This window comes from Paenibacillus sp. Y951, assembly GCF_056786395.1.
Genome location: NZ_JBXCIY010000011.1, coordinates 1 through 57,671, shown reverse-complemented (window position 1 = coordinate 57,671; position 57,671 = coordinate 1). Strand labels below are relative to the sequence as shown.

At 38.2% G+C, this 57,671-nt stretch carries 45 protein-coding genes and 2 pseudogenes (1 of these 47 running past the window's edge); 12 read left to right on the top strand and 35 right to left on the bottom strand.

Annotated features, from left to right (window positions below; genetic code table 11):
* Positions 1-93, top strand: partial view of a GNAT family N-acetyltransferase gene (locus tag AC1TPB_RS16075; protein WP_482077432.1) — the end only. It extends 669 nt beyond the left edge of the window; 93 of the gene's 762 nt are visible here — the last part of the coding sequence; its start codon lies beyond the left edge, outside the window; it ends in the stop codon at positions 91-93.
* A 106-nt stretch (positions 94-199) separates the two neighbouring features.
* Here the strand turns inward: AC1TPB_RS16075 and AC1TPB_RS16070 are convergent, their stop codons facing one another.
* Positions 200-1,072: a TetR/AcrR family transcriptional regulator gene (locus tag AC1TPB_RS16070; RefSeq protein ID WP_482077431.1), complete on the bottom strand. Its 873-nt coding sequence runs from the start codon at positions 1,070-1,072 to the stop codon at positions 200-202.
* A gap of 234 nt (positions 1,073-1,306) precedes the next feature.
* Between AC1TPB_RS16070 and AC1TPB_RS16065 the strand changes: the two genes are divergently transcribed.
* Positions 1,307-2,809 carry a DHA2 family efflux MFS transporter permease subunit gene (locus AC1TPB_RS16065; RefSeq protein WP_482077430.1) on the top strand — a complete coding sequence of 501 codons (1,503 nt, stop codon included), beginning with the start codon at positions 1,307-1,309 and terminating at the stop codon, positions 2,807-2,809.
* Between the two features lie 139 nt (positions 2,810-2,948).
* On the opposite strand, the pseudogene AC1TPB_RS16060 reads toward AC1TPB_RS16065, so the two are convergent.
* The 4 genes and pseudogenes from AC1TPB_RS16060 to AC1TPB_RS16045 form a co-directional block, all read right to left on the bottom strand.
* Positions 2,949-3,104: pseudogene (locus AC1TPB_RS16060) on the bottom strand (DUF1801 domain-containing protein); the annotation flags it as partial.
* A 31-nt stretch (positions 3,105-3,135) separates the two neighbouring features.
* Positions 3,136-4,110 (bottom strand): cation diffusion facilitator family transporter, encoded by a 975-nt coding sequence (locus AC1TPB_RS16055; RefSeq protein ID WP_482077429.1) that lies wholly within the window; start codon positions 4,108-4,110, stop codon positions 3,136-3,138.
* Positions 4,111-4,391: 281 nt separating this feature from the next.
* A complete protein-coding gene (locus AC1TPB_RS16050; RefSeq protein ID WP_482077428.1) occupies positions 4,392-5,663 on the bottom strand; it encodes a stalk domain-containing protein in 1,272 nt (423 codons plus the stop codon).
* 377 nt (positions 5,664-6,040) lie between these two features.
* The gene (locus tag AC1TPB_RS16045; protein WP_482077427.1) at positions 6,041-6,517 is read right to left on the bottom strand and encodes a GNAT family N-acetyltransferase; all 477 of its coding nucleotides are present in this window, start codon (positions 6,515-6,517) and stop codon (positions 6,041-6,043) included.
* Between the two features lie 170 nt (positions 6,518-6,687).
* Between AC1TPB_RS16045 and AC1TPB_RS16040 the strand changes: the two genes are divergently transcribed.
* From AC1TPB_RS16040 to AC1TPB_RS16030, 3 genes are all read left to right on the top strand, one after another.
* Positions 6,688-7,197, top strand: coding sequence for a hypothetical protein (locus AC1TPB_RS16040; protein WP_482077426.1), 510 nt, complete (start codon positions 6,688-6,690; stop codon positions 7,195-7,197).
* A 125-nt stretch (positions 7,198-7,322) separates the two neighbouring features.
* Complete coding sequence (locus AC1TPB_RS16035) at positions 7,323-7,898, top strand: TetR/AcrR family transcriptional regulator (RefSeq protein ID WP_482077425.1); 576 nt, start codon at positions 7,323-7,325, stop codon at positions 7,896-7,898.
* Positions 7,899-8,001: 103 nt separating this feature from the next.
* Positions 8,002-9,432, top strand: coding sequence for a DHA2 family efflux MFS transporter permease subunit (locus tag AC1TPB_RS16030; protein WP_482077511.1), 1,431 nt, complete (start codon positions 8,002-8,004; stop codon positions 9,430-9,432).
* A gap of 116 nt (positions 9,433-9,548) precedes the next feature.
* On the opposite strand, the gene AC1TPB_RS16025 is transcribed toward AC1TPB_RS16030, so the two are convergent.
* Entirely contained in the window at positions 9,549-10,028 is a 480-nt protein-coding gene (locus AC1TPB_RS16025; RefSeq protein ID WP_482077424.1) for a DinB family protein, read from the bottom strand.
* A 109-nt stretch (positions 10,029-10,137) separates the two neighbouring features.
* Positions 10,138-10,284 (bottom strand): DUF3934 family protein, encoded by a 147-nt coding sequence (locus AC1TPB_RS16020; RefSeq protein ID WP_482062274.1) that lies wholly within the window; start codon positions 10,282-10,284, stop codon positions 10,138-10,140.
* A 248-nt stretch (positions 10,285-10,532) separates the two neighbouring features.
* On the opposite strand from AC1TPB_RS16020, the gene AC1TPB_RS16015 reads away from it, so the two are divergent.
* On the top strand, positions 10,533-11,918 hold the full coding sequence (locus AC1TPB_RS16015) for an MATE family efflux transporter (RefSeq protein WP_482062273.1): 1,386 nt from the start codon (positions 10,533-10,535) through the stop codon (positions 11,916-11,918).
* A gap of 172 nt (positions 11,919-12,090) precedes the next feature.
* On the top strand, positions 12,091-12,954 hold the full coding sequence (locus AC1TPB_RS16010) for a lipoate--protein ligase family protein (protein WP_482077423.1): 864 nt from the start codon (positions 12,091-12,093) through the stop codon (positions 12,952-12,954).
* Between the two features lie 109 nt (positions 12,955-13,063).
* Here AC1TPB_RS16010 and AC1TPB_RS16005 read toward each other — a convergent pair whose 3' ends face one another.
* The 4 genes and pseudogenes from AC1TPB_RS16005 to AC1TPB_RS15990 all read right to left on the bottom strand — a co-directional run bounded on the left by AC1TPB_RS16005 (position 13,064) and on the right by AC1TPB_RS15990 (position 14,668).
* Positions 13,064-13,285: a helix-turn-helix domain-containing protein gene (locus AC1TPB_RS16005; protein WP_482077422.1), complete on the bottom strand. Its 222-nt coding sequence runs from the start codon at positions 13,283-13,285 to the stop codon at positions 13,064-13,066.
* 9 nt (positions 13,286-13,294) lie between these two features.
* Positions 13,295-13,777, bottom strand: a complete 483-nt coding sequence (locus AC1TPB_RS16000; RefSeq protein ID WP_482077421.1) for a DUF2975 domain-containing protein — start codon at positions 13,775-13,777, stop codon at positions 13,295-13,297.
* Positions 13,778-13,919: 142 nt separating this feature from the next.
* Positions 13,920-14,336: pseudogene (locus tag AC1TPB_RS15995) on the bottom strand (M48 family metallopeptidase); the annotation flags it as partial.
* Positions 14,337-14,497: 161 nt separating this feature from the next.
* Positions 14,498-14,668 carry a hypothetical protein gene (locus tag AC1TPB_RS15990; protein WP_482077420.1) on the bottom strand — a complete coding sequence of 57 codons (171 nt, stop codon included), beginning with the start codon at positions 14,666-14,668 and terminating at the stop codon, positions 14,498-14,500.
* Positions 14,669-15,276: 608 nt separating this feature from the next.
* On the opposite strand from AC1TPB_RS15990, the gene AC1TPB_RS15985 reads away from it, so the two are divergent.
* Positions 15,277-16,977, top strand: coding sequence for an RICIN domain-containing protein (locus AC1TPB_RS15985; RefSeq protein WP_482077419.1), 1,701 nt, complete (start codon positions 15,277-15,279; stop codon positions 16,975-16,977).
* A gap of 125 nt (positions 16,978-17,102) precedes the next feature.
* Here AC1TPB_RS15985 and AC1TPB_RS15980 read toward each other — a convergent pair whose 3' ends face one another.
* Complete coding sequence (locus tag AC1TPB_RS15980) at positions 17,103-20,048, bottom strand: glycosyl hydrolase 115 family protein (protein ID WP_482077418.1); 2,946 nt, start codon at positions 20,046-20,048, stop codon at positions 17,103-17,105.
* Between the two features lie 149 nt (positions 20,049-20,197).
* On the opposite strand from AC1TPB_RS15980, the gene AC1TPB_RS15975 reads away from it, so the two are divergent.
* Positions 20,198-21,898, top strand: a complete 1,701-nt coding sequence (locus tag AC1TPB_RS15975) for an SGNH/GDSL hydrolase family protein (protein WP_482077417.1) — start codon at positions 20,198-20,200, stop codon at positions 21,896-21,898.
* 219 nt (positions 21,899-22,117) lie between these two features.
* Here AC1TPB_RS15975 and AC1TPB_RS15970 read toward each other — a convergent pair whose 3' ends face one another.
* The 5 genes from AC1TPB_RS15970 to AC1TPB_RS15950 all read right to left on the bottom strand — a co-directional run bounded on the left by AC1TPB_RS15970 (position 22,118) and on the right by AC1TPB_RS15950 (position 26,762).
* Positions 22,118-22,834 carry a hypothetical protein gene (locus AC1TPB_RS15970; protein WP_482077416.1) on the bottom strand — a complete coding sequence of 239 codons (717 nt, stop codon included), beginning with the start codon at positions 22,832-22,834 and terminating at the stop codon, positions 22,118-22,120.
* Between the two features lie 128 nt (positions 22,835-22,962).
* Entirely contained in the window at positions 22,963-24,045 is a 1,083-nt protein-coding gene (locus tag AC1TPB_RS15965; protein WP_482077415.1) for an alpha/beta hydrolase, read from the bottom strand.
* Positions 24,046-24,249: 204 nt separating this feature from the next.
* Complete coding sequence (locus AC1TPB_RS15960; RefSeq protein WP_482077414.1) at positions 24,250-24,519, bottom strand: CD3324 family protein; 270 nt, start codon at positions 24,517-24,519, stop codon at positions 24,250-24,252.
* Positions 24,520-24,532: 13 nt separating this feature from the next.
* Positions 24,533-25,471 carry a hypothetical protein gene (locus tag AC1TPB_RS15955; RefSeq protein WP_482077413.1) on the bottom strand — a complete coding sequence of 313 codons (939 nt, stop codon included), beginning with the start codon at positions 25,469-25,471 and terminating at the stop codon, positions 24,533-24,535.
* A gap of 292 nt (positions 25,472-25,763) precedes the next feature.
* A complete protein-coding gene (locus tag AC1TPB_RS15950; RefSeq protein ID WP_482077412.1) occupies positions 25,764-26,762 on the bottom strand; it encodes a protoglobin domain-containing protein in 999 nt (332 codons plus the stop codon).
* A 274-nt stretch (positions 26,763-27,036) separates the two neighbouring features.
* Between AC1TPB_RS15950 and AC1TPB_RS15945 the strand changes: the two genes are divergently transcribed.
* Both AC1TPB_RS15945 and AC1TPB_RS15940 read left to right on the top strand, forming a co-directional pair.
* Positions 27,037-27,807 carry a helix-turn-helix transcriptional regulator gene (locus AC1TPB_RS15945; RefSeq protein ID WP_482077411.1) on the top strand — a complete coding sequence of 257 codons (771 nt, stop codon included), beginning with the start codon at positions 27,037-27,039 and terminating at the stop codon, positions 27,805-27,807.
* A gap of 236 nt (positions 27,808-28,043) precedes the next feature.
* Positions 28,044-29,462, top strand: a complete 1,419-nt coding sequence (locus tag AC1TPB_RS15940) for an RNA-guided endonuclease InsQ/TnpB family protein (RefSeq protein ID WP_482077510.1) — start codon at positions 28,044-28,046, stop codon at positions 29,460-29,462.
* Between the two features lie 95 nt (positions 29,463-29,557).
* Here the strand turns inward: AC1TPB_RS15940 and AC1TPB_RS15935 are convergent, their stop codons facing one another.
* The 8 genes from AC1TPB_RS15935 to AC1TPB_RS15900 form a co-directional block, all read right to left on the bottom strand.
* On the bottom strand, positions 29,558-31,057 hold the full coding sequence (locus tag AC1TPB_RS15935; protein ID WP_482077410.1) for a glycoside hydrolase family 43 protein: 1,500 nt from the start codon (positions 31,055-31,057) through the stop codon (positions 29,558-29,560).
* Between the two features lie 117 nt (positions 31,058-31,174).
* Complete coding sequence (locus AC1TPB_RS15930; RefSeq protein WP_482077409.1) at positions 31,175-32,185, bottom strand: endo-1,4-beta-xylanase; 1,011 nt, start codon at positions 32,183-32,185, stop codon at positions 31,175-31,177.
* A 79-nt stretch (positions 32,186-32,264) separates the two neighbouring features.
* Positions 32,265-33,800: a glycoside hydrolase family 43 protein gene (locus tag AC1TPB_RS15925; RefSeq protein WP_482077408.1), complete on the bottom strand. Its 1,536-nt coding sequence runs from the start codon at positions 33,798-33,800 to the stop codon at positions 32,265-32,267.
* A 233-nt stretch (positions 33,801-34,033) separates the two neighbouring features.
* The gene (locus AC1TPB_RS15920; protein ID WP_482077407.1) at positions 34,034-35,749 is read right to left on the bottom strand and encodes a response regulator transcription factor; all 1,716 of its coding nucleotides are present in this window, start codon (positions 35,747-35,749) and stop codon (positions 34,034-34,036) included.
* Positions 35,750-35,751: 2 nt separating this feature from the next.
* On the bottom strand, positions 35,752-37,371 hold the full coding sequence (locus AC1TPB_RS15915; protein ID WP_482077406.1) for a sensor histidine kinase: 1,620 nt from the start codon (positions 37,369-37,371) through the stop codon (positions 35,752-35,754).
* A 230-nt stretch (positions 37,372-37,601) separates the two neighbouring features.
* The gene (locus AC1TPB_RS15910) at positions 37,602-38,480 is read right to left on the bottom strand and encodes a carbohydrate ABC transporter permease (RefSeq protein WP_482077405.1); all 879 of its coding nucleotides are present in this window, start codon (positions 38,478-38,480) and stop codon (positions 37,602-37,604) included.
* A gap of 12 nt (positions 38,481-38,492) precedes the next feature.
* Entirely contained in the window at positions 38,493-39,395 is a 903-nt protein-coding gene (locus AC1TPB_RS15905) for an ABC transporter permease (protein WP_482077404.1), read from the bottom strand.
* A 92-nt stretch (positions 39,396-39,487) separates the two neighbouring features.
* Complete coding sequence (locus AC1TPB_RS15900; protein WP_482077403.1) at positions 39,488-41,203, bottom strand: extracellular solute-binding protein; 1,716 nt, start codon at positions 41,201-41,203, stop codon at positions 39,488-39,490.
* Positions 41,204-41,578: 375 nt separating this feature from the next.
* Between AC1TPB_RS15900 and AC1TPB_RS15895 the strand changes: the two genes are divergently transcribed.
* On the top strand, positions 41,579-43,066 hold the full coding sequence (locus AC1TPB_RS15895; RefSeq protein ID WP_482077402.1) for an alpha-N-arabinofuranosidase: 1,488 nt from the start codon (positions 41,579-41,581) through the stop codon (positions 43,064-43,066).
* 75 nt (positions 43,067-43,141) lie between these two features.
* On the opposite strand, the gene AC1TPB_RS15890 is transcribed toward AC1TPB_RS15895, so the two are convergent.
* The 10 genes from AC1TPB_RS15890 to AC1TPB_RS15845 all read right to left on the bottom strand — a co-directional run bounded on the left by AC1TPB_RS15890 (position 43,142) and on the right by AC1TPB_RS15845 (position 57,301).
* Positions 43,142-44,434, bottom strand: coding sequence for an endo-1,4-beta-xylanase (locus tag AC1TPB_RS15890; RefSeq protein WP_482077401.1), 1,293 nt, complete (start codon positions 44,432-44,434; stop codon positions 43,142-43,144).
* 91 nt (positions 44,435-44,525) lie between these two features.
* Positions 44,526-45,488, bottom strand: a complete 963-nt coding sequence (locus tag AC1TPB_RS15885) for a carbohydrate ABC transporter permease (RefSeq protein ID WP_482062251.1) — start codon at positions 45,486-45,488, stop codon at positions 44,526-44,528.
* 7 nt (positions 45,489-45,495) lie between these two features.
* Positions 45,496-46,398 (bottom strand): carbohydrate ABC transporter permease, encoded by a 903-nt coding sequence (locus AC1TPB_RS15880; RefSeq protein ID WP_482077400.1) that lies wholly within the window; start codon positions 46,396-46,398, stop codon positions 45,496-45,498.
* On the bottom strand, positions 46,395-48,944 hold the full coding sequence (locus AC1TPB_RS15875) for a DUF5696 domain-containing protein (protein WP_482077399.1): 2,550 nt from the start codon (positions 48,942-48,944) through the stop codon (positions 46,395-46,397). Before AC1TPB_RS15875 ends, AC1TPB_RS15880 begins: the two co-directional genes overlap by 4 nt.
* A 15-nt stretch (positions 48,945-48,959) precedes the next feature.
* The gene (locus tag AC1TPB_RS15870; RefSeq protein ID WP_482077398.1) at positions 48,960-49,586 is read right to left on the bottom strand and encodes a YIP1 family protein; all 627 of its coding nucleotides are present in this window, start codon (positions 49,584-49,586) and stop codon (positions 48,960-48,962) included.
* Complete coding sequence (locus tag AC1TPB_RS15865; RefSeq protein ID WP_482077397.1) at positions 49,583-51,043, bottom strand: hypothetical protein; 1,461 nt, start codon at positions 51,041-51,043, stop codon at positions 49,583-49,585. The genes AC1TPB_RS15870 and AC1TPB_RS15865 overlap by 4 nt, the downstream gene beginning before the upstream one ends.
* Positions 51,044-51,059: 16 nt before the next feature.
* The gene (locus AC1TPB_RS15860) at positions 51,060-51,929 is read right to left on the bottom strand and encodes a carbohydrate ABC transporter permease (RefSeq protein ID WP_482077509.1); all 870 of its coding nucleotides are present in this window, start codon (positions 51,927-51,929) and stop codon (positions 51,060-51,062) included.
* A gap of 8 nt (positions 51,930-51,937) precedes the next feature.
* Entirely contained in the window at positions 51,938-52,894 is a 957-nt protein-coding gene (locus AC1TPB_RS15855) for a carbohydrate ABC transporter permease (protein WP_482077396.1), read from the bottom strand.
* Positions 52,895-52,910: 16 nt separating this feature from the next.
* Positions 52,911-55,805, bottom strand: coding sequence for an extracellular solute-binding protein (locus AC1TPB_RS15850; RefSeq protein WP_482077395.1), 2,895 nt, complete (start codon positions 55,803-55,805; stop codon positions 52,911-52,913).
* Between the two features lie 122 nt (positions 55,806-55,927).
* Positions 55,928-57,301 carry an ABC transporter substrate-binding protein gene (locus tag AC1TPB_RS15845; RefSeq protein WP_482077394.1) on the bottom strand — a complete coding sequence of 458 codons (1,374 nt, stop codon included), beginning with the start codon at positions 57,299-57,301 and terminating at the stop codon, positions 55,928-55,930.
* Positions 57,302-57,671 lie beyond the last annotated feature (370 nt).

Sequence of the window (57,671 nt, the reverse complement as noted above, 5' to 3'; positions counted from 1 at the left end):
ATACAAGTGCTATTAGATAATCCCTCTGCACTTCATTTGTATAAGAAGCTAGGTTATCTTGAACAATATCCGTACTGGTACAGAATCAAATAAAGATTAAACAATACAATAAAAGCATCTTTCGAATGATCGCGAAATTGTTCGATCATCGGAAGGATGCTTTTTCGAGTTTACATTTATAGTCGCTTTCATTCATTGCTTACCGTTTTTGAAAATGCCAAGTTTCACTCATAATTTCTCTTGCTTGGTTATATAATACGCTTCCTTTGAAGGAATCGAGAAATGGCTGTAGCAATGCACTAATAACTGCATCTCGTAATGGCTCTTGTTCAATTTCAAATCGTAAAGAAGAAGCTAAATCTAATTGTGGTTTAGTTAATTTGAAATTTTGTATCAAATCATCATAAAGTAATAATACTTCTTCACGCTGAATTTTATCTTGGTTCAACGATACTTTCAACAATACTAATTTTTCAGTATCGAGTACTGCAGTATTTTCATTTATTAAGCAATTAATAATAATCTTCATATATTGGTATACTGATACAGCAACTGTATTAACATTTAATCCACGTTGATTGATGAATTTCCCAGTGAATAATAAGTGCTGCTGCATACCATTGCAAATAACAGCAGCTTCGAATGCATGGGGTCTTAATCCCTCTCCAAATATTTCTACTAATCGATTAGCTAACCACTCTAGTTCAACCATTTTGTAATTAAGGACAAGCTTTTTCAAATCGCTATCTCCAGAATGAAGAAGTTCTTCGAATATGGCACTTAAACCACGCTTTTCATTAATACGAATAATAATAGAAGTCTGTTCGATAAGTAAATTAATATCCTTTGGATCCTTACCTAGTTGAAGTTCGCTTTGAAGCAAGCTTGCTTCACTTCTAATTTGTTGTAAAATGGCACTTACACATTCATTTTTGGAAGAAAAATAATTATAGAACGTTCCTTTAGAAATACCTGCGCGCTCTATAATATCTTGGATGGACGTCATTTGAATGCCTTTTTCTAAAAAAAGCGCCTGAGCATGCTCGACTACCATTTTCTTTCGCTTATTCATGTAGTGCCTCCTAATTTTTTTCGCTAACCTGCCGAAATAGTGCCTACGAGCTTAATATAGCCTCGAAAGCATATGCAAAGTTTAACTGTATTACGATAAGTATAACCTTTATATCGTTCATTGCACAAGGATTTTGAACCACGAGTACAAAAAACTTGTAATTATTGTACCCATGATATAAAATCGTTAAGTAACTAAAAATTTTAGATCTAAAAGATAGGAGAAAACAATAAGATGAGTCAACATTTACAACAGTTAAAGAAACCCCCTTATTTTATGCTTGCTATATTGTTTTTTGGAGCTTTCGTTTCTTTTCTGAATAACTCATTAATGAACGTTGCATTACCAACAATAATGGTCGACTTTGGAATGGAAACTTATACTACCGTACAATGGCTTACAACTGGCTATATGCTAGTCAGTGGTGTACTTATTCCAGTATCTGCATTCTTACTTACAAGATTTACTAACCGTGCTCTATTCATTACCGCAATGACGCTATTTACAATTGGTACGGCTGTTTCTGCAATCGCACCTAACTTCGGAATATTATTAACAGGTCGTATGATCCAAGCTGCGGGTTCATCTGTTATGTCACCATTATTAATGAATGTCATGTTAATAAGCTTCCCGCGTGAGAAGCGTGGTGCCGCTATGGGCGTATTCGGTCTTGTAATGTTCGTTGCCCCTGCTCTTGGACCAACATTATCAGGATATATTGTTGAATATTACGATTGGCGTGTTCTGTTTGAAATGATCTTACCATTTTCTATTATTGCTCTTGTTCTTGCCATCTTCAAACTGCAAAATGTTATGCCAACGAGAAAAGCTTCACTCGATTACTTATCCGTTGTGTTTTCTACGCTAGGATTCGGAAGTTTACTTTATGGTTTCAGTTCTGTAAGTTCAAGTAAAGATGGATGGAAAGATCCTATAGTTATTACAACAATTGTTGTCGGTGCTGTATTAATAATATTATTCGTACTACGACAATTACGATCTAAACAACCACTATTGAATTTATCTGTGTACAAATATCCAATGTTTGCACTAGGTAACGTTATTTCAGTCGTGAACGCTGCTGCTTTATTCTCTGGAATGATCCTTACTCCAGCTTATATGCAAACAGTGAAAGGAATTTCACCTCTTGATTCTGGATTAATGATGCTACCAGGTGCAGTTATTATGGGGATCATGTCTCCTATTACTGGTAAATTATTCGATAAATTCGGACCACGTATGCTTGGTATCATTGGTCTTGGTATTACAACTATCGCAACATATCAAATGACATTCTTTGATCTTGAAACATCGAATGCACATATCGTGTTAATTTACTGTGTACGTATGCTTGGTATTTCCATGATAATGATGCCGATTATGACCAATGGATTGAATCAATTACCAACTCGACTCAATCCACATGGTACAGCTGTTAATAACACCATTCAACAAGTAGCTGGAGCAATTGGAACAGCTATCTTTGTAAGTATTATGACCTCACATGCAAACAAAAGTGCAGCAGAACAACTAGCTGGTATTGATCCAACTACACTTGCTCAAGACGAAATGGCTAATATCTCTAGGCTCGCAACACTTGAAGGTATCCAATATACATTCTTGATTGCAACATTTACTACACTTGTTGCCTTTGCTCTTACTTTCTTTGTGAAACGTGTTGATGTTAGTGAAGAAGCTCTCGCGAAAATTGAAGGCGAAGAAAATGCAACTTCATAACATTAATTACTAATACTCCGGAATATTTATAGCCGTTGCAGCATACACTAATAATGGACACGGAAGTAAACTAATAGAAGGCACCTTACTCATTTCATAATTGAAATGAGTAAGGTGCCTCTTTGTATTGAAGCATCCCTTATTTGTTATTGCTACGGTACGTTGTTCGTAAATAACTAACCGATTCCTTAATAAATTGTTGTAGCACTTCGATATCAATATCAGCTACTTTATTAATGTAAACACAGCCTTTACCTGCGGTATGCTTGCCAAGCTGCTGTAGAAGTTCATCTCTTACTGTTGCTTATGTCATGCAAATCCCTCCATTACTTCGCAGGAATCGTATTCGTCCATGACACGGCACCGTCATGTTCTTCGAATTCAATAATAACATCTGATACACCATTCATTGCATGTATTTTATTTTCTATTCGATTTTTAATTGCAATCGCTTCGGCTAAAGAAACGGTTAAATCTATCTCAAGTTTCATTTCAATATGATAATCTTCGCCTTCTTTCATTGCGAATAAAGCACGAATATTTTTGATTTCTGGATTAGTGAAAATATATTCAGCTATAATAGCCTCCATCTCATCATCCGCTTCACTTAGAACACCTTTGGCATTATCTAAAAATACTTTACCAACAACATAGAACATCATTAGCCCGATAATAATGGATGCGACACCTTCTGATGCATGCCAGCCAGCGAAATATGAAAGCAATATACCGATAATCGCTATAATACCACCAATTGTAGCAACTAGATCCTCCATAAATACCAGCTTAGTTGCAGGCTTTGAACGACCTACATTAGCAAAGCTTTTCGAAACAATACCGAATAATCCTTTCGCTTTCACATTAACTTCATGTAGTACTTCCTTCATTGCTTTATACATAACGATAGCTTCTAATATTACAGCGATGCCTAGTACGATTAGATTAATAACGATCGATTTCCCGGTAGACGCTACAGGATGGAGAATATGATGATATCCTTCTTTAATTGCTTCATAACTCATAATTCCAACAATAAGAACTGCTCCGAGTAATACCAAATTAACTAATCGTCCAAAACCATTCGGATATCGATCTGTCGGCATTTTTTTACTTAATGCACTACCAATGTATACAAAAAATTGATTTGCTGCATCGCCAAGTGAATGCATCGTTTCCGCAAACATTGCTACATTTCCAGTCATCGTGAACGCAATACCTTTAATAATCGAAATAATTGTGTTAACAATTGCAGCAGTTAATGCTGATTTATTCCCTTTTTTTAATAAGCCTTCTTTTTTCATAAACCCTCCCACAATAACTATTACACGCTCACATTAATATGATTAGCATTTGCATCTCTTAGTAAATTTATGAGCAGAATATGCAGATCATGTTCTCATAATTAAGCAAGCTTCATTATCTTTCTTTTTTATACATTTTTTCACTTTATAACTTTTAATATATACTTATTTTCAAAATTTGACTATGAAAACTTTCCAATAAAAAACACGAAGGTTCTCTTCATAAAGAACCATCGTGTCCGAGCGAATATTAGAGTTAAATAGTTGTATCAACATACAAACTATTGAGTAGTAATTGTAATAGTTTGTGTATCACCGTTCCATTTGACTTCAGCACCTAATGCCTCGCTAATAAAACGAAGAGGTACCATCGTATAGGAATTCGTCGTTTGCGCTGGAACAGCAAGCTTAATCTCTTGGCCGTTTTTCAGAACGAGAGTACTTCCGATCTTCAAATTGATCGTCGTATCCCCTTTCGTTGCCAGTACCGACTGCTGCTTCTGATTCCATTCAATTGTTGCTCCTAGTCGCTCGAAAATTGCTCTCATAGGAACTAACGTATTTCCTTTTATAATAATTGGCGATTGCTCGAATTGCTGCAGCTCCCCATCGATAAATACTTTGATCGAGTTAAAGCTGATGTATAATGGCTTTAACTGAATCCCGCTTCCAAATAAGCTGTCCCTTAGAGAAGATATATCTTCCAAGCTTGTTGTGCGCTGCTTTATAAGTTTATTCACTGTTTCATCGCGCAAATCCTCGACATCACTAATTGTACGATTTCTTAGCTTCTGGATTGTATTTATCGCAGAATTGCGTGCTTCTTGCAATTCCTCGTCACCCTTCTTTAAAATGCTTTCGATACTCTTCTTCGTGTTTTCAAGGGTGGTGTATTCACGCTTATAGCTCCACATCGTGCTCGTTGAATAATCAGGGTTGCTTTCATTGCGAAGCTTCCACATTAAACTAGTTGAGTAGCTCGGATTAACAGTATTAGCATATTTCCACATTGTGCTAGTGGAATAACTTGGGTTAACCTCATTTTTATATTTCCACATTAAACTCGTACTGTAATCAGGATTGATCTGAGTTTTTAATTTCCAGTGCAAGCTAGTGGAATAGTCTTTATCGCTTGCCTTACTATACTTCCACATAGCTCCCGTAGAATAATCAGGATTAATTTGATTTTTGTATTGATTAAGCTTTGTATTATATGAATTTACTGCCCCGTATTTAGCTTCAAGTTTTTTATAGTCCGCATTAAAAACTTCCTCTAAATAGCTTATATCTTCATTTAACAATTTTTCTAATAACTTCTGCTCATCGGACGATTTCTGTAAAAATTGTTCATAATTACTTTCTTCTTTTTTAAAATCGTCTTTGTATTGCTTCGTGAATTTATCTTCAAGCGCCTGATACTTTTCCTCTATCTGATCGATATAAGTTTTATCATAGTTGGCTGCTTGCAGTTTCCCACCCGGTACTACCATTGAACCGCTCATGATCGCTATTGCTAGAAGCAGATAATAAAATGAACTTATTTTTTTCTTCATGTAAACATTTCCCTTCGTTGACCGTAATGTTAAATATATACATCCTAATAACCCTATATTCGTTTATAGAATGAAAACACCTTCATTTCATCCATTAATCGAAACTTTTTTACTAAGAGATTAGGTATTAAGTTGGATAAACCCCCAAAAAGCTGTGAATGGTAAAGTTCAGTGAGGATAATCCATATTTAACATTACGTCAATCAATCTCATAATGCATAATTCGAGATTTGGGGAGGTACTCCATTTTCTATCTCTTAAATGTTTTAATCCCATTAGCGCCTGGATAAAATCCATATTGATCCACAGATTGATAGACCACATACTTCTCTTTCATATCTTCTCTACCCGTACAACTGCTCAATTGTAATATTGAGCTAGTTATATGTCATCCATACTGTACTTCCAATCGTTTCAAAGCCTTGTTTGTACCAGAAGTTTCTTGTTTTGTCCAAGGAGTATACATATAGTTTCTTCTTAGCATAATTCTCTTTCAACCAGTTAATGTAGAAAGCTGCATATCCATTGCCTTCATAATCTTTCATGATATCTAACGCCTCAATGAAAATGAAATCTGCTTGATCACTTATATCGACATAGAAATCTTTTTCCAAATACTTCTCATCGGCGTTGAAATAATCTTTTTCTGCTTTATTAATTAGTTGATTGCCACGTTTGTACTCCCACATAACAGCATAGCCAACCATAGTATCGTCTACTTCAATAATATGAATATCTTTCGGTAATTCCGATAGGTCCTTCCTGCTTAATTCGCCTGCATGGTATGTATCTAACATTTCACTTAGCATATTTTGTATTTCTTGATCGAATGGTTTTACTACTATTTTAATCAAAGTACTGCTCCTCTTGATTACATTATTTTGTTGCTATAGTATAGCACAATGCGGATAGTTTTATGATTATTCAATACAAATAAAATTGTTTTAGTGACAACGCTATTTACATAAAGTTTAACAGATATATACTTAACTATATATATTTTCTGAATGGAGGTAAACATATATTGAAACGATTCCTTAATATTGTTCTAATGATCAGTATTTTACTAAGCGGAAGTATCGTAGGCTCAGATAAAGTGTCCGCATGCTCGTGCAATTTAAGTACGACTGAAGAGAAGGCTGAACTTTACGATACCATTTTTACTGGAACAGCCATTGATCAGGATTTTCAAGGTGGGTTTATATTTGATGTTGATAAAATTTGGAAGGGTGAATTGCCTGACGGATATGTCCACGCTGGTCATTCACCAGCAATGTGTGGATCATCTTTTATAGTTGGAAACAGTTATTTAGTCTATGCTATTTATCATAACGATCAATATGCAACTGGTTTATGCAGCGGTAATATTCTACTATCGGAAGCATCTGAAGATATTCAAATCTTGAATGAGTTATTGAGTTCGAACTGGCTAGAGAATTATTGGGTAGTCTTATTATTAGGAATAGTGCTACTCATTACGTCCCTCATAACATGGATATTATGGAGAGCTATTTCAAAAAAGAGAACATCCTGAAAATATTAGATTCATAATCGCCCAGTGGATTCAATCACTAGGCGATTTTTCCTTTGACAACTAAAGTAAATTAAATTAGTATTAGTAGACCGGTTTATATAATCTTTAGAAAGGACTATTCAAAAATGACTGTAAAGCGAAATTCTCGTGAACTTCTAATCGAAGCTGCATCCAAGTTGTTTCGAATCCGTGGATATTATGGCGTTGGTTTAAAAGACATTTTGAATGAATGTGGTGTACCAAAAGGCTCACTATATCATTACTTTCCTAATGGTAAAGAAGAATTAGCCATCGCAGCAATCAACCATACCAAAGAGATGGTAATCAACTACATTCAGGAAACCTTTAATAAAATTGAGGATCCAATAGAAGCGATACAAGCTCATATTATCAAACTCTCTGAGATTTTCTCAGAATCGGATAATTTATTAGGGGTACCGATCGGAACAATAGCCGCTGAAACTTATTCTACTTGTGAGCCGATTCGAAAAGTATGCCAATCCGTTCTCGAAACTTGGCAATCATTATTTGTGATAAAATTGTATGAATCAGGCTATAGTAAGCAACAATCTAAAGAATTAAGTATTGTAATCAATGCCTTAATTGAAGGTGGGATACTTTTTTCTCAAACAACACACAGTGGGGAAACGCTGAAAATCATATCCGAAAAAATCCCTCTATTATTAACAAGAAATGATTAAGTAGTCAATCAAAGAGATATGAAAAGTTAAGTTTATGCTTTCGAAGCTACTTTTCATCACAGAGAAGCTGCTCAAAGAGATATGAAAAGTTGTAGGAGGAAATATAATGACAGCAAGTGCAATACAACAGCAGCAAAATATTAGAACAGCGCCTATTTTGATTTCATTTTTGATTGCAGGGTTCATTGGGTTATTCAGTGAAACTGCGTTGAATATGGCTTTAGGAGATTTAACCGCATTATTTGGAATTAGCTACTCTACCGTACAATGGCTTACAACAGGCTATCTGTTAACTTTGGGTATACTTGTCCCAGTATCTGGACTTTTACTACAGTGGTTTACGACTCGCCAATTATTTGTTAGCTCATTAGTGTTCTCTATTATCGGAACGTTAGTCGCAGCGTTAGCACCAAGCTTTGCTATACTTATGATTGCTCGCGTTATTCAGGCAATCGGAACAGCGTTGCTATTGCCACTTATGTTCAATACAATTCTTGTCATATATCCAATCAACAAACGTGGTGCAACGATGGGCTTAATGGGGCTCGTTATTATGTTCGCTCCAGCGATTGGTCCATCCATCTCTGGATTAATTATCGAGAACCTTAGTTGGAATTGGATCTTCTGGATTTCACTTCCGTTCTTTGTTCTGGCATTGCTGTCTGGATTGAAATATATGCAAAATGTTTCAACCATTACTAAACCGAAAATTGATATTCTTTCTATAATACTTTCAACAATTGGTTTTGGTGGATTTGTGTATGGTTTTAGCAGTGCTGGCGAGAGCGGCTGGGGAAGTCTGACCGTAATTTCTACAATTATCATTGGCCTTGTTTCTTTATTATTATTCTCAGTTAGACAATTCAAGATGGACAAGCCAATGATTGATTTACGAGTATTTAAATACCCTATGTTTACTCTAGGATTATTAGCTGTTTTCTTAACTTTCATGATCATTATGTCGTCCGCAATTTTATTGCCAATGTATTTGCAAACGGGTCTACTGCTAGCTGCCTTCTCTGCTGGTCTTGTCCTTCTACCTGGTGGCGTATTCAACGGCTTAATGTCTCCAATCACTGGTCGTATATTTGATAAATATGGTCCTAGAGGACTTGTTATCCCTGGATTCACTATTATGATTGTGATGTTATTCTGTCTAGCTAATCTTTCTACAGAAACATCAGTTATTATCATTGTCCTTATGCATGTATTTCTAATGGTCGGGATATCTATGGTCATGATGCCCGCGCAAACGAATGGTCTTAATCAGCTGCCGAAAAATCTATATCCAGACGGAACTGCGATTATGAATACATTACAACAAGTATCAGGGGCTGTTGGTACTGCTATTGCCATGACGATTATGTCAGCATCTAAAGATAATTATATGAAGGATGTTGCTGATCCTTCTGATCAATTGGCCAATGCCGCTGGCTTAACGGCTGGGGTTCAAGATGCCTTTATTTTCGGATTAATTCTGGCATGTATCGGGCTGGTCCTATCTTTATTTATCAAAAAAGTGAATAATGAATAATTGCATTTTTTGATTGCTTTGTCAGCAACATTATAGCCTGTTACAACAAAAAAACTTACAAGCATTTTGTACTTTATGCTTGTAAGTTTTTTATTGTGTTACTTATAAATATAGAATTATGCTTTGGACATTTCCTTCGTAGGACCCATAACTCCAGGAACTGTAAGACCAGCTTGTCGTAACAGCACTGTCATCTGACCACGATGATGCGTTTGATGATCGATTAGTGCTCTAAGTAGCTTCCCTCTAGTTGTCGGGCCGGCGAAGCCTTGAATTTCTTCAATAAGCTGCGCTTCTGTTAATTGACTAGCTTGCTCACTAATTGCTTGAACAACCTGCTCATATCGAGCGGCGATATCAGCTACATTTGTAGGAACGGATTCGCCACGACCTGGTGCCGGAATGTTCTTTAAACCTACTACCCCACCGAAAAATCCAGTCGAACTTGCTAAGTGCCATGCTAACCAGCCAAGTGAGCTATGACCTTCCACTATAGACTGAGCTAATTTGTCATCCGTAATAGCTTGAATCACCTGTAATGTTCCATTAGATGATGCCTTCCAATCCTCTAGAAAATCTGCAATATTTCGATACATGCTAAACACCTCTTATATAGTTAGTTATATTAAGTCTACTAGCCAACATCTAATTTGTCCAATATAAGAAAATCTCCCAATCTTATGATTGAGAGATAACTACACTGACTTAAGGAGTAGAAGTTGGTTTTGGTTTTTTTGTACCTTTACTCTTATATGGTTTTGGTGTGTTCGCAGCTTTTCTTTCCGCTGTCTGCCAACGATTCCACCCTTTTTTCCCAGTTCCTTGACCAGTACCGCCTTTGCCCTTACTCAACTTATCACTCCGTTATGAGATCTACCAACTTAGCTACTTAGCCTAATTAGCGATTTCTTTTGCTTTCTTTATTGTAACAGATTCCATGTCACTCACCAATAGTCGCTTTATGGATTGACCAACAACTTCATCTATTCGTTAAAAGCAAACATTTTTTTTCTGTTAATCTATTATTTTTAATGAAATACATAGTTAACTGTGCTAAGATACCTCTTGGCTTATTGATTGGAGAAGAAGAGAGGTTATTAATGACAACAGACAACATCAAGCCAATAAATGTTAATAAAGGGAAAGATAACAAAGAATTCAATCTCTTCTACTTAACATGGCCAATTTTTCTAGAGCTTTTCCTATTTATGCTTATGGGCATTGTGGATACACTTATGCTCAGTGAAATATCGGATGACGCAGTATCAGGCGTAGGAGCAGCAAACCAATTGATTCATATCGCCATTCTGATACTCGAAGTTATTGGTAATGGAGCATCGATCGTCATTGCTCAATATATTGGATCACGAAGATTTTTGGAAGCATCGCGAATTTCCGCTCTTGCTGTAACACTTAATCTGGTCGTCGGTTTAATTATTAGTATCGTATTTGTATTAATGGGGGAGCATTTGCTTTCAGCGTTAAATCTTCAAGGTGAAATACTCGACAATGCCAAAAAATATCTTGCAATAGTCGGTGGCGGTATTTTCCTGCAAGCAATTATTAATTCACTTGCCGCGATCATTCGCGTACATGGCTATACGAAGCAAGCGATGCTCGTATCTCTCGGAATGAATATCGTTCATATCTTTGCCAACTATGCATTAATATTCGGACATTTCGGTATGCCTGCATTAGGCGTAGAAGGTGCTGCTATTTCCTCTGTATTGAGTCGTGGATTAGCTATTATCGTATTCTTCTGGTTACTGTATCGTATTATGGAAGTACGAATTGAATTCAAACATTATTTCTCATTATCAAAAGCCTATATTTCCAAAATATTAAGCGTCGGAATTCCTGCTGCTTTAGAACAGGTTATGTATCAAACTTGTCAAATTATTTTCCTTTTTTATATTACTTTCCTAGGCGATGCATCGATGGCAGCAAAACAATATGCGGGTAACATTTCTATGTTTATCTATTTATTTGCCTTCGCGATTGGAATCGGTACTTCTATTATTGTCGGACGTTTCATCGGAGCAGGACGACAGGATGATGCTTATCGAAGAGTATGGAAAAGCGTCATCTCTGCAAGTATCGCTACATTAGTAATGGTTGTAGTCGTTATCGTATTCCGATTCCCGTTAATGTCGATGTTCACAGACAATCCGGATATCATTAAACTTGGTGCTAATGTGTTGCTTCTAAGTATCGTTCTAGAAACAGGAAGAACGATTAATATTATATTAGTAAATTCATTACGAGCATCTGGTGATGCCAAATTCCCACTTTGGGTCGGCATGTTTACAATGGTCGGAATGAGCTTACCTCTAGGTTACTGGTTTGTATTCCATCTCGATATGGGACTCGCAGGCATTTGGCTGGCTATAGCTGCTGATGAATGGGCAAGAGCAGTAATTATGTCGATTAGATGGAAAAGTAGAAAATGGGAAAAACATGCACTTGTTAATCCTGCAGAACATTAGAGTGTAGCAAATTGAAGGGTCTGGCTCAAGTTGAGTCAGGCCCTTTTTAAGGTTTAGTTTTTACTTTCACACTTATTCCCCATTAATATCGTATGACTATTCTACTATTAGCATTTATAATAATAAAGAGACAACACGTATAACTCGTAAATCTTAAAAAGGAGTTTATGAAATGTTCAATGACGAAACTATGGCCTGGGCCAACTCCATACAAATCATCGATCGTAGTGATGAATTATTCGAAAGCGATCCTCTATATGCCTTTGCGTTAGATGAACTTCTTTGTAAGGAAGCTCAATTACGTAATACAAGCTTTTGTCATATATGGAGACATCCTAATGCTTTTATATTAGGACAACGCGATAGTCGCTTGCCTAGTGTCGTTCAAGCGATCCAATGGCTCGAGACTCAAGGTGCTGTTCCTATCGTTCGTAATTCTGGAGGAGCAGCCGTACCACTTGATCTAGGGGTAGTCAATATTTCGCTTATTTTCCCAAAGACTACAGCTGTGAGCCAGCATTTTCACCAAGACTTCGAAAAAATGTATACCCTTATTCGTGAAGCATTATCATTTACCGGTTTGTCTATAGATAAAGGAGAAATTCAAGGCGCATTTTGTCCTGGTGATTATGATCTGAGTATTTCTGGTCGCAAATTTTGTGGAATTGCACAAAGACGACAATTGCATGCATACAGCGTACAGGCATTTATTCTTGTTAGTGGAAGTGGTGCTTCGCGGACACAATTTGTGAGAGGCTTTTATGATCGGGCTGCACTTGATTCTCCATTAGAAGTTTATCCACAAGTAACTGATGGAAGTACTGCCAGCCTGGAAGAGCTTGCTCATTTAGGTGAACATTCAATACATATTTTCATTGATGCAATCAAACATACACTTACTCGAACGCAATCTCAAACTATGACAGAATTCAGCTTAAATGATAATGAGCAAGAACATTCTTACATAACGATTCCACATCCCGAGACGGTTCGAGCCGTAGCTAATAAACTACGCAATAGATATAGTATACTTTGAATTGGTGGGTACACATTATTGGTACTAACGATATATTAAGTGAGAAAAAGTATACAAAAAAAAAGGAAGGTAACAGAGTACATTAACTCTATTTCCTTCCTTACAGTATTTAAGAACTTGTTTCCTCGGTATTCTCATATGCTAGAATGTCTCCCGGTTGACATTGTAACGCTTTACAGATCGCTTCAAGCGTAGAAAACTTAATTGCTTTTGCCTTCCCATTTTTCAATATCGAAATATTTGCCATCGTGATTCCAACTTTATCGGTAAGTTCAGTTACACTCATTTTTCTTTTCGCTAACATCACGTCTATATTCACGATAATCGCCATATCTTCACCTCATACCGTAAGTTCATTTTCTTCTTTGTAGGTGATTGCTTCTTGTAGCAATCTTTGGAGTACCGCTGCAAATACCGCTATGATCATCGCACCCACAGGAACGAACATTCCAACAAATATGACTCCAGGTGCATCATCTAATTCTGCAAAAAGGAAAAACAATGGAAAGACTAATACGTGTAATACAATAATCGCAACAGCATTATGCTTTATTTTCTTCAAAGCTCGAACAGATAATTGCGAAAAAGCCAAATTTCTATCAATATTACGAAGTAGCTTAAATGCTTGGTACAAAGCACGATAGTACGGAATCACTGATGCGTATAAGAGAACGTACACAACATACTTCAAATATGGATAGTCAGGCAAAATTTGTTCCACCGTTTTCCCAATCTCAGGTACTAGAAAGATACACATAACAAGAACGGGAATCCCTAATAGAAATACTGCGATTTTCAAAAACAACGTTGATACATGTTTCATATAAGCACCTCACAAAAAATATTAACAAAGTGATCATATCATATTTATTATCGTAAAACAATAAATATAAATCATAAAACAATGTATATTTATCTTTACAGAGTATATTATTCTCATTCTGAACATTGAGCATTGCATTAATTCAAAAGGTCATATGATGACCGTATTGCGTCAAAAACTGTTCCTTATCTTTGTAATCACGCATAACACTTCCCACTCGTCTCCAAAATGAACGATCATGATTCATATGCGTTAGATGACAAAGTTCATGAATAATGACATAATCAATCACTTCAATTGGAGCCATTGCCAAGCGATAATTAAAGGTTAACTTTTTATCCGAGCTACAGCTGCCCCATTTCGTTCTAGACTCTACGATGTCAACGCTTTTTGGCTTTACTTTTAATTGTAGTTGATATATTTTTATTCGCTCGGCAATAACCTTCTTACAGCTTGCAAAATAAAACTTTTTAAGATTAATGTTAAGTTGTTCTTCATTCAAATCTGTAGTCTCTATTAACTCATGCAAGTCATAATATTTCCCCAAATGCAGAAATTTCATTATCATCATCCTTATTTCTTATTTACCGAAAATATCACCGGAAACGAACTCATCTTATGGTACAATTGAAAATTGCGACTTATATTAATGACCTGCATTTGAACCAACATGTTATTAATCAACGATATCAACTAATGGAGAACAAACAGATGGTAGATTTATAGCTTAAGTATCTCTACAAAGCCAGCATCTAATTGATCAGGAGGCCTAAGCGCATAGGCCTCACATGTATCCAGACATGCGGGCAGTATTTCTGTTCTCTCAACCAATAATAACACTAAAGCAAATTTTCTATCGGTATCTATACTTATGACCCTCTTCATTTCCATTGACTAACATCCTTCTTCAGTTCACGCTATTACTGCTTTGCATTACTAGTATACAAAATAGAATACAGTATGCCCACTTATTGTTTTGTAGGCAATGCCTTTAATCCTTTTTAATCGATTATGGAAAGGTACTAAGAATCATTTATGGAGTATAAACAAAATTATTCTAGTAACTCTATTGAATGTTAAATGACTATCCTGTTGAGGAAAGAATTGCTTAAATGAAGACAGTGTTTGGTATGGAGGGCCGCGTGATCGTAACAACCCCGATGCATTGGCTAATCTTCAAAGTATTCGTGACGAGTTAAGTAACTAGATACAGTAGTAAAAATTAGTATGTATTGTAAATATTGGATCGTTGTAGCTAGGTGAAAACGTTGCGATAATATAGTTGTTTATAATTTCTTTTCATTTTTCATTGATCAAGGTATTTATGGTCTTGTCATATTCAATCTCAATTTGAAAACGTTTTCAATTTTCACCCTATACTGATTTATTGCTGAGCTTTATAACTATTTGAGCTTGCAACATACTTACGGTTATTTCATTCAATCTACCTAGGTGTGATTGGAGTGATAACATAAATCTAATTTGGGAGTTGATACGTAGTGAAAAATGCAAGATGGTTGTTGAAAGTATTTGTAATGCTATCCTTATTAGTGGCGTTAGCTGTACCTACCAATCTATCCGTGTACGCTTGGTCTGGTATGCCAATGTCCAAACTGCACGTAAGTGGTAATCAGCTAGTTAACAGCAGCGGGCAGCCCGTATTGTTAAGTGGATGGCATCAGCCATCTGGGTCATATTGGACTTATCAAAGCAGTGACTACTATCTAGATCGCAATAATGGAAATCGACATGCCGCGGTTTTGGAGTACTTAAAGGACATTACAGACACTTTTACCGATACCTCTGACAAATATGGGAATAGTCATGGCTGGTATATGAATCAGGTTAGATTGTTCATAGATCGTGAGGATATGGGTGATGTTGCTGCTGGAACATACAGTTTTTCCGGATTACAAGCAGTTACACAAAATGTAATCATCCCTTATATCGAATATGCAAAAACAAAAGGACTGTACGTAACACTTGGTCTTGATTTCACCTTAACCGATAATCAAGCAACCACGCCATCTAATCTGGATAAATTCAATGAAATTTGGGGCTATCTCGCGTCACAGCCTGCTATTAAAAGTGCAGATAACGTTATGTTTGAGTTAATTAATGAGCCGGTGCTATCCTATGCTAATGGGCGTTGGGGCGGACATCCATCTGATTCTCAATTTGTATCATTTTGGAATGCATTACGAGATTTTCAAAACTCTATGATTAATACGATTCGTAACAAAGGTGCAGATAATGTAATATGGGCTGCTGGACTTGGCTGGGATCAATACTACCAATTATGTGCGACCAACCCGTTAACTGACCCACTGAACAATATCGGTTACGCCGTTCACTGGTATCCAGGTTATGGCGCAAACAATGACTATACACTCTTGCAGCAGCAATGGGATACGAACATTAAGCCTTGCGCAGACAACTATCCTATCAATATTACAGAAACGACTTGGTTCAATACACTGCCTGGAGACTCTTCATATTGGAGCTTATTCAATGGCAGCAATGAGGGATTTGGTAAAAATACAAAAGCTATATTTACTGCGGCTGGTAATGTTAGCATCGCTGTTCATATGAATGGATTTTTACTACAGCCTGGAGCGAGAAGCTCTTTTGCAGATCCAACAGCAGGTCTATTATATGATGGCAACACAGCACGAGATGGCATGGCTCGTTTCTTATTCGAATGGTATTATGAACGAGCACAATTCAACCCTTGGAATGGCATTTGGAATGGTATTCAATCTGGTTCAACCTATAAGCTAGTTAATCGTCAATCTGGAAAAGTACTGGATGTCCCTAATGGTCAGAACTCCAACAATTTGCAGCTTCAGCAATGGACTGATATTGGTACTACTGCTCAGCAATGGGCTGTTACTGATATGGGCGCTCACAACAACATTTACAGACTGAGTAGTGCAAGCTCCTCTGACGGTAAGGTTATGGATGTACGCAATAGTACGATAAACAACGGGGAAGCAATACAGTTAATGCAGGACTACTCCAATACTGCCCAGCGCTTCCGTATCATTAAATTAAGCAATGGCTATTGGAGTATAATTAATACGAATAGCAATAAAGCTGTTGAGGTAGCAAACTCATCTACAGCTAATAGTGCATTAATTCAACAAAATCTATACCGCGGTAACTTAAATCAACAATGGCAGTTCGTCAAAGTTAACTAATTATATTCTAGTGTCAGTCTAATGATGTAATGCTTGATAGCTTCATATTCATTCTTACAATCATGCAAAATCGAGGCAACCTCCTAAGAGATTGCCTCGATTTTATTACATTTACCTATACTTACTTACTTATGATTCTTCATATCCATGTAATAATCTAGATCAGACAAATGCTGTTCTGTCTGCACGGCTAATCTTGTGTTAGGACGGTTACTCCCTACATAATAGCTTTCTGGCGGGCCAAACCATGTATGAGGTAACTCTTGCTTCGCAAGAACTAGCTTTTGAATAACTAATCCAGCATCAATACTGTAAATTTTAATAGAGTGAACACCTTGCTCTAATTTATGGATAGACGCTGATTGATGAATATTTTCAATAACTCCCCTACCCCAGCTACCCTTACTAGGATGGCCTGCGATAAAGTGCTCTGCCAAGGAATTAACAATAACCTCTTGATGATCATCGACAGTGACTCCATACTTTAGTTCAACAACAGTCGTTAGATTATTCGTTGGCGCAGTAAACAATGTGATCGTATACTCCCCTGGTTCGTTAATTTGAACCTTATATTCTACATATGGTGATTCCATAATAGATAATGGCTCATACACATCAGGGTACACTTTTAGGGCCGATAGATGCTTCCCGTAGTTCTCAATGAGCTGCCACTGTCTATTCGATTTTGAGGATATATGGAAAGCATGTTCTGCTTCAATGGATACTACACCATTATGTTCAATAAAGGTCATATTCGATAATCCACTTATATCGATCCATTTCGCTAAAACATTTACTTTAATCGATTGCCCTGCACCATTAATTACTAATTCCGCTTGTACGTCACCCTGCAGCTTACTCCAATCTACCGATACCAATATTTGCTTTCCAATATCAATGCTACCTACAGCGCTATCAACATTCAACCAATCTACAGTAGTTGTGATAGAATAGGAAAATGATTCACTACCTCCATTACTAATCAACAAACTATAGCTCTCATTATTAATATTCGTAAAAGCTGGTAGCGTCGCATTGCCAGTCGTATATGACTGCTGACACCCTTCAATATCTAGAATCATTTTCCCTTCTTTATTAAGAGTAATATATTTTGCCGCAGGATACTGCCAGCCATCTGCGTTCCAGCTAACAAATCCAATATGTGGCGAAGACATCATGCCATTCCATTTGCCACCTGCTACTTCTTTGTTGTACTTACTCTCAAGCCATTGATCCGCTTCAATCGCCTGCTCTATCAATTTTGCATACCAATTAGCATAACTACTTGGATACTCACGAATTGCAAACTTTTCATTGAAAGCTACACTCGCATGCAAAATATGAATATTTGCGGTAGCAACTGCTGGATAACCGACTAGCTGGTAATATGAATCCTTAGCAACATCTGGAATATCCTTATCATCGTATGCTCGGTTTGCCAAATCAAACGATTTTGCGAGTACCTGCTCCGCTTCATTATAATGCTCCGTGCTATAAGTATGCTGATCTAACAATTCTGGCTTGCAGCTGCTATTCATCTTCGTGTAATCCTTTAAGGTTGACGAAATTTGTTCAAGCTTCCCTACAGTAACATGCTCTCCAAACTGCTGCTTCACCCAATTATCAATATAAGCTGATGTTTGGTTCCGTCCATTTTTACCATAGGTATCAAAATCGTAGGCCAAGTCCATAAAATATGAGATTGGTAGTTCTTGTGGTTTTAGATCTCCGACATTCACAATCCAAATATCTTGAATGCCATACTCATAGGCCATCGTAAGCTGCTCCCATGTTCGCTCAAGCTGTGTCGAATTAATCCATTCATAAGAGCGAGGTCCTCCATGATAATCAAAATGATAATACATTCCCCAGCCTGACTTTCTATCGCGACCTTCGACATTAGGCAATGTACGTACATTTCCAAAGTTGTCATCACAAAGCATAATCGTTACATCTTCTAACTCATTCCATTTCTCCAAGCCATCAACTTCTTCGTTACCATGCCAACATCTCTCTACTTCCTTATATACCATTAAAACCTTGGGAGCATCTGCAAGATCCTTCTCTTGCAATATCTTTTTCTGAGTTAGAATAATATCCTTCAGAAGCTCAATATTTTCAGCAAGATCAAGCCTTAGTGAGGAGTCACGTTCTCCTCGCATTCCAAGCGTAATAATGTTATCGAAATTTTTATTACGCTCTACACCATCTTCCCAAAACTTTGATATTCCTTCTCTATTCACACGGAAATCCCAATCATACTTCTGAGCATATTGCTCGTATGTCTTGGACCACTCCTCACCAGAACGACACATAGGCTCATGATGCGAAGTTCCAATAACGATCCCATATTTGTGTGCAAGTTCAGCATTAGCCAACTTATTTCGTTGTCCATCTTCACTAAATATGGCACTCCACATCGCAGGCCATAGATAGTTACCTTTTAGTCTTAAAATTAACTCAAACACCTTACCATAGAACAATTCATTGAAGCCACCAAATTGATTATTGACCCAATTTCCAAGCGATGGCCATTCATCATTAAGAAATATCCCTCTATACTTTACAGATGGTTCTTTGGAAACTATATTTAATTGAGTTATCTCAATTGAGAGATCTTCTTTTTTGGCAGGTACTACATCTGCCCAATATACCCATGGACTAATTCCGATCAGCCCTGATAAATGATATGTACCATATATAGCACCTCGCTTATCGCTACCCACGATAACAACTGCATGATCAATTCCTGCCAAAGGCTGTTCTATATATGCAATCTTGAATACTTCCCACTTCCCCTGAATATCTGTTATATCAAGTTTGTTTTCACGTACGAACTGATCAATTAAAGCGTTATTGCCTACTGAGCCTATAATCAATACAGTCCCAGCAAGTTGATTGAAATCGGAGCTAACCTTCAACGTTTTGTTAGTAATTAGCTGTACATCTTGCACAAATGAATTCGCAATAAGCTCCAGCCCTTCATAATCAGGTCCATTTCTATCAATGTAAATCTGTGCAGTTTCTCGACCTTTCACTAAATCTAGATGTAACGTTGCCGTACTTCTCATCTCAATTTCCCCTTCCAATTTCACTAGTCATTGAATCTATCGCCGTATAATATTATGTAGGTTTAGCGATACTTAACATACTTTAACAGGTTTTCATTTCAAATAGTACCCAGTAAAATATAGATATAACTTAGAAAAGGATGATCTATGTGGCCAATGATTCCCTGCAGTATTCAACAAAAACAAGAAAAGGATTTTATTTTCTATTAGATTCTATTATTGAAGCTACAGCACAACCAGACAGGAGTTATCGTCAAGATATCTATATGGAAGGTCGTCTCGTGGACATGGCTAGACATGCAAGTAGAATAGCCGATGACACGCTGTTAGATCTATTAAAAAGTTGCACAGGCTTCCGTCAATTAGTACACAGCATTGGCATATCAGTCCAATGCGATGAGGGGGATCAACTAACAATACCCGTCAACTATGAAAACTGGGGAAAGACGAACAAATACGAGACGGGTACGCGCATGAAAACAATCTGTCCAACCGATGGCTCTGAAACGATCCTCCTTCTCAGTGATTACGATTGGTCAGAAGAAGATGATGTGCCAGGCAAGCTTAGCTTTGAATTTTCACGTGCAGGTGCGTTAGCCACAGTCAGCGTATTTTTATACTTTAATGATGGCTTTGAGTCTCCTCAACAGGAAGTCAATGGTCCTATTGACCCTAACTCACCTGCCTATCACAACATGATCAGCAAATCACTACTACAACTCGGAAACAACACACGATTAAAAAGAGCTATCGATAAAGCACGAAAAGGTGAAGAGGTAACCATTGCCTATATTGGTGGATCGATTACTGAAGGCGCCAGCGCAAGGCCCATTCATAATTCATGCTATGCCTATCAATCTTACACTAACTTCAAACAGCAATATGGTAAAGATAATGGAGAACATATTCACTTTATTAAAGCTGGCGTAGGCGGAACTCCATCGGAGCTTGGCATGATTCGCTACGAAAGAGATGTACTAAAGCATGGCGCTGCTCAGCCAGATATCGTTATTATTGAATTCGCTGTTAATGATGCAGATGATGAAACGAGGGGAGCTTGCTACGAAAGTCTAGTGCTTAGAGCACTACAGGAGCAAAATGAGCCTGCTGTTATACTACTGTTCAGCGTATTTATTACTGACTGGAATTTGCAGGATCGACTTTCACCCGTCGGCAAGCATTATGATCTGCCGATGGTTAGCATTAAGGATGCATTAGTCGAACAATTTGATATGACGAAGCAAGAGGGACTTGTCGTCACGAAGCAGCAATACTTTTATGATATCTATCATCCTACAAACATTGGCCATACGATAATGGCAGATTGCTTAGGTTTCTTAATTGCCGAAGCTGATCGTAGTGTTCAAAGTGAACAGGATATTGACTTGAATAAGCCGCCGATTATTGGTAATGATTTTGTTCATGTATCGTTACTCGATCGCATTCATAACACACATCTCGCGCAAATTTGTGAGGGTAGCTTCCATGCAACAGATACTGATTTGCATCAGGTCGGGTTAGACGATCAAACCATCCGCACACCTCAATTCCCTAACAACTGGATGCATACTACAGAATCGGGCAGTAATAGCTTTATGATGAAACTGCATTGCAAAAGCCTTCTACTAATATATAAAGATAGCGGCAGTAATGAGTTTGGAAGTGCAGATATATTGGTGGACGGCAAGCTAGCAAAAACGGCGGATCCACTTCTGATTCAATGGACACACTGCCATCCTATCATTGTACTTAACGAGCTAGAAGCAATGGATCATACTATTGAGATTCGCATGTCAGCAGGCCATGAAGATAAGTGCTTCACGATACTTGGCTTTGGGGTAGTGCAGTAAGAATAGTTAATAAGTAACTTCTGCAACCCAACTGGCAAAAACAAAATAATATAGCTAGGCTATAACAATTTCCCACTGAAAAAGTATCGTTCATGCGAAAAAGGTACAATCATTCACGAAAAGTGAGGAGATTGTACCTTTTTCACCTAGTTCAATAACTGGATTCTTACCTGTAGTATCCTTATCATTGGCCACAACTTCATACATGTCTTCCCAACTTTACGGTAGTGTAAGCGTGAAGTGATTTTCTTTGTCTTCATAAGAAATGCCATCCATATCCGCACCAATCATTGTTCCAGTATCATCCGGGTCTTTCAAAACAATTTTCGAAATAGCCCAGTAATCGGATGACTCCCTATGTATTCTTTCTACTGTAATGGTGGCATTGCCTGTATCCAAAGTTTCAGTCATAGTTATTAGTGGGTATTCAAAAGAAATTTCAAGCTTATCAGATGTTACTTCCTTAGATTGTAGCTTTTCAACCTTTCCCATACGAGGGCTGGAACCACCAGTTACCCAAAAATTATCTTCGAATTGTTGCTTCGTTTGTTGACGTAGCTCTGGTGACAGAACAGCATATTGCAGAGCACCACTTCTACTCTGAACTCCCTTGATCCAAGTCTGAACAGCTTCTTCTGGAGTTGCAGCAATTAGCGCATTCTCTAGACTATTCACTTGCATTGCCACATTAGAGGATTCTGGTGTCGTGACAAAGATATTCTTATCCTTATAAGTTACTTCTCCATTGAATTGATCCACGATAGATCTTAGAGATACCATTGATGTACCATTTACCACATTCAATTTCAATGCGCTACTGTCAAATTCTATATTATTAATAAAGATCCGTACATCGGGTGATTTGGCCAAAACCGCACCCGACATCATAAGAAAAACTGCACATGAAGCAATGATAATCTTCGATTTCTTTTTCAATTGACACTCCCCCCTAATTAATAGAAATATATGGTTCTATATATAGACGGACATAGTGAGATTTAAGTTACAACTTATGTGGCGCACTTTAGAAATCTTGTTATTTGGTTGTATTCGTTGTTTGAACTCTAAGTTCTTCCCTCAAGCGTCTTCTTAACAATATTGGACTTTAATTGATCGTCACCATTTCTAAATGCCAATCGACTAAAATTGTAGGCACCATTATTCCAAACATTGAAATCATGAATACCATCTTTTATTAGAATTTCATAATAATGAGCGAGATCATTTCCCGCTTCGTGTATAAGCTGATCTGTCGAATTTAAAAAACTGTTATTTGCGATTCCATCTTCACTACCACAGGTAGTGTATAATAATTGAAGCTTATGGGCGCATGACGCCAGACTGGCTCCAAGAGTCTTGCCGTCACTCGACGTAGGAGCGTTTGAGAAAGTCCCTACATAATCGAATAAATCGATCATTCCAGGGGCAAGTACAGTCTTATCTAGACCGTTGTTCCAGGGACTCTCTGTTCCAGTGAATAGCGCTGAATCATGTCTGTAACCCCCGACAATTAAGTTCAGAGCTTGCATTCCGCCCATAGACAACCCAGCAATTGCTCTTCGCGTGCGGTTAGATATTATTCCCTCAGGTGATGTATCAGTAATATCTGCGTAGGTATTGTAGTTTGCTTCTATAAATGGAATTAGATCGTGTCTCAGTTCATAATCTAAGTAATAGAATCCTAGCATATTCGTTCCCTCGGAATTGAAGGAACTGTCCGTCCAGTCATAGGCGCTTCTTCCATTGGGGAATACGATAATTAGCGGTTCCATATCGCCATTTGCAATAAGATTATCAAATATATTGCAAATGACGAATCGATCGTTAACTTTACCGCTACCTCTTAACCATTCATATTGATCCCCGCCTACTCCATGAAGTAAATACAATACATTGTATTTGACGGTTTTGTCGTTCGGGTCATAACCTGCTGGCAAATAGACGTTACATTTCTTTATCAGGGCTTCACCCGTAACGACTTCTCTTCCAGCTTCACCGATATCGATATTTTCAGCCGTTACAAGCTGTCGAGATAGATTAATATAATTGCTTACCTTATAGGTAACCTCTTGAACCGTACCTTGAAGTTCTTTATTAACCACACCTACATATTCTTCAGGTAATTCCGTCACATTGATGCTTCTCATGAATTATTATCGTCCCTTCAGCTATATATTTGTCCACAGTAAGTAAAGATTATGAAATTTCGTCTCATTAGATCAATATTATCACGTGGATTAAGGGGCGGTAACCTTACAAACTTCATATCTTTGCCTATGAGCCTCTTTAGAATGCTAAACTTAATGCCATGTTCATGTGTGCTGTAAGCGAAATAACGTATGAAGTTTTCCCTAATTACTTTGCCTTTCATAAATAATCCCTCTAATTCGCTCCTCACTTAAATTGAAAATTACAGCCAATTTCGCTATGCTTAATCCTCCATAATATCTTCGGGTTATTTCTTCATTTCGCTGTTCCATTTCATCCCGAATTCCCGTTGAAGTTCCCCAGTTTTGACGTTCGGTTTGTGGAATATAGATGTGTTTTCCTTTTACATACTTTTGAATTTCTTTAATTAAACTTTCTGGCAACACTTCTTTGGCATTAACATATTTTTTCATAATGATAATCCCTTTATATATTTCTATGAAGACGGAGTATATTAGCATTTTCAAAATTTTCGTTATGGAACCCCTCGGTAACCATCGCTGCAAATACATTAAAATTTTTCAAAGTAATTAGAGTAATAACATGATATATATTTAATTGTTTCATCGAAAACAAAGTACCTATCAGAAATCTTCTTATTTCATTATGATTCAAAAGATATTTCGGTCTCACATGCAGTCCGAACGAATAAGCATCGAGGCATTCATTATCAGTACCTCTATTACATAACTCAACCCTATAATAAGCAATACCAGCAATCTCATTCGATACTTGATCTCTAAGCGTGAGTATTACTTGATCTGGATTTCTATTTGAAGAATATTGATCTTGAAATAACCCTGCCATTGCCTCTTCTCCATCCTCAATCAGAACTCCCTTAATATCATCATAATTCATTTCTAAAGCTGGCTCTATACCCGTTAAATCCATGTCCTCGGGTTCATTCCACTCTCTTAAATCCAGTAATAATGTGACATGCCCATACTCATCCGCAATAAACCCTAGCTTCTCCCATAAAGATATCCCCTTATTTCTCACTTGCCCAAACTTCGTAGAAGTAAATACATAGAGTTTAGTTCCACCTATTTCTTGAATACAAGACGTGCACTTATTCAATAAATCTTCAAGTACATTGTCAAAAGCATCTAGAAACCCGAATGCAAGAATACCATTTTTTGTTACCTTTGAAGGAGAAACTCCCATGAAAGCTACGATTGTATTGTCCTTTTCAGCGATAAAACCATTGATTGAGTTATCCGGATTACAATATTCTTTTTTCAATTCTTCTCCATCCCCAATAAATGAAACCTTTTCATTACCTGAAAATCGTTGAAGAGTATCGTTAATTAAGTTGTACATGGCTTCAAAGTCATCAGTTTCCTTCACAGCTCTAATCTGAATCATGCTCTTTATCCCCTTTCGTTCCCGCTACTCATATTATCGCAAAAATTGACGTCGGATAAAATATCGAAGATTATTATAAAAATAATCAAACAATTGATTATTTTATTGCTGATGAGATTTATCAATATTCGCAATCTACTAAGTTAACGAAATAGTTATCAACGATTTGTTAAAGTTTCAGTCCAAATCCCTTTCTACTAAACGTCTAAATAATAAAAAGGAAGTTCCACTTTGTAAGTGAACTTCCTTTTTATTTTTTTTTTTACGCTAGTAGTACATATTCTTTCGTTATCTACTTCAAGCTATCCAATTCCACCGTTACTTTTTCAATTAGCTCCACAAAAGAAGCTAATTCTTGAGATCTTTCTACTTGATTATGAGAATAGAGCGAATTATGTTCTGAGTCTCTTTTCACTTCGGTAAGTGTGGAATTAATATTGTTCAATCGACCTTCAATCGTTCCTAATGAATTCTTAGAACGATGTGCTAGCTTTCTAACTTCATTCGCAACGACTTCAAACCCTCGTCCGAATTCTCCTGCTCTTGCCGCTTCAATGGCAGCGTTTAAGCCTAGGAGATGGGTTTGATCTGCTACTTCCTTCATCATCTCACCAATCTGATGAATAGATTCGACCTCTTTGTCCAAATACAGTACATTTTGATGCGTTTTCTCTTGATAATCAGCATTTTTAGATACGGAATCTTCAATCGATTCGCTACTATCTTTCAACTGTACCATTAGAGATACCAATTCTTGAACTGCAGCGCTAACTCCAGTTAGCAAATGATTTTGCTTTTCTAATAGACACTCAATCTTGGCTTTTTCATCAGTTTCATATGCTTCCAGCACTAATTGTGAATCAAAATTAAACATTTTCGTCAAAGAATGAACTACATCGATCCATTCATCTGGCATCAGCTGTTTAAACAACAATGTAGCAATATCCAAATATATAATATATGTACCCAAATACCAATTCGTTGTTAGACCAATTTTGGAGTGAATCTTTCCGATAAACAAACGTTTCTCAACAAACTCTTCATCGACTAGTCCAAATGCTAGCGAACGGAAATACCATCGCTGTGTTTCCTTTAAGCGATCCAATGTACTATGTTGTTCTATAATGGCACATAATTCGGGTTCAGCTACTACCTGTTTATATAGTTCATCGACTAGCTGATCGACAATAAGTTCAAATTCCTTTTCTTTGCTTTTTAATAAACTCAAATCTGCTTCAGTAATGCCAATATAACTAATTTGTTGCAGTCTTGCTGGTCCGAGATTAATCATAAATGGCTCACTCCCCTCATCCTATTATTTCAAGGTAATATTCATCGCTCTACAATATATTAATAATTATCATACCGCAAAAGATTAAGGGTGAATACTATGAAAATGTCGAATGTTTAGATTTACGGAATTAAGTTGTCCCGAATCTTGTAACTAGTAAACGAATGTAGCAGGAGCAAAGATTTGCACATTGTGAATCCCCCCCATATTTCCCATAATTAAAGCGTATACAATTATTACTCAACACAGCTTATACTGCTAAGGGGGAAATTCCATGTTTAATATACTGCTTGTTGATCCGAACGATTCTTCACTCCAGCAAACAACGAATCTAATCGAGCAATTAGACATTAATGTTAACGTAACTGCTCATACTACTCAATTCGATCATGTAACTCAGTTCATTGAGTTACAATCGTTCTCACTTATCGTAATTAATATTAAAGGCTATAATACTAGCGGACTTTTACTTTGCAAAAAAATACGTTGCAAAAGTCGTATTCCGATTATTCTTATTGGTGGTAAGAATGACTTTCAAATTGCCAGAAAAGCATTAACATATCAAATTAATGACTATCTAACTGTCCCCTTGTGCGAAGCAGCATTCAAGTCTAGCTTGCTAGCTATTAAGCAAACGCTTACAAACCGTTATTCATTTGAAGCTATCGATTTACCACAATCATGGCTTCATAACAAAAAAGAGGAGCCCTCTGCTTCGATTATTGATACCATCAAAAAATATGTACAGGATGACCTCCATCAAAATATAACATTAAAAAAAATATCAAGCATGCTTCATTTTAATTGTGCTTATTTGGGGCAAAAATTTAGATTGCATGAAAATATGTCCTTTAATGAATATTTACTTCAGCAAAGAATGGAAAAAGCAAAGTTTCTGCTGAAGAAGACTGATATGAAAATATATGAAATTGCCAACGAAGTTGGCTACAGGGAGATCGATTGGTTCTATAAAAAGTTCAAGCAATATACTGGATTAAGCTCCAATGAATATCGTAAGAAACACGAATATTCTCCAGCAAATTGATTACCCTTGAATAAACACCATGCACTGGTAAGCAGGAATTCCCATCCTCTGTACCAGTACATGGTGTTTGTTTCTATTTCTATCCGTTTTCGCCGAGAAGACTTCCACTTCTATAAGTGGCCAGGTTAATCGGCGATTTCTTGAATAATCCCGCAAGATGTTCTTCCTTTCCTATATCCTAAGAGGTATAATAAATAGAGAACATATATTCGTATTCTCGACTGGAAGGGGGTGAGATTTTGTCAGATTCAAAGTCCATGTACAGAACCCATCAAGTATGGATTAAGCCAGGTCATCGCTTGTTTCCGTACCTCGATCAAGCATGCCAGGATGCTAAGAACTTGTATAACACGACCAATTTTTACATCCGACAGATTGTGACCGCATTTGAGAAGAACGAGTCTCTCCAACCGTTGCAACGAGAAGTTCTAGATACGTTGGCGTCACATATTGATTTAATGAATGAACGACGAAGGGAAGGGAGCAGTTCCCATCCGTTCAAGCTACCCTCGCAAGAAAGTCCTTTTGTTCATTACAACTTCCTCGACGCCTTGTTTAAAGTGATGAATCAACTCGATTATCGAGCGCTCCCGACGCAGAGCAGTCAGGGAATCATGAAGGCGGTGTTCCACAATTGGAAATCCTTCTTTGTCAGTATCAAGGATTACCGCCAGCATCCTGAGAAGTACAACGGCAAGCCCAATATTCCGGGATATGCTCGGAACAAGGTCAAGGAAGTTATCTTCTCCAACCAAGACTGCGTGATCAAAGAACGAAAGTTTCTCAAGTTTCCAAAGAGCAAGCTACAACTGAACATCGGAAAACTGGGCTGTACCGACGGACAACTGAAGCAAGTACGTGTCATCCCAAGCCATGGACAGTACGTCGTCGAATTAATCTTCGCTTATCCGCTCGAAACGAAGGAACGAGTACAAGACCACATGCTGGCGATTGATCTTGGTGTCGTCAATCTTGCAACCATCGTCACGACGACCGGAGCGAAACCGATCCTCGTGAAGGGCAAGATTGTGAAAGCAATCAATCAGTATTACAACAAGATGAAAGCGTATTATACTAGCATTCTTCGTCAGGGTAAGGAACCTCGCGAGGGGGCGTATACATCCAGGCGATTAGAACGGCTCCATCTGAAACGCAATCGGAGGATCAAAGACTTGTTCCACAAGACAAGCCATCATATTGTTATGTTGGCAGTAGAGCAGAATATCGGTACGATCGTCATTGGACATAACGATGGATGGAAACAAGCATCCGGAATCGGACGGCGAAATAATCAGTCCTTCCATCATATTCCCCATCACATGCTCATCAAGATGATCGAGTATAAGGCAGCTGAGCAGGGATTCACCGTGATCCTGACGGAAGAGGCGTATACTTCGAAAGCCAGCTTTGTAGATCAAGATCCGTTACCGAGTTATGGTGAAGAAGGGACATGGATCTTCTCAGGCAAACGGATGTGTCGTGGTCTGTATCAGAACACGAAGGGTTTGATTCATGCCGATGTCAACGGTGCAGCCAATATTATGCGAAAAGTATTCCCAAACGTATCGGTCAAAGATGCGAATGGGATAGAGGGGTTGGATGGTAACCAGACCATCAATGTGTCAACTCCACTGGTGTTAAGCATCCTGAGATAAATGGGATGAACCATCAGAAACCCCCACTTCAATCGAAGCGACAACTTTGGTAAGTGGCGGGAGTATTCATTGGATCAGCGTATATGCTCCATCAATTAACTCATAAAGTGGAAATAGTCCACATCAATAAATCCACCTGGGTGCACGGCTGCATAATTATATAGACCGATGCGATAGCCCATAAAATGATCCAATGTATATTTCATTGCTAAAGGATGACCAATTTCACTCCATTGTCCTTCTTCTGTACCATAATAAAACTTAGCGATATCTGTACTATTTTCAAAGTTAAATTCAATTTTGAGATAGACGCTACTATACTCATATGGAATAGACTGGACTATATCCTCCATGCCGTCGCCGTTGTTTACACTCATTACAACGGCTTTATTGCCAGCGCTATCTATCTTCACACCGACAGTCCCGAATAAATTTTGTAGTGCAATTAAGCCAGCATGATCACCAGGCTTCATATTAGTAATATCGATTACGGTCATGGCGATGCAGGCGGGACCTTCCGTCCGTTGCGTTAGCGTATTACGAGCCTTCAATACACTATCAACAACATTGCCAGTCGTTAGCCGCAGATGGCTTGCTCGTGCCGTTACAGACCAAAGCTCGTTATTCGGATTATGGTTCCATTGCCAATTCAATGCTAGCTTATTAGCTTTGTAATCGAACTCGTCACTAATGACAATTGGTTTCGCAGCTGTAGAGGGGAAGTCTGTTGTAAACTGCTGCGGAGCCTTCCCATCTATGCCAATAACCGGCCAGCCATCATGCCATTCCATTGGCAATACGACTGGAATTCTACCAACCGCATCATGATCCTGAAATAGTAATGTATACCATTGATAATCTGCAGTTTCAACAACACCACCTTGAGCAATTCCTTTGTTGCGATAGCCCATATCATCATCCAAAATAATTTTCCGTTCATATGGTCCTAGCAGCTGACTAGAGCGATAGCATACTTGCCTGCGACGCTTATTGCCTACTGTCGGCCATTCGATAAAGAACATATAGTACATTCCATTTATTTTATAAGCATGACAGCCTTCACATTGCAATCCAATACCTTCACTTTCAGTTTCGAGTAATAGTTGGACTATGCCACCCTCTTTGAGACCAGTTGCATCTTCTGTTAACTCGGTAATATAAATACCACCATTTCCGTAAATTACAAACACTCGGTCCTCGTCAAATAGTATGCTCGGATCATGGAATAAACCTTTAATTATAGAGCGCTGCCAGCTTCCATTTTCAATATCATCAGTTCTGTACATATAGAACTGATGCGCATCATTGCTTGAAAAACAAACATAGAATATACCGTTACGTTCGCGTAAACTAGCTGCCCAAGATCCTTGACCATAAATGTTTTTCCCATCAATCATATTATGAGCATCATTATCCTCGAAACTATCATACACGTAATTAACAATTTCCCAATTCAATAAATCCTGTGACTTCATAATTGGACAGCCAGGCATAGTATGCATACTTGTACTTACCATATAATAAACATTGCCAACACGGATAATATCAGGATCCGGTACATCAGCCCAAATAATTGGATTCGTAATTTCCATCATTCACTCTCTCCCTCCCTCTACCGCTGTATCGACCGGACTCATCACACCAGCTAATAATATATCGTGCTGTCGCAGCATAATAGAGCAGCTACTTCCCATTAGTTTCCTTTCATAACGCTATTCATTATTAATGACACTCCAAAATGACTTCTTCGGCTGATGCTTCGTATCGAATAGAAACGGCCAATTCTTCCGATTTTGTACCGGAAAATAATCTAGCCATGTGTAATCATCCGCTGCTCCCCAAAACGTTACTGAAGTAATATGCTCGCTATACTCCCTAAACACTTTGAATATTTGATCATATCGCTCCGCTTGTTTTTCTAGCATAGCTTCTGTTGGAGCAATACAGTCGGTGCGCCGATCATCGAATTGGAACATCGATATATCCATTTCAGTAATATGCAATGTTACATCTAAGCTTGCATACTGTTCAATCGTGCGGCGAATATCATCCATAGTAGGATGATCTAGATTCCAGTGTGACTGCATACCAATACCATGAATAGGAACATCCTTCTCCTTCAACGATTTCACTAAGCGATAGATTTTATCCCGCTTTACAGCATCACATTCATTGTAATCATTATAGAATAGTAAGGCCGTCGGATCAGCAGCATGAGCATATTCAAATGCTTTAGCTATAAATTCTTCCCCTGCAATATCAAGCCACTTTGATGGACGCAACAACTCATTACCACTGTCAGATACTGCCTCATTAACAACATCCCATGCATAAAATTCTCCTTTATAGCGTGTAACTACAGTATCAATGTGAGTTTTCATACGTTCTAATAATGTTGGCTCATCAACAATACCACCCGAACTTTGTTCAAACATCCAAGCAGGAGTTTGATTATGCCATACGAGTGTATGACCTCTGACCCCCATACTATTTTCCTTTGCGAAGGCTAGCATTTGATCTGCAGCTTCAAATTGAAATTCTCCTTCTATAGGCTGTAAACTTTCAAACTTCATCTCATTTTCCGCTGTTATGCTATTGAAATGTTGCTTCAACAATTGCTGCTGAATATTAAGCGTCCTTCTATTCACTGCTGCCCCAATCAAAAAATACTTTTCATATTCCTCGTATAACTTTGGCAAGCTTTTATTTTGTAGCGTGTTCATAATAAGCTACCTCCTATTTATTCTTTTCAGTTTATTCTCAGCAAATAATAGCAATGTAAACTATGTCGTTTCGGCAATTTTATTTCTCTATAGAAAATTCATTTCCTTCGTAGTCAAACCAATTAAAATGAGCAGGAGATATAGATTTCACTCCATTACCAGTTGCGTACATCGCGAGCATCACCCCTGTGAATCCACCAGCTACCTCTGTCGCAAGCATTGCACATTCTCCTTGGCCCAATGAAATCGGACTTTGAGTACCAATCGTAGCTTCAAAATAATAATGCCATTTATCTGCTCTAACGGTTAATACAACGGAATCAGCTGACAATGGGAGCTCATTCTCAATCTTCCATAAGCTGCCCAGCCTTCTGCGAAATATAAGCTTGCGCTCGCCTGCAACGCGTGTCACAGCAAGCTCATAATGAAATCTTTCATTCATATAGACGGTAATCCCTGCTTCTTCACCATCATGCTGCGGTTTAAATGTAAGCTGAGTTGATGCTTCGAATGAAAAATGCTGCTGTCTTCTACCAACAAATGCCGGCGTACCGCAATCATTCAGCGTGTCAGCAGAACCATGTAGCGTCAAGCCCCCTTCCTTACTGTTCAATTCATATTTTTCTTTATTAGATGAACGTAATAAATTCCATTGTGGCGCTAGTGTAGTTGTATTAAACTCATCCCGAATTGGCAATTGTAGCTTTGAATTTACATTTAACCCTTCAGCCGACATTACCTCACTAACTGTTCCGTTCTCGCCAATAATCGGCCAGCCCTCCTCGGTCCACGAGACAGGTGCAAGATATGTCTCTCTCCCTAGATGATGACGATTCGGATATCCAACAGGACGAATACCAAGGAATACAGCCCACCAAGCTCCATCACTTGTTTGCACAAAATCTGCATGCCCAGTAGCATGAATTGATTTCGCTTGACTGCGATGCGTCAAAATCGGGTTATAGGGGCATGCCTCAAATGGACCCTCTACCTTCTTACTTCTTGCTACAGTAACCATATGACCATATTCGGTGCCTCCTTCGGAAATAAGGAGATAATACCAATCTCCTCTTCGATAGAGATGTGGCGCTTCTGGATATTGTCCGCCTGTTCCTTGCCATACAAAGGTATAGTCTGTTAACCTTTTTCCATTCTCAATATTAATTCGGCTTTGATAAACTCCAATCCCCGTTTCTGAATTTCCCCATGCCGTTGAAAAATAAACCGAGCCATCCGCATCGAAAAATAAATCCGGATCAATTCCTGGCTGATCGACGTAAATAGGATCTGACCAATCACCAGTTGGATCATTCGTATATACATAAAAGTTCCCACCAGCAGATATATTGGTCGTTACCATATAAAACGTACCGTTATGAAAGCGAATCGTAGGAGCATAAATACCACCTGAACTTCGTGCCTGCTGCAACTCTAATTGCTCAGGACGTGTTAAACAATGTCCTATCTGCTCCCAATTTACTAGATCTTTACTATGAAAAAGCGGAACTCCCGGAAAATATTCAAATGAGCTCGTAACTAGAAAATAATCATCATCACTTCTACAAACACTTGGATCAGGATGAAATCCACTGATTACAGGGTTACAATAATTCATATAATAGCACTCCTTTTCTTCCTATATGAATGAACTATATCGTTTCCTAGAATGAACGACAACCTGTTGAAAAGCGGCACATTCACCTGCCTAGTTATAGGTACGTAACAAAGCTTTCCACTAATTATTTTTGCATAATGAGTAAACAAGTAAGATAGGTATAGAAGCAACTATCGTAACGGTCGCCCTAATGAGTAGCCACTGCTTCGGGTCGATCATTTTTTTGAAATTCATTACATATTTAAAATGTACTTCTCTCTGTATTCCTGTGGAGAATGGCCGGTTGCTTTTTTAAAAAAGCGAGTAAATGAGGTAGCACTTTCATATCCGACTCGCCGAGCAATATCATTTATTCGAAAATTTTGACTCTTGAGTAAATGCTTCGCTTTTATTAAACGAGTTGAATCAATAAACTCAGTCAAATTCCTGCCCGTTTCCTGTTTATAGATGCGTGACAAATAAGACGGATTCAAATGTACTTGTTCCGCTAATCTAACTAGCGACAAATCTTCATCCAAATGATCATTAATAAATTCTTTTAAAAAGTCGATGATATTGTCCGCCCGTTTCTTTTGCTCTACTTTTTGCATATTCAAAAGAACAGAAGACAATTCCGTCAGGTGTAATGCAGCATCATTCCAAGTATCAAATAGATCCGTCCGCATCAGTTGGATCTCTCCAATCTGAAATGCTACCTTTTCATTGAGTCCCCATCGATTGATGTAAGACATCAGATACAGGGACACAGTGTGAAATGCTTCCTGCGCGATGACGTTATTTTTACTGCGGATGCCTCTTAATGGAATAAGGAATTGCTCCAATGCTTCGTAAAACTTCTCCCTTTGTCCTGATTCCAAATACTGCTCAATAATAGAAAGATTTTTCAGTTTGAGTGTCTTTACCAGCTTCTTGCCTTCCACGCATTCTAGATCATAGTTATTGTCAGTGACAGTATCATCATGTATATTCTCATTGACCTCACTGTCAATCAAAAGTATTTTATTTTCGACACCTATCCGGTAGTTTAGCAAATGTTGTAACGAATGATATTGATTAGAGACCGCATCCCAGCGGCTTGCCTTACTACCAATCGTAAAGCTGATTGGCATACAGAAGTTCTCCTGTGAAGCAGATTGTATAACTTCCAATATCCCTTTAAGAAAGGAAAGTGTCTTATCGTAAAAAAGCACCATCATTTCCGAATCCACTGAATTTGTGCTGAATAAGGATTCTTTAGGCTGCACAAAAATAACAAAACGACGATTTTCGTCTAATATAATGACAATATTCAAATGGGTGGCTAAATATCTTTGAATAATTTGCCGAACAGAATATAGCTGTTGCATCTGTTGCATGTAGTCGCTATCCTCAGGAAATTTGTCGATCATGCCCAATACTAGAGTAATAGGCCACTCCACATTAAGAGATATCGATAGTTGTTCGAATTGCTCCTTCATAATTTGCACGCTGCGATTTCCCTTTAAAATGCACATTAAATAGTCTTTTTGAAACAAATCAAGTGCCATATGAACTTGTTCTTTTGCATTGCGGATTAAATCTTCTGTTTTGATTTCTTTGCGAATTTTGGATATATTCTCTTCTACAACTTCAATAACTTTTTCGATATCTTCGGATTTTAGAATATAACTAACATCCCTGTGCTGAATGGCCTTGTATACAAAATCAAATTGGCTATGACCTGTCAATAATATAACTTTACACTGAGGCCATCTTCTAAAAACTTCATCCATTAGTTGTAATCCGTTTATTTCGGGCATATCGATATCAGTTAGTACAATATCAATTCTTGTTCTGTTGAGCCACTCAATGGCTTCTTCACCACCATAGGCCTTATAAACATCAAGATTCAAATGATCCATGCCACGAAAAATTTCGTAAAGATGATTCACAATAATTTCTTCATTATCTACAATTAATAATCTGTACATGCTCAAACCATCACCTTTGGGTTAAGTCGCAACGTCACTTTTAAACCGCCCATTGAGCTTCGCTCTAAACGTAATCCGTTATCGTCGCTGTAAATTAATCGAACTCTTCTATGTATGTTAATTAGACCCGTTGTTTCGCTACTTGTCTCATCGTAAAAAAGTTTTTTCATAAGTTCCAACTTCTGATCAGATAAACCCGTTCCATTATCTTCAATGATAACGCACAAGGCACGATCATCTAACCGAAAGCTTATCGAAATAACAGCCTTTGCTCTCGTGTTTTCAACAGCATACTTGAATACATTTTCGATGATGGGCTGGATGATTAGTCTAGGAACTTGTAAATCTCTAACCATCTCTGGACAATCTTCAAAATTAACTGTCAATCTACTAGAAAAGCGTACTTGCTGAATTTCAGTATAAGTCCGAGCGTGTTCAACTTCCTCATGCAATGGTAAGAAATCTGAATCATTCTTAGTAATAAATCTAAAATATTCGCCTAGAAGTTTTGTAAATGGAATTAAATTTTCATCTTTTAGCTTGGCCATAGTATTAATTAAAAACAGGCTATTATATAGGAAGTGTGGACTAATTTGTGACTGTAATTGCTTTAACATCGATTTTTGATTGAGAATCTTTTGCTTGTATACCTGATCAATCAAAGTAGATACATTTTCAACCATGGAATTAAATCCCTGGTACAAATAACCAAACTCGTTTTTTTTGTTGACCTCGATATGAACGTTGAAGTTTCCACTCTCTACACGACGAAAAGATGCAACAAGCCTTCTCATAGGCTTTTGAATTAAATTGTATGTATAGATAGAATAGAGTACTAAAACTAACAAACCAACACCAGTAAATATCCACAACCAAATATAAAATTCTTGGACAGGAACAAAAATTAATTTCTCTGGGATGTAACGTAATAAAAGCATATTAAGATAATCCGACTTAACGGAAACAACGTAAATGTTTTGACCATCAATCTTACTATAATGAGTGGTATCGCTTTCAAAATTAGTATGGTTTTCTATAAAATCATCCAGCATAACCGTCTCATCATTACCTTTTCCAGGTATCACCATTTGATGGGTTAAGTCTATTAAATAAGTACCACTGTTCTCATATATATTAAACTGCCCTAGCGCTTCTTGTAACGCTGCGGTGTTAATTTCAATCTCTATCATGTATTTTTGAGATAAGCTAGATTTTCCAGCTTGCAGCGTAGTCAAGTAAAGTTTGTCTTCATACTGCACCAGTTGAGCACCCTTTTCCCCCTCCGGCACCCGAAGTAACTCGAATTTATCCATATCAATAGGACTTACGGAGTTGGAGGAGGAAATCGTTTTTTGAATCGGGAGGATATGTACACTTACGTCAGTAATGTAGGAATTACTGTTATGAATCGAAATTAATCGCTGATGAAGTATTCTCATACTTTCCACTATCTCATATTCATTCATAATGGAATAACGAATGGCAAGCTTTTCGAGATATTCATCATTGAGACTATCATATTGCAAAATTTTAATACGTTCTATTTCATCTTCCAAACTTTCAAGATAAAACGATACCTGTGCAGTTGTAGAATTTATTATTTCATTCTTTACTGTATTCAAGCTCCAATTATACATATATATTCCTAATATAATAATTAGTAGGAGCGCGAATAGAAATGTCGAGATCAGTCTTATGAAGATACTTTCTCTGATGTGCAGCTCCCCCTTATACATGTAACTTTATTCATATTTTACAATTATGTTATCATAAAATATGATTATTATGTAGTTAAATGTATTAGGAACAAAAGGAGATCATATTCTACTAACGTTTTGTTTCAATTACGATACTAACCTTTAACACTACCTACCACCATGCCTTTTACCAAGAACCGCTGCATGAAGGGATAAACGCAAATAATTGGCAATGCTCCCAGAAATATTTGAGCGGAGCGCAATGTTTTGTCTGATATGGTTGCCATTAGTTTTGCTTCCTCTGGTGTCATAGTACTGAAGGATTTTTGAACGACAATGGTCTGAATATAACTTTGAACAGGATAATTGCTAGGATTATTCATATATATTAATCCATCAAACCAACTATTCCAGTGAGTAACAAGTGAAAATAGTAGTATTGTAGCTAATGATGGTAAAGATACTGGAACATAGATTTTCCAAAGCGTCGTCCAATGCCCTGCACCATCAATAAAAGCAGCTTCACTTAATTCCTTTGGTATCATACGGAAGAAATTCAACATTAAAATAACACTAAACACTGGCACAGCGGTCGGTAGTACTAGTGCCCAGATTGTATCTATCAATCCTAACTGGATAACGACCATATATGATGGGATTAGCCCTGCACCGAATATCATTGTAATGAAAAAACTCCATGAATAGAAGGTGCGGAATCGGAATTCACCTTTTTCTTTAGAAAGCGGATAGGCTATCATTATTGTAAGTAATAGATTAATAGCCCCCCCTAATATAACGCGTTGCAAAGATATACCTATTGATTTCCAGAATGCAGCGCGCTGTGCCACAAACTCATAGGCAGCTAGTGTAAATCCTTTGGGCCACAATGATACCGTACCTGTTGCAGCAATGGAGCTTGAGCTTAGCGAAACAGCCAGTATGTGAATCATTGGAATGAGACATATCAATCCAACTAGCAACAAAAAGAAATTATTAAAGAGTCCAAATAAGTCTATTTTCTTTCGTATACGCATGATAAATCCCCCCTAAAAAATTCTATAATCCGCAACTTTGTATGCAACGAAATATGACACAGACACTAGTACAAGCGCGACAACAGACTTAAATAATCCTACTGCAGTTGCTACACCAAATTGTGCGTCCAACAACCCTATTCGATAAACAAAGGTATCGAGGATATCTCCACTTTGATACACCATTGGGCTGTACATATTGAAAATTTGATCAAAACCAGCATTGAGTAAATTCCCTAGATTAAGTACCATAAGAAGAACAATTACCATTTTCATTCCTGGTAGTGTTACATGAAACGTCTGCTTCCAGCGATTAGCTCCGTCGATCTGTGCTGCTTCATATAAATCCGGGTTTATTCCAGTAATCGCGGCTAAATAAATAATCGTTCCATATCCAAATTCCTTCCAAGTATCGGTTAATATCATGGTTATCGGGAACCATTTGTTATCCCCGAGGAAAAAGATAGGTTCAAAACCAAACAACTTGACTACTTGATTGACCAAGCCATCATTTGGCGATAAAACTTCAATAAAGATACCACCTAGTACTACCCATGATAAAAAGTGTGGTAAATAAATGGCAGTTTGAACTCCTCTTTTCAAAGCCATATTCTTAACTTCGTTTAGAAGTATGGCAATAGCAATCGGTACTAGTAGTCCCAAAATAATTTTCATGACCGCAATATAAAAAGTATTCCACATAATATCATTGAAACTGGGCAGGTTCATTACATATTCGAAATTACTCAGACCAACCCATGCTTGATCACCAAATAAGCCCTTGGCTGGAATAAACTTTTGGAATGCAATAATGATACCTCCCATAGGAAGATAACTAAAGATGAGTAAAAATAAAAATCCCGGCAATATCATTAAATGCAGCGGTATTTCTCGGTTTAAGATTCTTTTTTGCATATGCTTCACCCTGTTCTATGTTTGAAATTATGAATAGGAAGAGAAAGGATGCTTTTTAGGAATAGTAGCATCCTTTCTCTTTCAAAATTAATCTATTTTACTGAAGCGTACCACTCATTGACTTCTTTAGTCATATCCGCTCCGCCAAGCTTATTCCAGTCAGCAACGAACTTGTCAAACTCATCGATTGAAACTGCACCCATAATTAGCTTAACGAATACCTCTGTTTCCAGAGATTTCAATGTAGACTGTTTTTCCGTCATTGTAAGAGTAGGTGGACCAGCATAGCCCTCAAGCATCAGTAGATCGTTATCGATATATTTAACGCCATGTCTGAATACGCCGTCTACGTCGTAAATTTTAGGCCAACCCCATTGAGTGGAATCTCCATTTTCATATGCCATAATGTTGTTATGAATAGATAACGGTTCGCCGGTCAACTGATCTAATGTATTATTAGCACGAGCTGTCTCAAGATCTCTAAACGCAGTAATGTTTTTGTAAGGAGGGTACGGTTGTACTGGTGAATATTTCCATACACCTACTCCTCCATTAGCTACTGGCATATAGTAATAATCAAAATCACCCGTTTCTCCCCAAACTAGTTCTACGTGAAGATTAAACATTTTGATTAATGCCTCCGGATTAGAAAACCCTTTTTTGACAACCCAGAATTCAGTAGCTCCGAAATTTTGAGGTGATAGAACTGGTTCCTCATCGACTGATACTAAAGAATATCCTTCCCAATTTGCATCTGGATCGTTCTGATAGTTGCTAATAAGCGGATACATTGGGTTCCATTGTGCACCGAAGTCCATGCCGACCTTACCCGCTGCAATAGTTTCCGCTACTTTACCGCCATCTTTTACACCAAATTCCTTATCAATCTGACCAGCCTTATACATAGTAGATAGTACTTGCAACGATTCCTTTACTTCTGGGAGTGTACTACCCCATACTAAATTACCTGAACCATCGTCTATCCACATATTAGGGTAAGCGTGGTATCCGGCGAAGAACCCTTCTAACCCCATGGCACCTCCGTAAAGATCTTTTGTAATAGCAAGGCCATAAGTATCATCTATATTGTTACCATCTGGATCTTGAGTTGTGAATGCTTCGCTGATTGCAACGAGATCATCCATCGTTTTTGGGGCTGGAATTTCTAATTTTTCTAGCCAGTCCGTACGAAGCCAAAGATATACACCATCACCGTAGACTTCTGGGATACCGACACCCATCATTTTCCCATCAATTTTTGGCGCATTAAGAACAGCAGGGCCTTGAACGTCGTAATATTCCTTCAAAAGATCGGATGCATACGGATCCCAATATGGTGTCAAATCCTCTATCATATCAGCTTCGGCCAATTGCTTCATCTGAGCACCAGTTACACGAAGCATGTCAGGAAGTGATCCTGAAGTTAATGTAACGTTCATTTTTTGAGTATATGCATCTCCACCACTTACCGTCCAATCGTATTTCACATCAATACCTAATTTTTCTGAGTACGCTGTCAGCCAGCGATTGTCTTCCACTGTCTCTCCTGGTGTTTTAGGAATGATATTATCCTGCATATCATTGTCCACATCGCGAGCGAATCTGATTGTGAGCGCTTTATCATATTTGCCTAGTGGATCGTTGTCTCCCGCAACTACTCCGTTAGACTCATTCCCTGAGTTATTTACCGTCGGACTAGCTGAAGGTTGATTTTTGGGTGAATTGGAATTACATGCTGATAAAACACTTGTAGTCAAGAGTAATGTAGCTAAAATAGTAATTGATCTCTTGTAAATAGAACGTTTCAAAATTATTTCCCCCTTATAATATACGTCTATGCTACAAGTCATTATCAACTTCCAACAGTATTGTAACCGTTCACAATTTTGCTGTGAGCTGTAATATGACCTGAAACTTTCTTTACTTTAACCTAAATAATAACAATACGCTATTCTCTAGTTATTACAATTTCAACATTCTTATACTTCATTAATCGAAATCAACATAACCAATTTATACTACCTTATCATTTGTTTACAATTATGATGTAGAGCCACTTTTAGATTGCAATCGCTTACAATAAAGCGCTATATTAGTATTGTTTATCTATATTAAGCAACAAATTAGATTCACATTCAAACTTTGTCAGTTCACAATATTTTATTGTATAGGAGAGGATATTCATGGCTTTTGTGTTTATTAATGCAGGTCGAAAATATTCCAAAATCAACAAAAATATTTATGGTCACTTTTCAGAACATTTAGGTCGTGGTATTTATAATAGTATTTTTGTTGGAGAAGATAGTCCTATCGACAATGTTCGTGGAATACGTTCCGATGTTGTTGAAGCTTTACGACATATAAAAGTTCCGGTATTACGGTGGCCCGGTGGATGCTTTGCTGAATACTACAATTGGAAAGACGGCGTTGGGCCTGATCGGCAGCGCATCGTTAATGCCGGCTGGGGCGGGGTTGTAGAAGACAACTCCTTCGGCACTCATGAGTTTCTGGATCTTTGCGAACAAATTGGATGTTCTGCTTATATCGCCGCAAACGTTGGCTCTGGTACGCCTCGAGAAGTAAGTGAATGGATTGAATATATGACCTTCAGCGGTGAATCGCCAATGGCAAATTGGAGACGTCAAAACGGTCGTGATAAACCATGGAAAATCGAGTTTTTGGGAATTGGTAACGAAAACTGGGGATGCGGTGGGAATATGCGACCGGAATACTATGCAGATATATACAAACGCTTCGAAACATTCGTCCGCAATTATGATGATAATAAGGTTTTTAAAGTTGCTTGTGGTGCCGATGGAAATGATTATAAGTGGACAGAAACCATGATGCGCCTTGCAGGAAAAAATATGAATGGTCTTTCATTGCACTATTACACCATGCCTAAATATTATGAAACCGAAGAATACCCTTGGGAGGATAAAGGACCTGCAGTAGGTTTTGACAAAGGGAACTATTACCGTACATTGCGTCGGGCTCTGTATATTGATGAACTAATTCGCAGACATAAGCACGTAATGGATCAATACGATCCAAATCACAACGTGTCGATTATTATGGACGAATGGGGAACTTGGCATGAAGCCGAGCCTGGGACTAATCCTTCTTTCCTTTATCAGCAAAATACGATGCGTGATGCAATTGTTGCTGCATTATCATTGAATATTTTCAATACTCACAGCGATCGGGTCCATATGGCCAATCTTGCACAAATGGTAAATGTACTTCAATCCGTGATACTGACAGAAGGGGAGAACATGGTACTTACTCCCACTTACCACGTATTCGATCTATTTCAGGGACATCATGACTCTACACTTATTGAAAGTTACGTACAGCAAGATTTGACTGGTACAAAGGAAGCTTCAGTGCCTGCACTGCATATTAGCGCCTCTGAGAGAGCTGATGGTCAGATTCATGTAACTGTTGTGAACCTATCTGTAGATGAGCCACAACAGGCACAATTCATGCTTGCTGGAAAGGAATTCTCTACTGCAGAAGTTCGTTATATCTCAGGCGATATGAATAACCATAACCAATTTGGTCAAGCACCTCAGGTAGAAATTAAATCCATGTCGGATATCAAGGTGAAGGACAATTGCTTGCAGATTACCCTTCCCTCCTGCTGTGTTGCGGAAATTATTCTAGATTAACTGTAATTATAGTGGTGAAAAAGCAGCAGTCAACTTCTGACATGCTGCTTTTAAATACCAACTTATATCCGATTATTATCTCGTAGACGGATCGACAACAGCCCAAAATGCTGGTTTTGCATGCAACTGTTTATCAAATAGAAACGGTGCTTCCGTGCGAGTAATTGGGAAGGTGCTTAGCCAAGTATGATCATCTGCGATACCCCAAAATACAACACCACCAATAATATCCTTATGTTCTATAAATGCTTCAAACAATTCAGCGTAGCGGTCAGCCTGCTTTTGAACGATATGTTCGGGGATTTCTTCGCCAAAATCAGTGCGATTATTCCATATATACAAGCTCATATCCAACTCAGTTACTAGATTATCAAGACCTAGCTCGGCAAATTTCTCCATAGACTCAATAATTGAGCCAACTGGTGGCCATTCGATATTAATATGAGTTTGGTGACCAACACCATCGATTGGTACATCTTTGTCCAGCATTTCTTTGACTAGTTCGTATAAACGGTCTCGTTTAACTACATCATCTGTACCATAGTCGTTAATGTATAGCTTAATGTCGGAACCTCCAGCCTCACGAGCTACACGAAATGCAGTTTCAATAAATTCTGTTCCTGTAATTAGGTACCACTCACTAGCGCGCATGCCATCTGGATCACCTGGCTCAATAACTTCATTCACAACATCCCAGGATTTGATATCATCTTTGTAGCGACTAACAATCGTTCGTACATGAGTATCTAGACGCTCAAGCAGTAGCTTCTTGTTCGCCTCACGCTTACCTTCATCTGTCTCTTCAACCATTGGCTTGCCTTCCAAATCTTTAAAGAACCACTCTCCTACTTGAGTATGCCATACTAATGTATGGAAACGAACTTCCATATTATTCGCTTTTGCAAATTCAACAAGTTGATCTGCTTGCGTCCAATTAAAGTTACCTTCTGTAGGCTGAAGTGAAACAGGCTTCATCGCATTTTCAGCTACAAGCCAATTGACATGCTTTTTAAGTAAATCTGCCTTTAGTCCCGCTGTTTGAAAAGGCTCGATCGCTGCCCCAATTGGGAAAAATTCCGAATATACTTCGTATAGTGAAGGAATATCTTCTTCTACGGATGGCTCCACGACTTCCTTAACGATCACTTCAGCAGTCGGGCTAGGCTCCGGCTCAATCGTTGGCTCGATGACTACATCAGCAGCTTCATCTTCAACATTTCCAGCCTCATATTGTCCGTTTTTTTCAGTAATCGCATTATTATTGTCTGCTTGATTATTACTTGTAATACTAACAATAATCATAATCAAAGCAATAATGACAACAACACCAGCAATAGCTAATATTTTTTTATTGTATTTGGGATTCACTACTTCAGCACCTCCATAGGAAATTAGAAACGCCAAGCGAGAACTAGTTCAACAACTACGTTCCACGCTTGGCGTTCTGCTTATCTACTATTTATCCGACAATTCCTGTACGTTCAATACTTTCTACAAAATATCTTTGTACGAATAAGTAAATAATTATTAACGGTAAAATTGCTAGCAATATTCCTGTGTCCTGAATCATGCTCAAATAAAACGGATCTACAGTCGCCCCAACTCCACCTTGGAGAGTAGCGGACACATTATAAGGTAATGAAGCCAATTGCGTTGACATGACCTTTCCGTTCGTTAAATAGGTCGTCGTAAAGAAACTATCATTCCATTGCCATACGAATGAAAAGAGCGCAACCGTAACAATGGAAGGTATTGCGTTAGGTAGCATAATGCGAATGAATGTTGAAGGGACACCTGCACCATCCATATATGCGGCTTCCTCAACCTCTTTCGGTATTCCCCTAAAAAATTGCCTAAAAATGAAAATATATAGTCCTGCTTTAAGAGAATTTGCCGTAATAGACGTTAGAATAAATGGCCAATACGTATTTAATAGATTGATAGATTTCCCTCCGGTAATCAAAGGGATGAGCCCCAATAGTGTAAAGTCATTCATATTAAGATAAAGAGGAATCAAAATCGTCGAAGGTGGCACTAAAATCGTAAGAATGACGCCACCAAAAAGTAAATTGCTACCTCTAAATTTAAGTCGGGCAAATGCATAGCCTGCCAATGCGCAAGATGCCGCAACTAGAATGGTCGTTCCCCCTGAAAGCGCAAATGTGTTAAATAATGTTTTCCAATAATTCATAATAGACATTGCCAGTCTAAAATTTTCTAGCGTATAAGTCTCTGGAATCCACACCACAACAGGTGAATAAAGATCGGATTTATCTTTGAACGCTGTTGAAATCTTCTGAATGATCGGGAACAGGATAACGAATGATAGACCTGTAATTAGTGTCAGTCTCACGAACGACCAAATCCAACGCTTCCACTGTTCCAGTGACAATAATTTACCTACAATCTTCAACTCATTCATCCTCCTTCTAATCATAATAGAATACCCTTTTGGATACTATGTATGAACTGGTCAATAAAATAATTGCAATCGCCAGGAAATATATCCATGCCATCGCCGAGCTGAGACCAAAGTTGAATGAGGTAAAGCCCGTTGTCCTGATTAAATCTGTCATTGCATTTACGGAAAATGAGTCAATAATTGTATAGATCATATTCACAAAAATTAGTGGACTCACCATAGGAAAAGTGATTTTCCAAAAGGACTCATATCCAGTAGCCCCCTCCATAGTAGATGCCTCATACAACTGAGGAGGAATCGTCTGGATTGCTGCAAGGAATATTAGTATTTGTACCCCAGATTGGCTAACAATCTGATAAATACGGTCAACTGCCCCTGTTAAATATTGAACAATTATTTCACTTACTCCTGCTCTAAGCATCATTCTTTCTAGTTCAAAAGCGCCCATCGCACTAGTAAAACCAGCTCCGATGTTCTCATCATTAACAGCTTGAATCAAGCTTGAACTTTCCAAACTAAGGATGATTCCTGAGGCCAAGATGACAGGTAAGAAAAAAATTGATCTTGCAAAAGCTCTTCCTAAAAACTTCTGATTCAGCAGTACCGCTACAAAAAGACTGAATATGACGATTAAAGGAACGTTAACGAGCATATTCACAATAGCTTCCACTAATGAACGGTTAAAACTCGTATTAACTGTCAGTGCATTAATAAAGTTATCAAAACCTATAAATTTGATGTTTAAGCCTTCCGAACTAGATACTACGGAACTAAAGCTATACCGCAAGGAATCCACCAATGGAACGAGAAAGAAAAAAATGAATCCGATGAGCCATGGAAAAGCAAATATTATTCCCCACAACGCCTTTTGTTGTAGATAAGTCCTTTGTTTTATGCCGAGCTTCTTCAAGATTGTTCACCACCTGTAATATAGCTCTCGGCATCAATTGTCCTGCCGTCAATTGTCACTTGTGAATCATTATAATTCACAATTACGTACATACTTTCGTATTCGGTTTTATAGACGCCTTCAGTCAGCTTTTCGTGAGCGATGATTCGCTCATTCTGAACATTCTGTAGAACCTCGTTCACGTTGTTATAAATTTCTGATGCCTGATCTATCCATAACTCGTAATTGACTGCATACAGATTGTTATAATCGGTATCCTTCACCGTATGATTCGGTTCATAAATCCACTCAAAGTAGACCCCAGATCCATATTCCAGACATTTCAATATATATTGCTCCATACTCGTAAACGTAGAAAGGTTATACGGTGCTCCCGTATAATTAATGGACCCTCGAACTACCATTTGATAAAAAGGAATTTCTTCATCTGTAATTTTGAATTTACTACTGGACATTGGAGCATTCGTTATGTCGGTCACAAAAGGAAGGGCATAGGAATTCCCACCATTAGCCATCATCCTTAAATTCGCCTCACCGATCTGATTCAACGCATTAATAGATACTTCCTCAGATTCTGTCCGATCAATTTGCTTGTTTTTACGATAATCACTGTTCAATTGATCAGCCAAGTCCCGTAATGATATGCTTTGAATTGGAAGCTTTTGCAGATCGTTTAACATGCCATCGACATATTTATTGACAAGTCGTGGCGAAATAACATAAGAAGGAGTACTCGATCTATCACGACCATTTAGTGCCATATCATAAGTATATGTTTTAGATGGAACCCCTCTTATCGTTCTTGCTGCATCCTTAGATATACTAAACCCATCATCTGTGTATGCTGTCAGTAAGGCAACATCAGGATAAAAAGATATCTCTTGCTCTTGGGCGAACGCTGCGAAATCACGGAAATCTTTTTTACCGCCTACTACTTTATCAATCGAAATATTATTCGGAATACTGTGATTCAGTCCATCATTGAACCAACCAGAGTACTGAAGCTTGATATGGTTAATATCACGCTGTTTCATCCCAGTAATAATATCCTTTGTCTGTTCGAATGTCGTAAGCGGTTCTAGTGATTCATAAGGTATTCCTGCAAATTGCTTTTCTTTATTTATACTTCCGATCACTTGTAAGAAAAATGGTGAATCCTCTGGCTTGTTATTTGCTGCAAGCTGAGGAAGTCCGTTCGTTTCCAACAAATACTTTTGGTAGTATTGAGCCATACCCTCATAGGACGCCTCTTCTCCGCCTAAGAAAGCATAGCGAATTGAAAAATCAGACTCCATCTTATCTTCTTGAAACCTTGGTAGTGAACGCTGTTTTCCATCCGCATTCAAGGTAACTTCACCATTATTAAGCACAGTGAATATAGGGTGTACATAGTTGTAGCTATTTAATTTCCCGCTAATATCGGCTTGAATAGATGCAGCCGCAGCACCTTCCTCGATAATACCTAAAAATGCACTATCTTTACGTATAATGCCGAACACAGGTAGCCTAACTGATTGTTCATTCACGGTCGACACATAAGATTCCAGTGTCATATCTGCCCCGTATACTTGCTGCTGGTATGCTGTATACTGGGTCTTTCCATTGTTGAAGTGAATGAGTGATCCAGAACCATCAGGGACAAATAAAGAACCTTCTTCGTCTACTCCTCCTGCTCCAAAATAGTTCATTATGGAAATTTGGCTAACAGGATAGTCCTCTGGATATTGAATGCTTGAGCTAGGAATTTTTGCAACGAGACTATTAGCGTCTAGCGTATATTCAATAGCAGCCTGAAAGACTCTTGGTTCAGAAATAGACTGATCCAACTGATTTTCTTCAATATCCTGCAAAAAATCTTCTTCCGTATAGCCTGCATCGTCGAAAGCTTGAAGCGCACGCTTAAGTCTAATTCCTTGAAGTACTTTATCATTGGCTCTCACATATACTGATTTTTCTACATCTTCGGTATATGCAGTTTGTAAAGTAGCTTTACCCGTTTCGTCTAATTTACTTGCTAATTGTTCGAAGCGGCTTTTGCTGATAAGCATTGGCAAATTATTCAATGTTTTTTCATACTTACCAAATCGATAGATCACTTTGACACCATTGGAAATCGGTTCAAACCTAATCTGATTATAGGCTGCACTATCTGTTTTGGAGTTGATTGAATTGATCTGACCAGACATATTGTAGTAATCGAGTTTCATTTGTGATGATAACAATTGCTTATTTATCCCCAAAGCAACGGCATCTGACTCACTTTCAGGAGGATTGCTATACCAAATCTCATCACTATTTTTATCGATAACGGCAATTTCTCCTGTCTGCTCCATCACCAACAATTGTAAGCTATCATTCTCGGCAATCCCTTTCATTCCCTCAACTCTTGAATCCGTAAAGGAGGCCTTTAACGATTCTCCCTTTATGAATTCCTCTGTAAGCGCAGCGCTATCCAATTGAGGCTCATCCGTTGAATTTGAACAACCTGCAATGATGATTGCGCTTATAACAAGTACTATCATTAAAACATTTCTAGTCTGTATCATTTGTGCCCTCCTTTCTCAGTTCCTCAATGCCAGTTCTTGATAAATTACGGAAATGAAAGAGATGATCTGTTGGATTAAACTAAAGAATAATAAACTGAGAAACGCCATAAATCCCATCGCGACAATAGTTAGAAGAATAGTTAAAATTGATTTAGACGGTGTAAATTGATGTACCGTCATGTTTCCAATGAACAGCATAAACACAAACCAGATTAATGCTAGACTGCTCGAAAAATAATAAAATACCGATTCTTCCATCGAGATGACGTTGCTAAGCCAAATCCAAGGAAAATTAATAAGTACCAATGGAATAAGTGCAAAGCATGTTGAAGTAAATATTTCAACAAATTTCCCTTCTCCGTCCAACAATGTGGTAAGTGACCAGTTTGCTATGCAAAAGAATAAGACTGGCACTAAGACATATATAATCTCCATAAAGCTATTCATTGATTTTGGATCTACAATATGAACGACAAAACCACTATATTGACTGGACAAAATGTTTGTTAAAGCAAGCATAAATAGAATAGCAATGGCAATGATCAAGCTCTGCTTCTGATTGCGTTCGTATTTCAAATCCCAATAGCCATCAAAGGGATGAAAGATGAGATAAAAAGGATATTTCACAAGATCTCTATTCAATGGAAAATCCCCCTCTTTCTCCGTACTATCTTCCGGTATCTTATTGCAATTGAAATTCCAACCACCAATATGAATATGCCCGTCATAATGATCGAGAAGTATTCCCGAAGCACTTCCTTACGATAGAGTAAGTAGGCTTTGGAATAATTTTTCTGATCCATGCTCTTTTTAAAGTAAAACATTGCCTCTTTGTAATCTCCTTGACGAAGAAGTGCCTTACCAATTCCACCATAGGCAAACTCTAGATTGGAGTTCATATTTATCGTTTGTTGATAATAATCAAATGCCTTTCCTTCATCTCCTCGATAATAACTTCTAACGGCTTCATTGAGCATCCGACCGTATTCCGTTGTTTGGAAAACTGTGATCTCACCAAGCGCCTTATCTAGAACTAGAAAATCATTTCCCATTCTAGTAATTGCTGTTGGTGTCTTAAATTCTCCTAATTTATTTCCGAGACCACCGAATACATACAACAAATGTCCATCCCCATTGTATGTAAAGATTCTTCCTCTTTTTGCATCTAGCACGGAATATATTTCGCTATCAGTCACATCGATATCTACTAATCGGGCCGGGCCTTCATCTGCAAAGTAGCGAATGTCGCCCATCGGTTCGTAATAGCCATTTCTACGCAATATATCGCTACCTTGAGCGTTGAGCATTTTAATGTTGTCACCCCACTGATCACCATTTGTAACATAAAGAAAATCCTCTTCATTTATGTCCAAATTTGTAAATTCTGTAGGCGTAAACATGATCATTTTACTTTGTTGCTCTTTTGTAGATATCGTTTTCCATAAATAATCAAGAGGATCTACATTTACTCGGTTTGCTCCCGTAAATGTATTGAATTCCCCTGCAGCGCTAAATTCCATCAAGCCATCAAAGACTCCTATTGACATAACATATATCCGCTGAGCCTGATCGGCTACAACCCGAACTGGTTGGAAATCAAATGTTGAATTAAGCAGTTCGGATTGCGGTGCTACAATAATTTTTATAAGGTTATTGTCCTTATCGAGCTCTACTATACGTTTATTTCCAGTATCAGCAATTAATATTTTTTTATCTTCCGTTACATACAGCCCCTGAGGGTTGAGTAGCGTTTCGGTCGTTCCTTCATTTTTAAATGAGTCAATAACTTTAACTAATTTATAATTCTGATCTAAAATAACCACTCTGTTATTTCCAGAATCCAGTATATAAATATAGTTATCAGATGTGACTTGAATATCACTAGGTTCTTTCAATATCCCTATTCCAATATCCAACCCATTAACCGAACCGGTCGCCGTATAGGCGGCAGGCGAAGCAACCGTTCTTCCCCAATAAGAATAGTTGTAGGAATCTGCGTTGCCATTAGCCTGGACTGGACTTCCCCACACACTTATGCCAATAAGACAACAAAGTGCCATGAAGAGACCCTTTCTTATTTTGGGGTTTCTAGTCAACATCGTGCACAGCCCCCTTCTAATCCTTCATCCCGGAAGTAGCCATTGTCTCGATGACGCTACTCTGAGAAATAATAAATAGTGATATTGGAACAATCATCAAAAGTAGTGCGACTGCCGCCCCAACCCCGGCTCTGGCAATCCCTCCAGCAGTAATTTGTCCCAAGGCGAAATTTAGCGTTTTTAAGTTCTCACTATAGATAAAGTTACCCCCGTCACTTCCCCATAACATTGGAAATTGCAAAATCATCAGAGTTAACCATGCAGGCTTTACGTTGGGCATAACGATAGTCCAATAAATCCTGTATTCATTAGCACCATCAATTTTGGCAGCTTCTATCAAGGCATCAGGAATTTGCTCCATGAATTGCTTCATTAGGAACAATCCAAGCGGGAATGCTAATGCCGGTATAATAATGGATGCATGTGTATTGACCCATCCTAGCCAAGACATGATCAAATAGTTCGGTGTAGCTGTTACATGTGGCGAAAACATCAGTGCCAGCACAACGATGGAGAAAAGTGTCTTTGAACCAAGGAAGCGATATTTCGCAAGCGGATAAGCTGCTGCGGATGCAAGCAGAATATGACCGACTGTGCCGACAATCGTGATCAGCAACGTATTAGCGATATATCGAGATAGCGGTACCCAAGAATTCCCCATTATAGATATTAAATCTAAGAAGTTTTCGAACGTCGGATTTTTCACAAAGAACCGCGGTGGGAATATAAATAATTCATCAAGCGGTTTGAATGCATTGTTCACCGCATAAACTAGCGGCAAAGCCATGAATGCCCCAAAAAAGGCAAGCAACACAAACAGCAAAAAGCTAACAGTAAAAGAACGATTAAGCTTTTTAGGCGTTCGAAAAACCGCCATCATTTTCATGACCAACGTTACTCACCTATCTTTCTCAGCATTTTTTGTGTCAGCATATTAGTTCCAAGCATAATGCCGAAGAGAACTGTTGCAATTGCGGACGCGTAACCCATCTCAAATCGAATACTACCAAAGTCCATCAAATGCGTTACGACGGTATGAGCCGCATAGTTGACGCTCGGAAAGCCTGCAAGTGCGATTGAAATTTCGGCAACTGCAAACGATCCTGTAATCTGCATGACCGCTCCGAACATAAGCTGCGGTCTCATCGAAGGTAATGTAATAAACCATAGTTCCTGCCAACGATTTCTAATTCCATCGACAGACCCTGCCTCAATTAAAGTTCTATCGATCGTTTGCAAACCAGCAATAAAGGCAAGGAAACTCGTACCTAAACTAAGCCAAAGTTGAACAAGCATAACAATCGGCAAAATATATTTCTCATCAATAAGCCATTGAATCGGTTCCAATGTAATCCCTGTTTCCATCAAAAATCCGTTCAAATAACCATAGCTATCGCCCGAAAATACGATTAGCCATATGAAAAACACATTGCCAGAAATCGACGGTGCATAAAAAACTAAGGTCATAAATGCACGCACTTTAGGCGATAGCTCATTGATTATCCAAGCAAACAAAAAGCAGGCAATATAACTAATAGGGCCAGTAACGACCGCGAACAGAAGCGTATTCTTCAAAGCAATCATAAATACGTCATCATTAAGAAAGAGTCTTGAATAGTTTTGCCATCCTACAAATCGCGGAAATTCCAGCATATTAAAATAGAATAAACTTAATACCAATGAGAAAACGACCGGAATGACAGTGAACAAAAAGAAAATCGTCATATATGGACTAATTAGAATATAATAATGCTTGTTACGTTTCAACTCGCTGGCAATATGTGCCCACTTAGATATCTTCTGCGGACGAATGAATTCCTTTGCGACCTGAGCGGTTTTCTCTGTTTGCATCAGCTTCCACCCCTGACTAATACGGTAAGTTAAATTCTTTCCGTTTTATTTCAATTTCGTCGTTAATATACAAAATATAATCAGATAACGCTTCACGAGGATTCTCACTAGCGTTTACAACTTTTCTGAAAGCATTGTCTAAGTGTCTTCCAGTAAAGTATCCACCAGGAACTTGTGGGATACCTTTTACCCATTTCCACTGGCTTTCCAGATTGTTATAATCCTCTATTGGCCAAGGTAATTCTTCAAGAGCCTCAATGTTGGCCGTTGGATAACGAGCGGCCTCGCCCATAAGCCCTTCCATTTCACGACCGTAAGCGACCTGAGTTTCCTTGTCCGTCCACCATTTCATAAACTCCCAAGAAATCTCTTTATCTTTCGAATTTTCGAGCATTAGGACTGCGGTTGTGTGGCTGGCTACTTCATGATTGACCGTACCATCCGCAAGTTCCGTTCCTGGCACAAGGGTGAATTCCCATAAACCTTTGATCTCAGGAGCCATGACGGTCAGCATGTTATACGTTGTATAGTCTGCAATGCCTACCGGCATTTCACCTGTTCTGAATCGATTCGGGAAGTCTGCTATTAATGGAAACTTATAACTGGTATAAAACTGCGACCATTTTTTGAATGCTTCCATAGAAATCTCGGAATCTAACGAACTTTTCGTATCATTATCTCTGTAAAATTGACCACCGTTCTGATAAAGCAGCATAGAGAATGTCGCATTCGGAACCATACTCGCATTTGTAGCTTCAAGTGGCAAATAAAACTCCATGTTATGCTTTTGGAGCACTGAGATCATATTATAAATATCTTGCCAAGTTTTCGGCGGTGTCAATCCCAATTCATCAAGAATGTCTTTGCGGTAGAACAGCATTGGAAAGGTTTGTTGCTCCGGTAAGGCAAATACGCCTCCGTTGTATTTATATGGTTCGATGCCGCTGTCACGGAATCTAGTTGCAACCTCATCAAAATCGTCAAATTTCGTCAAATCCGCCGCAGCGTCTCTCATTGCATAGTTAACCGGAATATCCTCGCCAAGCTGCATCGCAACATCAGGACCTTCACCAGCAAGGGTAGCTGGCAGTAAAATGTTTCCAGGTACAAGACGAAGCCTTACTGATATATCCGTCTCTGGTGTAAAGGAATCATCAATCAAGCTTTTCAATACTTGCGCCTGATCGCGTCCTGTCGTAATCCAGACAGTTATCGATTTATCATTTTCTCCCGTGTTACCTATGCTGTCATAATCTTCTGTATAAGAAGAAACATAAGCGCCTAGCTCATGTTCAACCACTTCAAATATTGTAGCGTCAGCTCTTGGTAGCTGCTGTTCAGGCGAAGACACGATAAGATAATCAAGCGATAATGGCTGTTCACGGACGGTCAAAATCCACGTCCCTAGACCTCCGACATTAATCTTGTAGGACTTCAATTGCTTGGCAACCTTCTCCGGATATTTGACCATTTCCTCTAGTTGCCGGACCATAGAGTGGAGAACCGCAACCTTATCGCTTCGCTCTCCCGTAGCTTCTTCTAGGTAGTTCGCTACACTTTGAATAATTTCAGCCTGTTCAGCGAAAACTTCTGTCATATCTGGAATACGCTTCTCCAATTGATAATCTCGAAATGGATCTGGCGTATTTGAAGTAATCATTAGCACCTTTCGATACATCTCATTGAGCTCCAGTACACTCGACTCAATCGTTTGAAGCAATGGAGCCATATCTCCAAGTGAAACTGTCATGCGAATACGATGGGTACCTTTGGTTAGATGGAACAGATAAGGCTGCTCATCTTCACCTAATACATCCATATTCCAATCTCTCCCATAATTAAAGCGAACCCGCTTCATTTCCTCAAATGGGTATTCCCCGTCAATCATCAGACTCCGTGTAGCATAGACACCACGAAGCTCGTTCTGCTTTTGCTTTAATGCTATTTGATACAAACCATCCTCTTCAACGTCAATCTCCCACTCAACCCACTGACCAGGTAGTTTCCAATTCAATCCGCCAATTGTGTTAATGCGGAGCTTTGAAACATCATACGGAATAACCGTAGGACTTGATCTGTCTGATATTGGAAATAAAGTAGGAGAAGACTTAATAATGGCGTCCTCAGCTTGGATAAGCATATATTGATCCTGGGCAACCTTAATGCCCTTGGCCTCGTACTCATTCTCCAGTTCTTCATAACTTTTCAGAGCCTTATTCTGATACAGTTCAATATAATCGATAGCCATTGGCTCACGTAACGATCTCAATGAAAGCGATTGAATACCTTTATTCAGGAAAAAGGAATATGACTCTTCAAAATAACCATTCCTGTCCTTGAAATCGCCGATTTGCCATTCAGGTTTCTCTACCTGTCTAGGTCGTAAATCGTTATCTCTATCATCTCTTCGAATTTCTTCATAACGGTTTGCCCAAATCCGGTCAAACAACAATATTTCTGCCCCTTTAAAGGGTACCTCACCATTAATAGCAAACTCTCTTTCAATAGAAGAACTTTTTCCTTCTAGCGGAAAATAATGAATTTTAATATTGTATAATCCTGGGTGTTCTATAGATACATCCCAACTGATGGTGCCTTCTTCAGGTGTTACTACTGCTTGCCCATCTAATCCTTCAAACCGGTTAATGATCTCGAACCCGTCTCCGAGAGTTTCGACAAAGTTTTCCCCCTCGATTCGAATCGTCTCATTAGGTTTATCCACTGTCGAATGACGGTTCAAATATGTAGCATAGCCTTCCTCTTCTGATAAGCCTGTAACAGCATCAAAACCACCTAAAGCATGTACCTGCTTTTGAGAGGTGGAATCTGAAGGTAAGAAAGTCCATAGGGATAATAGAAGTGCGGTAAGAACCATTAGAACAATTACTTTCTTTTTCTTTCTTGTGTTCAACGTTTCTCCCCTCCTGATGCGTTTTTTTGAATTTCAGTACTTATAGCAACATTCCTCATGAGACGAAAATCAACTACCTAATGAGGAATGTTCCGTTTTATTTAAGTTACTTTTACTTTAGATTAATTAGTTTTCCATACTTCATCCACAGCAGCTTGAACTTGTGCTTTGTATGTCTCAACAACCGTTGAAACAGAAACCCCATTATTCAAGTCACCAATAATATTCCAATACGGGAAATTAGGATAAGTCTCTCTGTCTAGTACATGTGATTTCTTATTCGCCGTTCTTAGATTGGCAACATCTTCCTCATTGTCAAAAATTGATTCATAATAAGCTTGAGCTGAATACTCACTAACGGAATCGTACTCCTGGATTTTTTCCATGATATACACCATTTGCTCTGGATTTTCAACCGCTTTCGGAATCACGTAAAAGGTAGGTGCAGTAGTAACACTTGTATATTCAGTTGCACTTGGAGATTTAGGGTAGGGAACAAAGCCTATTTCAGAGTCAGGCATATCCGTACGATATCCAGCAACATCATACATTGCACCATTAACTAGTAATGTGTTACCTTGACGGAAGAATTGAGTAGGCTCCGTCCAATCTCCACCTTCTGTCGGTCTTACAAGCTTCTCTGTTGCAAACGTGCTTATATGATTAAACACTTCAAGCGTTTTAGGATCATCTAAAGCTTGTTGATCTCCATTAGTGTAGTCAGCACCATTAGAAGCCATTGCCGCATCAATGGATACATTTGCAAGACCCCAAACGTCTATTTCTCCGTCGTTATTTGTATCTCGGTTTCCTTCTTTAGCAACTTGAGTGAAAGTATCCCAGTTCCAATTGTCTTCATTAACGTACTCCTGTAAAGGCTTCAAGCCCAGTTCGTTCATCAAAGTTTTGTTGTAAATGATACCGTTCGCACCATTTTCCCCATCATAAATAGAAAAACCGTATGTTTTTCCATCGTATTCGGAGAATGCTTTACCACTTGGACTGAATGATTTATCGTTCTTTGTATATTCATCAAGCGGCCAGAAGAAGTCTTGCTGTACCATACTAGGAATTGCCCAAGGTTTCCTAATCAAGAGAATATCTCCGACCGGATCGTTTGCTAGTAACGAAGCGGATACTTTTTCAACATACTCGTCATAAGTCAAACTAACATATTCAACTTTGAAATTATGTTTTACCATTAATTCATCTAAATTTTTCTGGCGCTGGATATTGTCAGGGCCATCTTGTTGTATTTCAAGTCCGAACCAAGCTACGAACTTGACAGTTTTCCCACCAAGATCAAAATCCATTTCAGGTGTTGCATTTGGGTTCTCATTAACTACTTCAACCTCATCAATTGGTACATCATCTGTAACTACTGGATCACTTGATTGTTCAGGAACAACATTATTTCCCGAATTTCCACTACACGCAGAGATGACTAAAACAAAAACAAGGCACAACATTATTAACAACCTTTGTTTCTTTAGCATTTTTTTTCCCCCTTAAGAGTTAACTACATAAGAATTGTAGCGCTTTCATAGATAGCTCAACAACCTGCCTATATTCAGTTGAATACCTGCTAAACTATAGGTTTTAATCAATAAAAACAATCACTCTTAAGGCCCAAGAAAAAACAAGTAAAGAATTGCTTACTATCAAAAAAATTGCATACTTCGTTATCAAAGTCCGTTTTTTTGAACTACCTCTAGAGTGAAAGGCTGAATATTATTTCAGTCCCTCCTCATCAAACCGTACGTGAAGTTTTCCTTCATACGGCTTTCCGATGTTCTTCTTTCATGCGCATGCAGATTACAAAAGCGTTTTTAATCCTTGCTGTTTGGCTATGAACTTTACTTCATG

Excerpts from the sequence above, each read along its gene's own strand:
- AC1TPB_RS16070 (WP_482077431.1), bottom strand. The coding sequence starts at position 1,072 with ATGAATAAGCGAAAGAAAATGGTAGTCGAGCATGCTCAGGCGCTTTTT.
- AC1TPB_RS16065 (WP_482077430.1), top strand. The coding sequence starts at position 1,307 with ATGAGTCAACATTTACAACAGTTAAAGAAACCCCCTTATTTTATGCTT.
- AC1TPB_RS16055 (WP_482077429.1), bottom strand. The coding sequence starts at position 4,110 with ATGAAAAAAGAAGGCTTATTAAAAAAAGGGAATAAATCAGCATTAACT.
- AC1TPB_RS16050 (WP_482077428.1), bottom strand. The coding sequence starts at position 5,663 with ATGAAGAAAAAAATAAGTTCATTTTATTATCTGCTTCTAGCAATAGCG.
- AC1TPB_RS16035 (WP_482077425.1), top strand. The coding sequence starts at position 7,323 with ATGACTGTAAAGCGAAATTCTCGTGAACTTCTAATCGAAGCTGCATCC.
- AC1TPB_RS16025 (WP_482077424.1), bottom strand. The coding sequence starts at position 10,028 with ATGTATCGAAATATTGCAGATTTTCTAGAGGATTGGAAGGCATCATCT.
- AC1TPB_RS16015 (WP_482062273.1), top strand. The coding sequence starts at position 10,533 with ATGACAACAGACAACATCAAGCCAATAAATGTTAATAAAGGGAAAGAT.
- AC1TPB_RS16010 (WP_482077423.1), top strand. The coding sequence starts at position 12,091 with ATGTTCAATGACGAAACTATGGCCTGGGCCAACTCCATACAAATCATC.
- AC1TPB_RS16005 (WP_482077422.1), bottom strand. The coding sequence starts at position 13,285 with ATGGCGATTATCGTGAATATAGACGTGATGTTAGCGAAAAGAAAAATG.
- AC1TPB_RS16000 (WP_482077421.1), bottom strand. The coding sequence starts at position 13,777 with ATGAAACATGTATCAACGTTGTTTTTGAAAATCGCAGTATTTCTATTA.
- AC1TPB_RS15990 (WP_482077420.1), bottom strand. The coding sequence starts at position 14,668 with ATGGAAATGAAGAGGGTCATAAGTATAGATACCGATAGAAAATTTGCT.
- AC1TPB_RS15980 (WP_482077418.1), bottom strand. The coding sequence starts at position 20,048 with ATGAGAAGTACGGCAACGTTACATCTAGATTTAGTGAAAGGTCGAGAA.
- AC1TPB_RS15965 (WP_482077415.1), bottom strand. The coding sequence starts at position 24,045 with ATGAGAAGCATCAATGTGACGGAATTACCTGAAGAATATGTAGGTGTG.
- AC1TPB_RS15960 (WP_482077414.1), bottom strand. The coding sequence starts at position 24,519 with ATGAAAAAATATGTTAATGCCAAAGAAGTGTTGCCAGAAAGTTTAATT.
- AC1TPB_RS15955 (WP_482077413.1), bottom strand. The coding sequence starts at position 25,471 with ATGATTCAGATTAGAGCTGTGAAGGAAACTGATGACTTTGAAGCCATG.
- AC1TPB_RS15950 (WP_482077412.1), bottom strand. The coding sequence starts at position 26,762 with ATGATTAATCTCGGACCAGCAAGACTGCAACAAATTAGTTATATTGGC.
- AC1TPB_RS15945 (WP_482077411.1), top strand. The coding sequence starts at position 27,037 with ATGTTTAATATACTGCTTGTTGATCCGAACGATTCTTCACTCCAGCAA.
- AC1TPB_RS15935 (WP_482077410.1), bottom strand. The coding sequence starts at position 31,057 with ATGATGGAAATTACGAATCCAATTATTTGGGCTGATGTACCGGATCCT.
- AC1TPB_RS15930 (WP_482077409.1), bottom strand. The coding sequence starts at position 32,185 with ATGAACACGCTACAAAATAAAAGCTTGCCAAAGTTATACGAGGAATAT.
- AC1TPB_RS15925 (WP_482077408.1), bottom strand. The coding sequence starts at position 33,800 with ATGAATTATTGTAACCCTGTAATCAGTGGATTTCATCCTGATCCAAGT.
- AC1TPB_RS15920 (WP_482077407.1), bottom strand. The coding sequence starts at position 35,749 with ATGTACAGATTATTAATTGTAGATAATGAAGAAATTATTGTGAATCAT.
- AC1TPB_RS15910 (WP_482077405.1), bottom strand. The coding sequence starts at position 38,480 with ATGCGTATACGAAAGAAAATAGACTTATTTGGACTCTTTAATAATTTC.
- AC1TPB_RS15905 (WP_482077404.1), bottom strand. The coding sequence starts at position 39,395 with ATGCAAAAAAGAATCTTAAACCGAGAAATACCGCTGCATTTAATGATA.
- AC1TPB_RS15895 (WP_482077402.1), top strand. The coding sequence starts at position 41,579 with ATGGCTTTTGTGTTTATTAATGCAGGTCGAAAATATTCCAAAATCAAC.
- AC1TPB_RS15885 (WP_482062251.1), bottom strand. The coding sequence starts at position 45,488 with ATGAATGAGTTGAAGATTGTAGGTAAATTATTGTCACTGGAACAGTGG.
- AC1TPB_RS15875 (WP_482077399.1), bottom strand. The coding sequence starts at position 48,944 with ATGATACAGACTAGAAATGTTTTAATGATAGTACTTGTTATAAGCGCA.
- AC1TPB_RS15865 (WP_482077397.1), bottom strand. The coding sequence starts at position 51,043 with ATGTTGACTAGAAACCCCAAAATAAGAAAGGGTCTCTTCATGGCACTT.
- AC1TPB_RS15860 (WP_482077509.1), bottom strand. The coding sequence starts at position 51,929 with ATGAAAATGATGGCGGTTTTTCGAACGCCTAAAAAGCTTAATCGTTCT.
- AC1TPB_RS15855 (WP_482077396.1), bottom strand. The coding sequence starts at position 52,894 with ATGCAAACAGAGAAAACCGCTCAGGTCGCAAAGGAATTCATTCGTCCG.
- AC1TPB_RS15845 (WP_482077394.1), bottom strand. The coding sequence starts at position 57,301 with ATGCTAAAGAAACAAAGGTTGTTAATAATGTTGTGCCTTGTTTTTGTT.